Source organism: Hymenobacter terricola, from assembly GCF_017921975.2.
GTDB lineage: Bacteria > Bacteroidota > Bacteroidia > Cytophagales > Hymenobacteraceae > Hymenobacter > Hymenobacter terricola.
In genome coordinates this window covers 630,786-688,456 of record NZ_JAGEMO020000001.1, presented here as the reverse complement: position 1 = coordinate 688,456, position 57,671 = coordinate 630,786, and the positions used below count along the sequence as shown (strand labels likewise).

At 63.1% G+C, this 57,671-nt stretch carries 46 protein-coding genes and 1 pseudogene (2 of these 47 cut by a window edge); 22 read left to right on the top strand and 25 right to left on the bottom strand.

Annotation, left to right across the window (positions count from 1 at the left end):
* The 6 genes from J4G38_RS02635 to thrA form a co-directional block, all read right to left on the bottom strand.
* A protein-coding gene (locus J4G38_RS02635) for a protoporphyrinogen/coproporphyrinogen oxidase (RefSeq protein WP_210518289.1) crosses the window boundary here: on the bottom strand, positions 1-200 show its 5' portion. 1,102 nt of this gene lie to the left of the window's left edge; the window shows 200 of its 1,302 coding nt (coding positions 1-200); it begins with the start codon at positions 198-200; the stop codon falls past the left edge of the window.
* 20 nt (positions 201-220) lie between these two features.
* Positions 221-1,507, bottom strand: coding sequence for a toxin-antitoxin system YwqK family antitoxin (locus J4G38_RS02630; protein ID WP_210518287.1), 1,287 nt, complete (start codon positions 1,505-1,507; stop codon positions 221-223).
* A gap of 285 nt (positions 1,508-1,792) precedes the next feature.
* Positions 1,793-2,527: a c-type heme family protein gene (locus J4G38_RS02625; protein ID WP_210518285.1), complete on the bottom strand. Its 735-nt coding sequence runs from the start codon at positions 2,525-2,527 to the stop codon at positions 1,793-1,795.
* A 57-nt stretch (positions 2,528-2,584) separates the two neighbouring features.
* A complete protein-coding gene (gene thrC, locus J4G38_RS02620; protein ID WP_210518284.1) occupies positions 2,585-3,880 on the bottom strand; it encodes a threonine synthase in 1,296 nt (431 codons plus the stop codon).
* Between the two features lie 98 nt (positions 3,881-3,978).
* Positions 3,979-4,905 (bottom strand): homoserine kinase, encoded by a 927-nt coding sequence (locus tag J4G38_RS02615; RefSeq protein ID WP_210518282.1) that lies wholly within the window; start codon positions 4,903-4,905, stop codon positions 3,979-3,981.
* A gap of 82 nt (positions 4,906-4,987) precedes the next feature.
* The gene (thrA, locus tag J4G38_RS02610; protein WP_210518280.1) at positions 4,988-7,432 is read right to left on the bottom strand and encodes a bifunctional aspartate kinase/homoserine dehydrogenase I; all 2,445 of its coding nucleotides are present in this window, start codon (positions 7,430-7,432) and stop codon (positions 4,988-4,990) included.
* Positions 7,433-7,546: 114 nt separating this feature from the next.
* On the opposite strand from thrA, the gene prfA reads away from it, so the two are divergent.
* Together prfA and J4G38_RS02600 are read left to right on the top strand one after the other, a co-directional pair.
* Positions 7,547-8,620, top strand: coding sequence for a peptide chain release factor 1 (gene prfA / locus J4G38_RS02605; RefSeq protein WP_210518278.1), 1,074 nt, complete (start codon positions 7,547-7,549; stop codon positions 8,618-8,620).
* A 105-nt stretch (positions 8,621-8,725) separates the two neighbouring features.
* Positions 8,726-10,285 (top strand): hypothetical protein, encoded by a 1,560-nt coding sequence (locus tag J4G38_RS02600; RefSeq protein ID WP_210518276.1) that lies wholly within the window; start codon positions 8,726-8,728, stop codon positions 10,283-10,285.
* Between the two features lie 18 nt (positions 10,286-10,303).
* Here J4G38_RS02600 and J4G38_RS02595 read toward each other — a convergent pair whose 3' ends face one another.
* Positions 10,304-10,897 (bottom strand): hypothetical protein, encoded by a 594-nt coding sequence (locus J4G38_RS02595; RefSeq protein WP_210518274.1) that lies wholly within the window; start codon positions 10,895-10,897, stop codon positions 10,304-10,306.
* On the bottom strand, positions 10,890-12,434 hold the full coding sequence (gpmI, locus tag J4G38_RS02590) for a 2,3-bisphosphoglycerate-independent phosphoglycerate mutase (RefSeq protein WP_210518272.1): 1,545 nt from the start codon (positions 12,432-12,434) through the stop codon (positions 10,890-10,892). Before gpmI ends, J4G38_RS02595 begins: the two co-directional genes overlap by 8 nt.
* A 171-nt stretch (positions 12,435-12,605) precedes the next feature.
* Between gpmI and J4G38_RS02585 the strand changes: the two genes are divergently transcribed.
* From J4G38_RS02585 to J4G38_RS02560, 6 genes are all read left to right on the top strand, one after another.
* Positions 12,606-13,007 (top strand): DUF4783 domain-containing protein, encoded by a 402-nt coding sequence (locus tag J4G38_RS02585; protein WP_210518271.1) that lies wholly within the window; start codon positions 12,606-12,608, stop codon positions 13,005-13,007.
* A 132-nt stretch (positions 13,008-13,139) separates the two neighbouring features.
* Positions 13,140-14,600, top strand: coding sequence for an IS4 family transposase (locus tag J4G38_RS02580; RefSeq protein ID WP_210518269.1), 1,461 nt, complete (start codon positions 13,140-13,142; stop codon positions 14,598-14,600).
* A gap of 104 nt (positions 14,601-14,704) precedes the next feature.
* A complete protein-coding gene (nadC, locus tag J4G38_RS02575; protein WP_210518267.1) occupies positions 14,705-15,571 on the top strand; it encodes a carboxylating nicotinate-nucleotide diphosphorylase in 867 nt (288 codons plus the stop codon).
* Between the two features lie 97 nt (positions 15,572-15,668).
* A complete protein-coding gene (locus J4G38_RS02570) occupies positions 15,669-16,292 on the top strand; it encodes a hypothetical protein (protein ID WP_210518266.1) in 624 nt (207 codons plus the stop codon).
* Between the two features lie 95 nt (positions 16,293-16,387).
* On the top strand, positions 16,388-16,756 hold the full coding sequence (locus tag J4G38_RS02565) for a hypothetical protein (RefSeq protein WP_210518264.1): 369 nt from the start codon (positions 16,388-16,390) through the stop codon (positions 16,754-16,756).
* A 160-nt stretch (positions 16,757-16,916) separates the two neighbouring features.
* Positions 16,917-17,666, top strand: a complete 750-nt coding sequence (locus J4G38_RS02560) for a ZIP family metal transporter (protein ID WP_210518262.1) — start codon at positions 16,917-16,919, stop codon at positions 17,664-17,666.
* A gap of 153 nt (positions 17,667-17,819) precedes the next feature.
* On the opposite strand, the gene J4G38_RS02555 is transcribed toward J4G38_RS02560, so the two are convergent.
* Together J4G38_RS02555 and J4G38_RS02550 are read right to left on the bottom strand one after the other, a co-directional pair.
* Complete coding sequence (locus tag J4G38_RS02555) at positions 17,820-18,146, bottom strand: hypothetical protein (RefSeq protein ID WP_210518261.1); 327 nt, start codon at positions 18,144-18,146, stop codon at positions 17,820-17,822.
* An 18-nt stretch (positions 18,147-18,164) separates the two neighbouring features.
* Positions 18,165-19,100 (bottom strand): DnaJ C-terminal domain-containing protein, encoded by a 936-nt coding sequence (locus J4G38_RS02550; RefSeq protein ID WP_210518259.1) that lies wholly within the window; start codon positions 19,098-19,100, stop codon positions 18,165-18,167.
* Between the two features lie 449 nt (positions 19,101-19,549).
* Between J4G38_RS02550 and J4G38_RS02545 the strand changes: the two genes are divergently transcribed.
* Positions 19,550-20,065 carry a DUF6799 domain-containing protein gene (locus J4G38_RS02545; protein WP_210518257.1) on the top strand — a complete coding sequence of 172 codons (516 nt, stop codon included), beginning with the start codon at positions 19,550-19,552 and terminating at the stop codon, positions 20,063-20,065.
* A 121-nt stretch (positions 20,066-20,186) separates the two neighbouring features.
* On the top strand, positions 20,187-21,542 hold the full coding sequence (locus J4G38_RS02540) for a lysophospholipid acyltransferase family protein (protein WP_210518256.1): 1,356 nt from the start codon (positions 20,187-20,189) through the stop codon (positions 21,540-21,542).
* A gap of 156 nt (positions 21,543-21,698) precedes the next feature.
* Here the strand turns inward: J4G38_RS02540 and J4G38_RS02535 are convergent, their stop codons facing one another.
* From J4G38_RS02535 to J4G38_RS02525, 3 genes are all read right to left on the bottom strand, one after another.
* The gene (locus tag J4G38_RS02535; protein ID WP_210518254.1) at positions 21,699-21,923 is read right to left on the bottom strand and encodes a hypothetical protein; all 225 of its coding nucleotides are present in this window, start codon (positions 21,921-21,923) and stop codon (positions 21,699-21,701) included.
* A 164-nt stretch (positions 21,924-22,087) separates the two neighbouring features.
* Positions 22,088-23,395 carry a chromate efflux transporter gene (gene chrA / locus J4G38_RS02530; RefSeq protein WP_210518252.1) on the bottom strand — a complete coding sequence of 436 codons (1,308 nt, stop codon included), beginning with the start codon at positions 23,393-23,395 and terminating at the stop codon, positions 22,088-22,090.
* A gap of 137 nt (positions 23,396-23,532) precedes the next feature.
* The gene (locus J4G38_RS02525) at positions 23,533-24,507 is read right to left on the bottom strand and encodes an isopenicillin N synthase family dioxygenase (RefSeq protein ID WP_210518251.1); all 975 of its coding nucleotides are present in this window, start codon (positions 24,505-24,507) and stop codon (positions 23,533-23,535) included.
* A gap of 141 nt (positions 24,508-24,648) precedes the next feature.
* Here J4G38_RS02525 and J4G38_RS02520 point away from each other — a divergent pair, with 141 nt between their 5' ends.
* Together J4G38_RS02520 and J4G38_RS02515 are read left to right on the top strand one after the other, a co-directional pair.
* A complete protein-coding gene (locus tag J4G38_RS02520; protein WP_210518249.1) occupies positions 24,649-25,497 on the top strand; it encodes a hypothetical protein in 849 nt (282 codons plus the stop codon).
* Positions 25,498-25,628: 131 nt separating this feature from the next.
* Positions 25,629-26,918 carry an AAA family ATPase gene (locus J4G38_RS02515; protein ID WP_210518247.1) on the top strand — a complete coding sequence of 430 codons (1,290 nt, stop codon included), beginning with the start codon at positions 25,629-25,631 and terminating at the stop codon, positions 26,916-26,918.
* An 87-nt stretch (positions 26,919-27,005) separates the two neighbouring features.
* Here the strand turns inward: J4G38_RS02515 and J4G38_RS02510 are convergent, their stop codons facing one another.
* Positions 27,006-27,404 (bottom strand): hypothetical protein, encoded by a 399-nt coding sequence (locus J4G38_RS02510; RefSeq protein WP_210518246.1) that lies wholly within the window; start codon positions 27,402-27,404, stop codon positions 27,006-27,008.
* A gap of 400 nt (positions 27,405-27,804) precedes the next feature.
* Here J4G38_RS02510 and J4G38_RS02505 point away from each other — a divergent pair, with 400 nt between their 5' ends.
* Positions 27,805-28,845 carry a 5-methylcytosine restriction system specificity protein McrC gene (locus tag J4G38_RS02505; protein ID WP_210518244.1) on the top strand — a complete coding sequence of 347 codons (1,041 nt, stop codon included), beginning with the start codon at positions 27,805-27,807 and terminating at the stop codon, positions 28,843-28,845.
* Positions 28,846-28,964: 119 nt separating this feature from the next.
* Here J4G38_RS02505 and J4G38_RS02500 read toward each other — a convergent pair whose 3' ends face one another.
* On the bottom strand, positions 28,965-29,195 hold the full coding sequence (locus J4G38_RS02500) for a hypothetical protein (protein ID WP_210518243.1): 231 nt from the start codon (positions 29,193-29,195) through the stop codon (positions 28,965-28,967).
* A gap of 159 nt (positions 29,196-29,354) precedes the next feature.
* Between J4G38_RS02500 and J4G38_RS02495 the strand changes: the two genes are divergently transcribed.
* From J4G38_RS02495 to J4G38_RS29095, 3 genes and pseudogenes are all read left to right on the top strand, one after another.
* A complete protein-coding gene (locus tag J4G38_RS02495) occupies positions 29,355-29,933 on the top strand; it encodes an RNA polymerase sigma factor (protein ID WP_317198170.1) in 579 nt (192 codons plus the stop codon).
* An 81-nt stretch (positions 29,934-30,014) separates the two neighbouring features.
* Positions 30,015-31,184 carry a trypsin-like peptidase domain-containing protein gene (locus J4G38_RS02490; RefSeq protein ID WP_210518240.1) on the top strand — a complete coding sequence of 390 codons (1,170 nt, stop codon included), beginning with the start codon at positions 30,015-30,017 and terminating at the stop codon, positions 31,182-31,184.
* Positions 31,185-31,661: 477 nt separating this feature from the next.
* A pseudogene (locus J4G38_RS29095) lies at positions 31,662-31,916 on the top strand (YkvA family protein); the annotation flags it as partial.
* Between the two features lie 370 nt (positions 31,917-32,286).
* Here J4G38_RS29095 and J4G38_RS02480 read toward each other — a convergent pair.
* The 5 genes from J4G38_RS02480 to J4G38_RS02460 form a co-directional block, all read right to left on the bottom strand.
* Positions 32,287-32,553: an acyl carrier protein gene (locus tag J4G38_RS02480; protein ID WP_210518238.1), complete on the bottom strand. Its 267-nt coding sequence runs from the start codon at positions 32,551-32,553 to the stop codon at positions 32,287-32,289.
* Between the two features lie 116 nt (positions 32,554-32,669).
* Positions 32,670-36,107: an efflux RND transporter permease subunit gene (locus J4G38_RS02475; RefSeq protein WP_210518236.1), complete on the bottom strand. Its 3,438-nt coding sequence runs from the start codon at positions 36,105-36,107 to the stop codon at positions 32,670-32,672.
* A gap of 37 nt (positions 36,108-36,144) precedes the next feature.
* A complete protein-coding gene (locus J4G38_RS02470) occupies positions 36,145-37,284 on the bottom strand; it encodes an efflux RND transporter periplasmic adaptor subunit (RefSeq protein ID WP_210518234.1) in 1,140 nt (379 codons plus the stop codon).
* Between the two features lie 53 nt (positions 37,285-37,337).
* A complete protein-coding gene (locus J4G38_RS02465; protein WP_210518232.1) occupies positions 37,338-39,023 on the bottom strand; it encodes a TolC family protein in 1,686 nt (561 codons plus the stop codon).
* A gap of 39 nt (positions 39,024-39,062) precedes the next feature.
* Positions 39,063-39,677 (bottom strand): TetR/AcrR family transcriptional regulator, encoded by a 615-nt coding sequence (locus tag J4G38_RS02460; protein ID WP_210518230.1) that lies wholly within the window; start codon positions 39,675-39,677, stop codon positions 39,063-39,065.
* A 328-nt stretch (positions 39,678-40,005) separates the two neighbouring features.
* Here J4G38_RS02460 and ispF point away from each other — a divergent pair, with 328 nt between their 5' ends.
* The 6 genes from ispF (at position 40,006) to J4G38_RS02430 (ending at position 53,342) form a co-directional block, all read left to right on the top strand.
* Entirely contained in the window at positions 40,006-40,485 is a 480-nt protein-coding gene (gene ispF / locus J4G38_RS02455; RefSeq protein WP_210518228.1) for a 2-C-methyl-D-erythritol 2,4-cyclodiphosphate synthase, read from the top strand.
* A 145-nt stretch (positions 40,486-40,630) separates the two neighbouring features.
* The gene (locus J4G38_RS02450) at positions 40,631-42,298 is read left to right on the top strand and encodes a M28 family peptidase (protein ID WP_210518226.1); all 1,668 of its coding nucleotides are present in this window, start codon (positions 40,631-40,633) and stop codon (positions 42,296-42,298) included.
* A 108-nt stretch (positions 42,299-42,406) separates the two neighbouring features.
* Positions 42,407-44,098, top strand: a complete 1,692-nt coding sequence (locus J4G38_RS02445) for a M28 family peptidase (RefSeq protein ID WP_210518224.1) — start codon at positions 42,407-42,409, stop codon at positions 44,096-44,098.
* A 7-nt stretch (positions 44,099-44,105) separates the two neighbouring features.
* On the top strand, positions 44,106-45,497 hold the full coding sequence (locus J4G38_RS02440) for a LutB/LldF family L-lactate oxidation iron-sulfur protein (RefSeq protein ID WP_210518222.1): 1,392 nt from the start codon (positions 44,106-44,108) through the stop codon (positions 45,495-45,497).
* Positions 45,498-45,564: 67 nt separating this feature from the next.
* A complete protein-coding gene (locus tag J4G38_RS02435) occupies positions 45,565-46,623 on the top strand; it encodes a hypothetical protein (protein WP_210518220.1) in 1,059 nt (352 codons plus the stop codon).
* Positions 46,624-46,979: 356 nt separating this feature from the next.
* Positions 46,980-53,342, top strand: a complete 6,363-nt coding sequence (locus J4G38_RS02430) for a T9SS type A sorting domain-containing protein (protein ID WP_210518218.1) — start codon at positions 46,980-46,982, stop codon at positions 53,340-53,342.
* A gap of 304 nt (positions 53,343-53,646) precedes the next feature.
* On the opposite strand, the gene sdaAA is transcribed toward J4G38_RS02430, so the two are convergent.
* The 5 genes from sdaAA to J4G38_RS02405 form a co-directional block, all read right to left on the bottom strand.
* Positions 53,647-54,558 carry an L-serine ammonia-lyase, iron-sulfur-dependent, subunit alpha gene (sdaAA, locus tag J4G38_RS02425; protein WP_210518216.1) on the bottom strand — a complete coding sequence of 304 codons (912 nt, stop codon included), beginning with the start codon at positions 54,556-54,558 and terminating at the stop codon, positions 53,647-53,649.
* 217 nt (positions 54,559-54,775) lie between these two features.
* A complete protein-coding gene (locus J4G38_RS02420; RefSeq protein ID WP_210518214.1) occupies positions 54,776-56,017 on the bottom strand; it encodes a T9SS type A sorting domain-containing protein in 1,242 nt (413 codons plus the stop codon).
* A 100-nt stretch (positions 56,018-56,117) separates the two neighbouring features.
* Positions 56,118-56,576, bottom strand: coding sequence for a peptide-methionine (R)-S-oxide reductase MsrB (gene msrB, locus J4G38_RS02415; RefSeq protein ID WP_210518212.1), 459 nt, complete (start codon positions 56,574-56,576; stop codon positions 56,118-56,120).
* Positions 56,577-56,709: 133 nt separating this feature from the next.
* Positions 56,710-57,126 carry a hypothetical protein gene (locus tag J4G38_RS02410; RefSeq protein ID WP_210518210.1) on the bottom strand — a complete coding sequence of 139 codons (417 nt, stop codon included), beginning with the start codon at positions 57,124-57,126 and terminating at the stop codon, positions 56,710-56,712.
* 62 nt (positions 57,127-57,188) lie between these two features.
* Positions 57,189-57,671: the 3' portion of a helix-turn-helix domain-containing protein gene (locus J4G38_RS02405; protein WP_210518208.1), read on the bottom strand. The gene runs 174 nt beyond the window's last position; the window shows 483 of its 657 coding nt (coding positions 175-657); the start codon falls outside the window, past its right edge — the gene reads right to left on this strand; it ends in the stop codon at positions 57,189-57,191.

Genomic DNA, 57,671 nt, shown 5'->3' with positions numbered 1-57,671 from the left:
GGGTAGTTGGTGAGCAGGACCTGAAAGCCGCGGTCGAGCCGGAAGCCGTCGGGCGTGAGGTCGGTGCGCACGCGGCCACCCACGGCGTCGGTGGCCTCGAGCACCAGTACGGGCCGGCCGGCGCGGTGCAGCCAGGTGGCGCAGGCCAGCCCCGCCATGCCCGCGCCGATGAGGATAACGGGTTTTGAAGAATTGCTCATTTACAGCTTAATCAAGGTAATTATCCCGGCCCGGTACTGCCCGGCTTCGGAATACGAACAGTAGGCAGCTCACTTCTCCAACGAATGCTTAGTTGCGCACCCGCCTTAACAATGAGAAACCGGACTTCCCCCGGCATCGGCTTGCCATCGGCCGTAGCGGGGTGCCAGCGGGCCATTCCGTTGAGGGCTTGCGCAACGGCCGTGAGGATGCCGCTCCCCCCCTGCCCGTCTACCAGCCGCAACGTGCCTTGGTCGTCCACGGTTGCCCGAATCGTGAATTCCTGGCCGTCAATCATGTTTTCCCACTGGTTGCGCTGGTTGGTCTGGTTCAGCCGGTCCAGGAGCTGGTGCATGCAGGAAATAGCATCGACGGGCGGCCTGGCCGGCTCTATGAGCATGTTCCGGAAGGCTTGATTGGTCTGCTGCTGCTCGTTGAGGCGTTGCAGCTCGGCCCGGACGGCCGCGCAGTTCATCCCCAGCCGCACCCGGTCGCTGGCCGCCGTCGGGTCATCAATCTGGGGTTCCAGCAGCGAATGGGCCTTGTAGCGCGCCGATATGCCGGCGGGAGCGTCCAGAGCCTTGCCTCCGCGAAAAATGCCTTGCTCATATACCTCCGTGGTCAGCAGCTTCCCGGTGCCCAGGGCGTGGCTTTCCCAGATGCCTTGCGGCAGGCCGTTTAGCACCGGGCCGCCGTACCGGCGCTTCAGCTGGGGCATGATGCCCTGCCACAAGCCATTGCCATTGGTCACTCCCGGTTGGCCCGTCGAGTCCCAGGAGGCTACGATGCGCAGCCGGGGCGCGGCTTTGCCGGTCCATTCAAAGGTTTGCTGGGGCTTGCCGCTCGGGTACCAGAATTCCCAGGTGCCCGTGGGCTCGCCGTGCGTAAAAGCGCCCCGTATCGCCAGCTGGCCGTTGGCAAAATAGGTTTCGTACGGGCCGTGGCGCTGGCCCTGCTCGTAATGCAGCCGGCTCCGCAACTTGCTGGTGACAATGGTATAATCCCGCGCCTCGCCCTGAAAATCGCCTTTATCCGTGACGTGGGTCTGGCGGCGAATGTCGGCGCAGGCCGGCGGCGTCAGGTTGTACCTCAGGTCGTAATACAGCAGCGTGCTGTCGCCCTTAATCACCTCAATACACTCGGGCACGGTGGCATTGCGGCTGGTTGCGCCCGGTGCCAGCAAGGCCTGAACGCCCGCCGCGCTCAGGGCCCGTTGCGCCTGCACCGGGGTTGCGAGGCCAATGCCGGTGAGCCAAACCACAACGGCCAGCAGGGCAGGCCGGGGCCAATTTCGTAAACTTGATTTCATGCGGATAAGGGTAGATGTTGGAGAAAACGGTTTCGTGGGGAAAAATTAGACACGAAGTTGTTCAACAAAACCCTTCCAACGGCTCTGGTTAATAACTGACGTTACGCACCAACGACGGGCACGGGCTGGCGCGCGTCTGCGAGGCACTGCCTACTGGGTTCGAGCCTGGGGCTCGGGCAGCGAAAACGTTGCAGACGTGCTCACGACCCGAGCCAGAGGCTCGAACCCAAGCGGCAGCGCGTCGCAGACGCGCGCCAGCCCGTCGCTGGTTCGTAACAGCAGTTATTAAAACAACTTGGGCATCTTATGCTCCCGCCATTTCTTGCGCGTTTTCATGGTCCAGAATTCGGCCACGCCGTCGCGGCGCAGGCTGAGCTGCCAGGCGCCCATGGGCTGGCCCAGCTTGTAGCCGGTGGCCTGGTCCCGTGGAAACTTCTGCTTGATAACCGCATAATCGGCCGCCGAAATATCCTGGCCGATTTCGCCGTGGCAGCGCAGACAGACCTTGTTGTTCAGCACAATGGGGCGGCTATAGAAGAATACTTCCTGCGACATCCGCTTGATGGTGCGGGCCGTGTCTGGGTTCATTTCCTCGGGCAGCAGCACGCCCTGGTTGGCCGGGTTGCGGGGCCGCTCGCTCACGCGGCGCACCGTGGCCCGGAGCACTCCCGCCAAGGAATCGACGAAATGGTAGGTTTCGGGCCGGCAGAAGGCGGCCGCCCGGGCCACGCCGCCAGCGGCCAGCTCGCGGGCCAGAGTTTGGCGCAGCAGCGAGTCGGCGGTGATGGTCAGGGAGTCGCCGGCCCAGCGGGTGGCGTTTAGCAAGTCCTTGGGCATGATGCGCTTCACCTCCCAGTTCTCGGCTTCGATGCCGATGCGCTTGTGGTCCTTGAGGTGTTCAATCTGGTCGGGGCGGCAGGCTGTGGCGGCCAGCGCCACCGCCACCGCCACGTAGGCGCGCGCCATGGCGCGGGCGGCCACCAGGCGCGGGAAACCAATTTTTTGCAACAGGTTTTTCAAAGTCAAGAAAGAGTAACAGGCCGATTTTACCAACGACGAACGCACCAAGGCGCGTTCCTACATCAGGTAGGCTTTCAGTTCCTCGTACTTAACCGTTATGGGCACGCTTCGTTTGGGGCGGCCCTGCAAGGCGCGCACCACTTCCGGCAATTCGATGGCGCGGCCCAGGATGGGCTCCACCACGTCGGGAAACTTGACGGGGTGCGCCGTGGCCAGTATCATGCCGGCGGCCCCGGCGTGCCGGGCTTGGTAGCGGCGTAACGCCATGTAGGCCACCGCGCCGTGCGGGTCGAGCAGGTAGTTGTCGGCTTCCCACACCTGGTGGATGGCGGCCACCGTGTCGGCGTCACTCACGGTATCGGCGCTGAGGGCGGCGCGCATCGTCTCCAGGTCGTTGTCGAACAGCGCCAGAATGCGCACGAAGTTGCTGGGGTTGCCCACGTCCATGGCGTTGGAAAACGTGGACACGGCCGGCCGGGGCGTGAACGTGCCGGTGCGCAGGTACGCCGGCACGGGCTCGTTGGCGTTGCAGGCGGCAATGAAATGTCCCAGCGGCAGCCCCGACGCCTGCGCCAGCAGCCCGGCGCACAGGTTGCCGAAGTTGCCGCTCGGCACCGCCACCACCGGCGCGGGCGCACCAGCCGGCCACTGCTGCATGGCGAAGCAGTAGTAGAGCTGCTGCGGCAGCCAGCGCGCCACGTTGATGCTGTTGGCCGAAGTGAGGAAGCGCCGCTGGGCCAGCTCCGGGTCTTGAAACGCCTGCTTCACCAGCGCCTGGCAGTCATCGAAAGTGCCGCTCACTTCCAGCGCCGTGATGTTCTGGCCCAGCGTGGTGAGCTGCTGCTCCTGCACCGGGCTCACCTTGCCGGCGGGGTATAATATCACCACTTCCACACCCGGCACGCCCAGGAAGCCGCTGGCCACGGCCCCGCCGGTATCGCCGGAAGTGGCCACCAGCACGGTCACGGGCGGGGTGTCGCCGCGCTGCGCGAAGTAGCCCAGGCAGCGGCTCATAAACCGCGCGCCCACGTCCTTGAACGCCAGCGTGGGCCCGTGAAACAGCTCCAGCGCCGCCACGCCCGCCGCCACCGGCACCAGCGGGAATTCAAAGTCCACCGCCTCGGCGCAGATGCGCTGCAAATCGGCCTCGGGAATGGTGCTGCCCACGTAGGGCCGCATCACGTTCAGCGCCACGGTGGCTTTGCTCAGGCCGCGCAGCTCGCGCAGAAAGCCGGCCGAGAACTTCGGGATGGTTTCGGGAAAATACAGGCCGCCGTCGGGGGCCTGCCCGGTGATGGTGGCCGTGCGAAAATCAACCGGTGGCGACTGGTGGCGAAGGCTGTAGTATTTCATATGTTGTTTTATAGGAACGCGCCACGGCGCGTTCAGTCGTTGAACGATTAGGCCACGGCCGGACATAGCGCCGCAGCCGAACGCGCCATGGCGCGTTCCTACCCCACCACCCGTGCGCCCTCCGTGCCCACCGGCCCGACGTAGACATTAAACTCAATCCCGAACTCCGCGAACACGCTGCCCATCGCAGCGCCCACCGCCTGAGCGGTTTCCTCGGTCCGGTTCAGCATAAAAATTGACGGTCCCGAACCGGAAATTCCGCCCCCGATGGCCCCAGCTGCCAGGGCCCGCTTCCGCGCCTCGGCCAGGCCGGGAATGAGCGGGGCCCGGGCGGGCTCCACGATGTAGTCGTCCAGCGAGCGGCCAATCAGGTCGTAATCAGCCGTTAGGAAGCCGGCCACCAGGCCCGCCACGTTGGCCCACTGCCGCACGGCTAGGCCCAGAGGCACGGCGGTGGGCAGCACTTTGCGTGCATCCTTGGTCTTCACCTCAATCTGCGGATGCACCACGGCCACCCACAAGGGCGGCGCGGGCAGGGCGATAATGTCTATTGCCGGCTCCAGGGCCCGTACCACCGTAAAGCCCCCGAAAATAGCCGGCGCGATGTTGTCGGCATGGCGGGCGCCGGAGGCCACGGCCTCGCCTTCCATCGCGAAATTCACCAGCTGCATTTTGGTAAAGCGATTGCCCAACAGCACATTGGCTGCCACCACTGCCCCCACCGAGCTGGCCGCGCTGCTGCCCACCCCGCTGCCCGGCATGATGCCCTTAGTAATCTCAACGTCGAAGCCCATCGTTTCAGGCACTTCTTCCAGCATCGCCAGCAAGGCTACGCCGGCCACGTTATGCAGCGGGTCGGTAGACAGGTTGTAGGAGTCGAGGTGCTGAATGCGGACGCCCGGCTCATCGGTGCGCGTGACGCGAATAACGTCGTAGGGAGCGGCTAGGGCCAGGCCAAACACATCGAAGCCGCAGCCCAGGTTGGAGAGCGTGGCGGGGGAATGAACGAGAACGGAACGGGGCATGAAAATCAGTGAACAGTTAACCGTGAGCAGTTAGCAACGAACCTTTGATTGTTAACTGCTCACGGTTAACTGGTCACTGATTTTAAAGTCTGGCGGCCCGAATGATATCGGCAAACACACCCGAGGCGGTAACCTCCGCACCGGCGCCGGCGCCCTTCACCACCAGCGGCTGGTCCACGTAGCGGTCGGTGTAGAAAAGCACCACGTTGTCCTTGCCGCGCAGGTCGTAGAGGTCGTGGCCGGGTGCTACGGTTTGCAGGCCCACGGCGGCGTGGCCATCGGCGTAGCGGGCCACGAATTTCAGGCGCTTGCCAGCACTTGCCGCCGCGGCGTAGAGACGGCGGAAATGGGTTTCGTGCGCCGCCATTTGGGTATAAAAGGCTTCCACGTCGCCCTCCAGGCAGGCGGGCGGCAGGAAGGTGTCGATTTCGATGTCGCTCATTTCCATTACCTGGCCGGCTTCGCGGGCCAGGATGAGGATTTTGCGGGCCACGTCGCTGCCGCTCAGGTCGAGGCGCGGGTCGGGCTCGGTGTAGCCTTCGGTCTGGGCCTGGCGCACCACCTCGGCGAAGGGCCGGGTGCCGTCGTAGTTGTTGAACACGAAGTTGAGCGTGCCGGACAGCACCGCTTCCATGCGCCGTACCACGTCGCCGCTGCGCGTGAGGTCGTTCAGCGTGCCGATGATGGGCAGGGCCGCACCCACGTTGGTTTCGAATAAGTAGCTGGTGTTAAACTCCTTCGACAGGCTTTTCAGGCGGGCGTAGTGCGCGTATTCCGAGGAAGCGGCTACCTTATTACAGGCCACGATGGCCACGCTTTTTTCCAGCAACCCGGCGTAGATACCGGCGGCGGCGGGGTTGGCCGTCACGTCCACGAAGATGGAATTGCGCAGGTTGCGGCCGATGATGAGCTGGGTGAATTCGTCCAGCGTCTGGGCGGGCGCTTCGGCCAGCGCTTCGGGCCACACGGTCAGGTCGAGGCCGTCCTCGTTCACCAGGCAGTGGCGGCTGTTGGCGATGGCCACCACGCGCACCTGCAGGCCCAGCTTTTCCAGCAAATGTGCCTGCTGCTGCGCCAGCTGTCCCAGCAGCTTGCTGCCCACGTTGCCCGGCCCCAGAATGAACAGGTTCACCTGCTTCACGGTGGCTTCAAAAAAGGCCTCGTGCAGCACGTTGATGGCCTTGCGCACATCGGCGGCCCGAATAACCGTCGAAATGTTCTTCTCCGAAGCGCCCTGCGCGATGGCCCGGATGTTCACCCCGTTCTGCCCCAGCGCGCCAAAGAGCTTGCCGCTGATGCCGGGGTGGTCCTTCATGTTTTCGCCCACCAGCGCCACAATGGCCAGCCCGCGCTCGGGCCGCAATGGCTCGATGCGGCCGGCCGCGATTTCGTGCGCGAATTCTTCGTCCACTACGGCCTGCGCCGGAGCGGTGTCCTGCTCGTTCACGCCCACGCAAATGGAGTGTTCCGACGAGCTTTGGGTGATGAGAATCACGTTGATGCGCTCCCGCGACAGGGCCGCGAACAGCCGCTTCGAGAAGCCCGGCACGCCCACCATGCCACTGCCTTCCAGGTTCAGCAGGGCCAGGTTGCCGATGCTGGAAATGCCCTGCACCACAGCAGCGGTGCGCGGCGGACTCACCTCCACCAGCGTGCCGTGGTCGGCGGGAGCGAAGGTGTTTTTAATCCAGAGCGGGATGCCGCGCCGCATCACCGGTTGAATGGTGGGCGGGTAGAGCACCTTCGCGCCAAAGTGCGACAGCTCCATGGCCTCCTGGTACGAAATGCGTGCAATGGGCCGGGCACTGCGCACCAGGCGCGGGTCGGCGGTCATCATGCCGCTCACGTCGGTCCAGATTTCCAGCACCTCGGCGCCGAGGGCGGCGGCCAGGATGGCGGCCGTGTAGTCGGAGCCGCCGCGGCCCAGCGTGGTGGTCGTGCCGTGAATATCGGCGGCGATGAAGCCCGGCACGACCCAGATGTTGGCGTCGTTTTCCGTCTTGAAATCAGTCACCTGTTGCTCAGTGGTGGCCATGTCTACTTCGGCCATGCCAAAACGCGAATTGGTGCGAATAAGCAGCCGGGCATCGGCCCACGCAGCATTCAGGCCTTGGGCCTGAGCCGCCGCCGCAATCAGGCGCGACGACAGCAGCTCGCCGTAGCTCATGAGCTTATCGAGGGTACGATTTGACAATTCGCCCAAGGCAAAAATCCCGTCGCACAAGTGTTTCAGCTCCGCAAATTGCGCGTTGATGGCTTCAATTTCCGTGTCCGGCACCGCGCCCGTCAGCAGCTCCTCGGCGGCCGTGACGTGGCGCAGCTCCAGTTGCTGCAGGGTGATGCGGTAGGTGGCATCGGCGGCCGCGGCAGTGCGGCCGGCCCCAATCAGCACGTCGGTAGTGCCGCCCAAGGCTGAGACTACCATGACAACCGGACTTTGCGCAGCGGCAGTGGCCACAATGGCCAGGGATTTCCGGATATTCTCGGCGGAAGCCACGGACGTGCCTCCGAATTTTAACACTTGCATAAACTCAGGCCGCTCGGCGGATGTTGGGTAATGATTCTGAATGAACGTCCGGCCTACATAGCGGTGTTTAGATTCAGTACCTTTGCAAACTACTGACTAATTCCTGAACACCCGATGCTCGATAAACTAGAAGCCATCAGCCAGCGCTACGACAACGTCAACGAAGAGCTGATGCAGCCCGACGTCATGTCGGACCTCAAGCGTTACAAAGCGCTCAATAAAGAATACAAGGAACTGGGCAAGATTGTGAAAGAATACCGCGCTTACCAGCAGGTGCTCAGCAATATCGAAAATGCGCGTGCGGTAATTTCTACCGAGAAAGACGAGGACTTCCGCCAGATGGCCAAGGACGAGCTCGACGAGCTCCAGCCCGAACAGGAGCGCCTGGAAGAGTCCATCAAGGACCTGCTGCTGCCCAAGGACCCGAACGACTCGAAAGACGTCATCATGGAAATCCGGGCCGGTGCGGGCGGCGACGAAGCCGCCATTTTTGCCGGCGACCTGCAGCGCATGTACATGCGCTTCGCCGAAAAGCAGAACTGGAAAATGGAGCTTATTGATGCCATGGAAGGCACCGCCGGCGGCTACAAGGAAATCATCGTGGCCGTGCGCGGGGAGGACGTGTACGGCAAGCTCAAGTTTGAATCGGGCGTGCACCGCGTGCAGCGCGTGCCGGCCACCGAAACCCAGGGCCGCATCCACACCAGCGTGGCCTCCATCGTGGTGATTCCGGAAGTGGAGGAGTTCGACATCGAGCTGAACATGGGCGACATCCGCAAGGACTATTTCTGCTCCAGCGGCCCCGGCGGCCAGTCCGTGAACACGACGTACTCGGCCGTGCGCCTCACCCACTTGCCCTCCGGCCTCGTGGCCCAGTGCCAGGACCAGAAATCGCAGCTCAAAAACTTCGACAAGGCCCTCACCGTGCTGCGCTCCCGCGTGTACGAAATGGAGCTGGCCAAGAAGAACGAAGCCGACGGCCTCGTGCGCAAAAGCATGATTGGCGGCGGCGACCGCTCGGACAAAATCCGCACCTACAACTACCCGCAGGGTCGCGTCACGGACCACCGCATCGGCTACACGGTCTACAACCTGGCCAGCGTGATGGAAGGCAACGTGGACGACTTTGTGGAGCAGCTCCGCATCGCCGAAAGCGCTGAGCGCCTGCAGGAAGGCGTAACCAAATAAGCCCGTCGCGGCGCGGGCCGGTGCTCGCGCCGTGGTTTGCGCTGCAATACTTCCGTTAGCTTCACCGTTTCCCCGAGGCGCATCTCATCGCCTGCGCTTCCCTCTATGCGCTACCTCTTCCCGCTGTTCCTCGTTCTGAGTTGCCTGCTCACCTTGCTGCCCGGCTGCGAGCCGAAGGAAGACCTGGTGCAAACCGCCGGCAGCCTGGAAATGGGGGCCGATACCGTGCTGTTCGATACGGTATTTACCACCATCCGCACGGTGACAAAGCGGCTATGGGTGTACAACCGCAACAGCGGCGCCGTGAAAACCGACGTGAGCCTGACGGGCACGGCGGGCACCCCTTATTCTCTGCTTATCAATGGCGATGCCGGCCCCTCCGCCAGCGGCGTTACCGTGCGGGGCAAGGACAGCCTGCTGGTGCTGGTGCGCGCCGTGCTCGGCGACAACGGCCAGGCCACCGTAGCCAAAAAGTTTCTGGTGACCGATGAAGTGCATTTCCGCACCAACGGCAACGACCAGAACGTGAAGCTGGTGGCCTATGGCCAGAATGCCTATTTCCACCGGGCCGATATTATTCGCACGGATAAGACTTGGGCTACCGATAAGCCCCACGTCATCATAAACAGCCCGTACATCGCCCAGCCGGGCGCTGCTCCCGTTAGCGTGGGTGTGTATGTGGCAGCTGGCGCTACGCTGCGCATTCCCAAGGGAGCCCGCATTTACTCACACGCCGGGGGCTTAATTCAAGTTGATGGCACGCTGCGAGTGAATGATGATTTCGTGCCCGGCACTGGCACTACCGATACCGTGAAGGCCACCAACCCGAACATCGTGCGCTTTCAGGGCGACCGGCTGGAACCCTTTTACGCCGACGTTCCCGGCCAGTGGGGCGGCATCGTTTTCACGGGCAGCACCCAGAACAACAGCATTCGCTACGCCGAAATCAAGAACGCCACGTTTGGGGCTTTCCTGTATAATCCGAACGCTACCGCGCATCCCAAACTGACGGTGGATAACACGGTCATCCGCAACATTTCCGGCTCCAACCTCTCCTTCGCCAATGCCACGGCCAGTACCGGGGGCGGCATTATAAGCTACTCCGGCGACGTGACGGCCACCAACTGCCTCTTCACCAACTGCGGCGAATACGCCGTGCTGGGAGCCGGCGGCGGCATCTATAATTTCAACTTCTGCACCTTCGCCAACTACACGCCGTCCTTCCACCGCGAAACGTCTTCCCTCACCTTTACCAACAAGAAAGTGACCGACGGCACTCCTTTGCCGCTGACCCTGAACCTGCTCAATTCCATCGTCTGGGGCTCGTTTGAAGACGAGCTATTCCTCGAAAACAACGGCGCTGCTAATTACACGGTCAACGTCCTGAATACGCTGTTGCGCACCAAGGAGTACCAGGCCACCACCAGCACCACCGGCAAGCCCGGCCTGGCCAACACTGCCTACAACAACCTCATCAATGTAGCTGACCCGCTGTTCGTGCGCACTTCCCTCACCATCGGCAAGCCCGATTACCGCCTGCAGGATAGTTCGCCGGCCAAGCGGCGCGCTCCCCTCACGCCTCCATCCACGCCGTCCAATGACCTGCTCAACGTACGGCGCAGCAACCTGAACCTGAACCAGACCAGTCTCGGGGCCTACGAGTAACCGCCAGCGACGAGTTGCTTACTCGACCTGCCCGGCTGCCGCGTAGCGCAGCGTATCAAACAGCACCAGCTTCTGCGTGCCCACCACTTCGTAGTGCCGCAGCTGCCCGTTCTGCAGTTGGAACCGCAGTTGCTTTTGAGCTGAGAACAGCGGGTTATTCTGGATAATAGTTGCGGCTACCTCCTGGGCCTCGTTGCCTCGCTGCACCACCACCAGGCTGGCCACCGGCGCATTGGGCTGGCCGGGCCGGCGGGTGTAGGTGCGGCGCAGCAAGCCACCCGGTAGTGTGGCCGAATCCACCGCATACGCCCCGCGCAAGGCGGCTTTGTTGATATCGGCCTGAAAGAAAATCTGGAGCTCATCGGCCCATTTCACGGTGGGCACGCGCACGGTTTCGGTCGCATTGCCGCGCAGGCTTACATGCTTGGTCACGGCAGCATGGCGTTGGGCCAGCTGCGCCACCTGCTGCGTCAGCAGCCCCTTCACATCGAAGTAGAGCGGCCGGCGGGCAACGGGCGCCGCCGGGCCGGCATCGCCGCAGCCGGCCAGCAGCACCAGCCCAGCCAGCCAGCCCGAAGCCCGCACCATTGCCACGGCTCTCAGCTTACGCATTCGGGGCTGCATGGGGCCGCAGAATGCTCACCCCCGTCATTTCCGCGGGTTTGGGCACGCCCATCAACTCCAGAATGGTGGGGGCCAAATCGCCCAGCTTGCCATCGGCCAGCGTGCCGGTGTAGTCATTGTCGACTAAAATACACGGTACCAGGTTGGTGGTGTGCGCAGTATTGGGCGAGCCGTCGGCATTGCGCATGAACTCGGCATTGCCGTGGTCGGCGATGATGATGCTGGCGTAGCCGGCAGCCAGAGCGGCTTCCACCACGGCGCGGGCGCAGGCATCGGTCGTTTCCACGGCCCGTACCACGGCTTCGAATACGCCGGTGTGGCCCACCATATCGGGGTTGGCGAAGTTCAGCACCACAAAATCAGCCGATTTGGCCTGGAGCTCCGGTATCAGCGCATCGCGCAATTCAGCGGCGCTCATCTCGGGCTGCAGGTCGTACGTCGCCACTTTGGGCGAGGCCCGCATGATGCGCTTCTCGCCCTCGAACTCGTTTTCGCGGCCACCCGAAAAGAAGAACGTGACGTGCGGGTATTTCTCCGTTTCGGCAATACGAATCTGGGTTTTGCCGTGCGCGGCCAGCACTTCACCCAGCGTATTATTCAGATTATCCTTCTCAAAAATGGGCGTCACGCCCACGAAGGTGTCGTCGTAGTTGGTCAGGGTCAGGTAATGCAGGTTCAGGCGCTGCATCTGGAAGGCGTGCATGTCTTGCTGCGTCAGCACTTCCGTGATTTCGCGGCCCCGGTCGGTGCGGAAGTTGAAGGACAGCACCACGTCGCCGTCCTGGATGGTGGCCAGCGGCTGGCCGTCGGCCCCCGTTTTCACGATTGGTTTCAAAAACTCATCCGTAACACCTTCCTTGTATTGCTCCTGAATGGTTTGAATCAAGTTCTGCGAAGGGGTACCGATACCGTGCACCAGCAGGTCGTAGGCCACTTTCACCCGCTCCCAGCGGCGGTCGCGGTCCATGGCGTAGTAGCGGCCCACCACCGAGGCAATTTTAGCCCCGCTGCGCACCATGGATTCTTCCAGCTCGTTCACGTAGCGCACCCCGCTCTTGGGGTCGGTGTCGCGGCCATCCGTAAAGGCATGCACAAACACGCGCCGCACGCCCGCTTCGTGGGCAATGGTGCACAGGGCCTTCACGTGGTCAATGTGCGAGTGCACGCCACCGTCGGAAAGCAAGCCAATGAGATGCAGCGGCTTATCGTTGGCAATGGCGTACTCGAACGCTTTCACCAGGGCCGGCATCTGGCCCAGCTTGCGCTCGCGGATGGACTTGCCGATGCGCACCAGCTCCTGGTCGACCACGCGGCCCGCCCCAATGTTCATGTGGCCGACTTCCGAATTGCCCATCTGGCCCTCGGGCAGCCCCACGGCCTCGCCCGAGGCCTGCAGCGTGCTGTGTGGATACCGCTGCAACAGCTCGTGAAAAAACGGCGTACTAGCCGTATCTACCGCCGACACTGCCGTATTCTGGGCAATGCCCCACCCATCCAGAATCACCAACAAAACCTGTTTATTCATAGCACAAAGATACGGCAGCCCCGCGCCATGGGTTAGAAATATCTACCTTCGCGGTCACTTTCGTTTGCGCTTCTTTTCGTTAAGTTTACTGGCAAGCCCGTCGCCCCTTTTAGTTCCTGGCACCATTTTCGCTTGAAATTCACCGCGTATGACGCATTTACTACCCCAATAATGAAACGTTATTTTGTTAGGACGCTATTTTTAGGATGGCTATTCCTGTTTGGCCTCAGCGCGGCGCACGCGCAAGCCGATAACCTTGGGGCCGTACGTTCGGCTCTGCGCAACGGCTCTTCCCGTGAGCTGTCGCAGTATTTCGCGGCTACCGTCGAGGTCGGCTTTGACGGCGAAAAGCAAGGCTACAACTCGACTCAGGCGGAGATTGTCATCAAAGACTTTTTCTCTAAAAATGCCCCCAGCAGCTTTGAATTCATTCACCAGGGCGAAAGCCAGGAGCACATCCAGTACGCCATTGGCCGCTACACGGGCCGCGGCGGCACCTACCGGGTGTTTGTGAAACTGAAACCCTCGCGCGGCGCGCCGCTGATTGACACGCTGGATTTCACGAAAGAATAATTCTTCGCTTCCTCAACTTGGTAAAGCCCCCGCCGCTCAGGCCTTGTCCTTACCCACATCTTCGAAAAGCGCCGGCCGAGAGGTCGGCGTTTTTTTGTGGGGGTCTTGCGGAGGGGCGTAGTAGCTTGCGGGATGAGTATTTCGACGCATTTCTGCGACCCGCAGTTGTGGGCCCAGACGCGTTTTGGGGGCACGGTGTTGGGCGATGCCCGCCGCAGCCGGCGGGTCGTGACGCTGGCCGCCGGCTGGGCGCGGCAGCCGGGAGCCAGCATTCCGCAATTGAGCGCCGGACAGGCCGGAGCCAGCAAAGCGGCGTACCGCTTGCTGGGCAGCGCAATGGCCACGCCCGAGGCACTCCAGGGGCCGCATCAGGCCGTGGTTCGCCAGGCCTTGCAGGAGCCCGGGACCTGCCTGCTGGTGGAAGACACGACCGAGTTGAGTTGGCCCGACACGGAGGAGCGCCGCCCCGGCCTGGGGCCGGTCGGGCCGGGCAAGGCCACGAGCCAGGGTGTGCTGCTGCATTCGCTGGTGGCCGCCGGCTGGCCGGCGCAGGACCCCGACCCGGCGGCCAAACGGCCCGCCCTGCCGCTGCTGGGCCTGCTCGACCAGCAGTATCACGTCCGCCAGCCGGTGCCGGAAGCCGAAAAAGACCATCCCCACGGCGGCGCGCGCCTGCGCCAGGGCCGGGTCCGCGAGTCGGCGCTCTGGTCCCGGAGCCTGCGCCAAGTGGGCCGCCCGCCGGCGGGCACGCGCTGGGTGGTGGTGGCCGACCGCGGGGCCGACATTTACGAGCCCCTGCAGCAGTGCCAGGCCCAGGGCCTGGGCTTTGTGGTGCGCGCCGCCCAGGACCGGGCCCTGGCGGCCGGCCCTGAGAAAGCCCCTGCCGGGCGGCTCTTCGCCCTGGCGCGGGCCCAGCCGTCCGTGGGCCAGTTTACCCTGGCCTTGCGCGGCCGGCCGGGACAGGCGGCGCGCGAAGTGGGCCTGCACGTGAGTTTCAGCCCCCCGCCAGCCCCGCGCGCCCCCCAGCGGCCGGGAGCTGCCACGGGCAAAGGGGACCCGATTCCCTGCGCCGCGGTGCGGGTCCGGGAAGCCGCTGAAGCTGATTCGGCCACGCCGGGGCTGGAATGGCTGCTGCTCAGCGACCAGCCCATCACGGACTTCGCCCAGGCGCTGAGTTGCGCCCGCCAGTACACGAGTCGCTGGCTGGCAGAAGATTTTCACAAAGCGCTGAAAACGGGCCTGGGGGCCGAAAAGCTACAGCTGCAAACCGCTGAGCGCCTCTTCGCCGCCGTCGCGCTGCTCAGCGTGGTCGCCTTGGCGCTGGTGGATATGCGCGAAAAAAGCCGCCTCCAACCCGACTTGCCGGCGAGGGCAGCGGGGCTGGAGGCGACTTTTTTGCAGGTGCTCACCCTGCGCAGCCCACGGCCGGTGCAGACCGTACGTGACGTGTATTATGCCCTGGCGGGCTTGGGCGGCCACCTGGGCCGCAAAGGCGACGGACCGCCTGGCTGGCAAACCCTCTGGCGCGGACTGATGAGCTTGCGTTTACTCGTCGAAGGCGTCCGGCTCGCCACCCAACTTACCCAGACCTAAAATCTGGGTAAGGACAAGGCCTGATAAGGTCGGGGCTTTTTTTGTGGGGCAATGGCAATTGCGGTCCGCTTTATTCGCCGGGACAAGGGCCGTACCTTTGCGCCGTGCAAACCCCTCTAGCTCCCTATCTCACGCCCGAAGCCCTGACCAGCTTCATCCGCACGGCCCTAGCCGAGGATGTGGGCGATGGCGACCATTCGGCCCTGGCCGCTATTCCCGCTGCGGCGCGCAACCGCGCCCACCTGCTGGTGAAAGGCGAAGGCATCCTGGCCGGCATGGCCCTGGCGCCGTTGATTTTCCACGAAGTAGACCCGGCCCTGCAAATGACCGCGCTGCTCGCCGACGGCGCGCCCGTGAAGCACGGCGACATTGCCTTCACCGTTGAAGGCCCGGCCCGCAGCATTCTCACGGCCGAGCGGCTGGTGCTCAACTGCATGCAGCGCATGAGCGGCATCGCCACCTATACGGCGCACCTGAACACCTTGCTGGCCGGCACCACGGCCAAGCTGCTCGACACCCGCAAGACCACGCCCAACTTTCGCCTCTGCGAGAAGTGGGCCGTGCTCATCGGCGGCGGCGTGAACCACCGCTACGGTCTGTTCGACATGATTATTCTGAAGGACAACCACGTGGACTACGCCGGGGGCGTGGCCCAGGCCATTGCCGCCACTCACGCCTACCTGGCCAAGACCGGCCGGCAGCTGCCCATCGAAATCGAAACCCGCTCCCTCGCCGAGGTGCAGCAGGCCGTGGACGCCGGCGGCATCGACCGCATCATGCTCGACAACATGAACCCCGAACAGCTGCGCGAAGCCGTGGCGCTCATCAACGAGCGCTACCCGACCGAGGCCAGCGGCGGCATCACCGAGCAGACCATTGCCGAAGTAGCCCGCACCGGCGTCAATTATATTTCGGTAGGTGCCCTCACGCACTCCGTGAAGAGCCTGGATTTGAGCTTAAAAGCATTTTGATGTGTTGACTATTTGATGGGTTGATGTGCTGACCGGGCACATTGGCGCATCAACCACGCAGCACATCAACCCACCAGAGAATTAACCTATCAACATCGTGAACCAACCTAACCAACGGGGCGGAGGCGGCGGCTTCCGCCAGGCGCAGCAGGCTTCGCCGCTGGCCATTCGCACCAAGAAAACGCAGTTTACCACCGACAACTACACCCGCCTGGTGATGGTGGAAGTGTGGAAAAAGGACTGGCCCTACGCCCTGATTCCGTTTGCCATCGGCTTGCTGCCGGCTGTGTTCGTGCACTCGTGGTGGTGGCTGGCCCTGTCCCTGGTGCTCACGCTCCTGTTCGTGTTGTTTCGCTCGGCTCAGGTGACGGGCGTGACGCAGATGGAGCAAACCAAGCCGCTGTTTGAGCGCATGAATTTTGAGATGGACCAGAAGCAGATGCTCCTGCGTGTGGGCCCCGAAAAGGCCATGCAACTGACCTGGGATGCCTTTAGCCGCGCCCGCCGCGATGCCGATGCGTACTTGCTCTACTTCAAGCCGGGGCCTGCGCCCGAGGGCATGGCCCCGTGGCGCCTCTGGCTGGCCCGTGCATTTGATGTGCCGATGTTTTTACATTTGCCCCTGCGCATCTTCAATTCGCCCAACGATTTGAAGCTGTTTGAAGCCCTGCTCCGCCGCAAAAACCTGCTGCCCACCGAGGCCGGAGCCACAACCGTTTAGGCGGGCAACCGGTATGCGGGGCGCGGCGGTTCCGAGCACCGCCGCGCCGGAGCCTGGGCTTTTGTTGACTTTCTTTACTTTCTAATTTTACCTTGATGAAATTTACACACACCCTGTTGCTGGCTGCGGCCACCGCCTCCCTGGCCCTGACTTCTTGCAGCAGCGAGCCTTCCGACTGGCGGCCCGGCCAGAAAGTGTCCGTCGATTTGGTTGAGCCCGGTACCCGGGCCGATGACAACTTCGACCATTCGCTGCCGAACGCCTCCGTTGAGAACGCCGAATCGCCGATGATGCAGGAAGCCCGCGACGAAGTGAATGGCACCGATACCAAGTCCGTGCCCTCGGCCGAGTCGGCCATCTCGGCCAATGCCGAAGAAGGCATGCGCAAGCGCGGCAAGCTGAACGACGCCGGCAAATCCGGCCAGGCCGACACGGCCGAAAACGGCCATCAGATTCAGCGCTAAGACGCTCGCAATTGTTGTAGTCCTTATTGGAGTGGCAGCTTTGCCCGCCGGATGGCGGCAGCAAGGCTGCCGCACTTTTTTTTACGTGAAGCAGGGAGCAAAGCCCGGTGGATTTCCGTCCGCCGCGTGCCGGAGCCCTTGTACTTGATTCCTGACTGCCATGGGCTTTGCTATTTTTCTGCTGCTGCTCACGGTACTGGGCGCGGGCGCGGCAGCGGCCTGGGTGCCGGTGGCGCGGGGCAGCCAGTGGCTGAAGCCGCTGCTGGCATTCAGCGGCGCCTACCTGTTCACGCTCACCGTCACGCACATTTTGCCCGAGGCGCTGCAGCTACTGCCCGCGCACCCCGAGCGGGTGGGCTACTGGGTATTGGCCGGTTTCTTTGGGCAATTGCTGCTCGAAGGGCTTTCGCAGGGGGTGGAACACGGGCATGTGCACCACGAGGCCGCTCACGGCCCGCACGATGGGCCGGGGCGGGTGCCCTTTCTCCTGCTGGGGGCGCTGGTGGTGCATTCGTTTCTGGAGGGCAGCATACTGGTGCGCACGCCGGAAGTGGGCCAGATGAGCCGGAATTTTTACGCCATTGTGGTGGGCGTGGCCCTGCACCACATGCCGGCGGCATTCGCGCTGGCCACGCTGTTGCGGCTGCGGCTCGGCGCGTTCCGGCGGGTGTGGCCGGGGCTGCTGATATTCGCGGTGGCCTCGCCGGTCGGCATCATTATCAGCAACTACGTGGTGCTGTCGCAACTGCTCAGCAGTGGCCTGTACGCGGCGCTGCTGGGCCTGGTGGCGGGCAATTTCCTCCACGTCTCCACCACCATCCTGTTCGAAACCAGCCCGGAGCATCGGCTCAACTGGCCCAAGTTGGGCGCTACGCTGGCGGGCCTGCTGCTGGCCCTGGCCGTGGCGTAGTTAGGCGCCGGGAGCCAAAGAACGTCATGTCGAGCGCAGCCGGGATATCTCGCTCGGGATAGTAATTCAATCCTTGAACAACAGATTTACCGTTGCACGCGAGATGTCTCGGCTGCGCTCGACATAACGTTCCACTGTTAACGGAATCACCGGTCAATTAAAATCCAAAACCGGCCCGGTGCCCCGCAAAAAGTCTTCCAGCTGGCGGGCCCGGGCCGTTTCATAATCCAGCGTAGCCTGGAGGCGCACCAACCGCTGGCGCATGGCCAGAATCACATCGAGCGCCTCGGTGGGCAGGCCCAGCTCGTGATGAAGACGAGCCAGCCGGGGCAACTCATCGGGCTCATCAACGATAACGGTTTCGGGCGCGGAAGCGGCGCGCAGCAAACCGGCTTGCAGGAACTCGCGCAAAGCCGCCGGTGCCAGGCCGTAGCGAATATTGCATTCCTGAAAAGTAAGGACAAGAACTTGCGTTTCCATAGCGGTAGGTACAACGGGTTAAGCTTCGGGACGAAGAGCGGCCAGCTGCTGAATCAGCTCCTTCTCCAGGTCAGTGAGGTGCTGGGGCAACGTCAGGTTCAGGCGCAGGTACAGGTCACCAAACTGGCCTTCTTTCTTGTATACGGGCAGGCCTTTGCCCTTCAGGCGCAGGCGGGTGCCATTGGCGGTTTCGGGTTTGAGCTTGATTTTGACGGAGCCGCTGAGGGTTTCCACCGTTTGCTCGCCGCCCAGCAGCGCCTTGTAGATGCTCACCGGCACGTCCTGGGTCAGGTCGTTGCCGGTGCGGGCGTAGCGGGCGTCGGGCTGAATGCGGAAGGTGATGAGCAGCGAGCCGCTGGGACCGCCGTTGCGGCCGGGGCCGCCCTGGTCGCGCAGCCGGATGGTCTGGCCATCGGCCACGCCGGGCAGAATGGTGAGGCGCAAGGCTTTGCCATTCACCGTGATGGTCCGCGGGCCGCCGTGGTACACGTCTTCCAGGGTCAATTCCAGCTCGGCCTGGTAGTCACCACCCGCACCGGGCCGGCTGCCGCTCCCGGCGCGCCCGCCGCCCATGTTGCCAAACAGCGAGCCAAAGAAATCCGAGAAATCCTCGCCTTGGCCAAAGGGGCTGCCGCCCCCGCCGCCCGGGCCCTGGGTGTACTGGCTCCAGTCGAAGCCGGCCCCGGGCTGGCCCCCGCGGCCCGCCCCGCCGCCCGGCTGCTGCTGGTAGTGCTGCCAGTCGGCTCCAAACTGGTCGTACTTCTTCCGTTTTTCGGGGTCGCTAAGGACTTCGTTGGCCTCGTTTAATTCCTTAAATTTTTGCTCGGCCCCTTTGTCGTTGGGGTTCACGTCGGGGTGGTGCTGGCGGGCCAGCTTGCGGTAAGCCTTCTTGATTTGCTCAGGGGTAGCCGTTTTTTCAACGCCCAGCACCTTGTAATAATCTTTATAATCCACTGCCTGCGAGTTTTAAGTGTTAAATGCTGAATGGCGCGCCGTTGGTTACCTCTTCGCTGCCCTCGCCTACTACGAGCAAGGTTACGCAAATTCAACATTCAATACGTAATATCCACGCTTTCCTCCACGGGAAGAAGGGCTTGTTGCGTTTGGCCACCGCTGCGGCCCGGCCTCGTTGTGGCTGCTGAGCATGGCACGGAAGCTGCAAGGGAGCCGGTTGTGTGATATTCGCAATAATTCGGTAGCAAATCCCATTTCAGCATCGCAATGAAGCAGGCCCACTGAACGAAATATGCCCCCAAAAAGGTAGCTGGCGGTTCTCAGAAGGTCTGGCCTCAGTTTTGCACTCAGTCATTACCTGTGTGTTAAGCCCGCTATAAAAAAAGCCGTACCTTGCATCTGTAAAGCAATTTACACTGATTTTTACTTATTCTATTTAAAACTTTTCCATGAAAGTCAGAATTCCCTTTACCCTCATTCTCGCGGTGGCACTTCTGACCGGCGCCACGGCCCAGGCCCAAACCAAGCTGCCGCCGCGCCGCCCCGGTAGCGCGGCTCCCAAGCCCCGCGTAGCCACCTCCGTCACCGAAACCAGCCTGAAGGACGGCCTCACCATGCAGAAAGGCCGCGTCGTCCTCACCGAATTAGGCATCACCAATCCGCTCATCACCGAGAAGAAGCTGATAAACGGCACCACCATCAGCCCCACCGGCCTGGTGACGGCCACCAACGGCACCACCACCCAAATCAGCGAAGGCGACCAAGTGTCGCTTTCGGGCCGCGTCACCAGTCGTCAGGCCATTGTGGCGGCCGATAGCATTGCCAAGGTGCAGCTCTATGACGCGAAGTACCCCGGCAAGCGCAAAAAGATGGAAGAAGACGCCGCCCGCAAAGCCAAAGACAAGGCCAAGCGCGACGAAGAAAAAGCCAAGGCCAAAGCCAAGGCGGAAAAGAAAAAGAAGTAGTAGCGCGCCGCTGCTGCTCCTGGCCCCGCGCCGCCATGCCTCCGAGCGTGGCGGCGCGGGTGGTTTTTGCTGGTTGCGGGCGGGTGGCGTCCTATCTTCGGGGCCTTACGTATTCCCGCCCATGCTCTTTTATACTGTGATGAAACCGCTGGTGCAGGTCGCCCTGCGGGTTTTCTTTCGGCGCATTGAAGTCCGGCACCCCGAGCGGATGCATCTGCTGGGGCCCCTGCTGCTGGCCGGCAACCACCCCAACACACTCATGGACCCGCTGCTGGCCGCCGTGAACCGCCGCCAGCCCATTGCCTTCCTGGCCAAAAGCACGTTTTTCGTCAATCCCATCGTGCGGGCCATCATGGAATCCGGCAACTCCATCCCCATCTACCGGGCCCAGGACGCGGGCATGGGCGGGCCCGTCACGCCCGAGCAGCGGGCCGCGCAGAACGAGGCCACCTTCGGCCGCTGCTTCGACTACCTGGGCCGGGGCGGCACCATCATGATATTCCCGGAGGGCACCAGCGTAAGCGAGCGCCGGCTGCGGCCCCTCAAAACCGGGGCCGCCCGCATCGCGCTGGGCGCCGAGGCCCGGCACGGTTTCAGGCTGGGCCTGAAGGTAGTGCCGGTGGCCACCAACTACTTTGACCCCAGCAAGTTTCGCTCCGATGTGCTGCTGAACGTGGCCCCGCCCATCCTTGTGGCCGACTATGCCGCTGCCTACGCCCAGGACCCCGACGAGGCCGCCGACCAGCTTACCGAGGCCATCCGGGTGGCGCTGGAACGCCGCCTCGTGGTGAGCAAGGACGCCGCCGATGACGCCTTCGTGCAGCAGATTGAGCGCACCTTCGGCGACCACCTCAATCCCGATGACGACCCCGATACGCTCTACGACAACTTCCAGCTGAGCCGCACGCTGCTGCAAGCCCTGGCCTGGGCCGAGCAAACTTTTCCCGAGCGCCTCACCCTGGCCCGCGCCCAGTTGCAAAGTTACCTGACCAACCTGCACCGCCACGGCCTCACCGACGAAGCCCTCGATGGCCAGCGGCGTGGCTCCGCTGTAGGCCTGCTCAACCTGGTTTTTGGGGCTCCGGTATGGCTGTATGGGGTGCTGAACAATTATTTGCCTTACATCCTGCCGTCATTTGTGGCGAAGCGGGCCACCAAGGAAGTTGAATTCGTGGCCCCCATCATGCTGGTGATGGGCATGATTACCTTCCCCTTAGCGTACGCTTTGCAAGCCGCCGCCGTGCAGCACTGGCTCACCCACGACTGGCGACTGACCGCGCTGTATGTGCTAAGCCTGCCCCTCAGCGGTTCCTACGCGCTGGGTTACTGGAACACGCTCTCGGCCCGGCTGCGGCGGCTGCGGGCGGCCCAGCTGTTCCGCCGCGCCCCGGCCGAAGGAGCCGAACTGCTACGGCAGCGCGCTGAGCTGGTAGGCCAATTGGAAGAGGCCCGCACGGCCTACCTGACGGCGCGGTAAGATGGTGAAATAGTAAGGTGGTGAAATGGTGGGTTTGATGTTTTCTCTGCGCAAACTGCGCAGAGAAAACATCAAACCCACCATTTCACCTTTCCGCCGGCTCCTCGCCCTCGCTTATCCCCCCCTGAAGTTGAGTTCTTTATCGAAGTGATACGTCTAGAACCTCACCTTGCGGTTGGTAGCCTTGGGGCAAAAAACCAGGTCGACTTTGTTCGCGGCCTCGTTCACGTTCACGTCGTCGGGAAAGCCCCGCTTGGCCTTGCCCAACACGTCGTGGAGCTTCTCAATGGCCAGCTTTTGGGTAGGTAGTGGCGCAATGGGCAGGGCAACGACCAGCGCGGCAGCAGCCGGCAGCCAGCGCCGGAACGGAGCGTTTTTCATGGGGCGGAGACGTTTGGCGGTGGAGACAATTCACCCGAATCGATGTCCACAAAGGAATTTCTCCCGCCCACCCGCGTCAATCCGTGCCCGTGGGCATTTTTCTTCTCCGTGCCAGCCCGGTTAGGCCACGCGTTGGCCTCCGTGCCAGCCCCTCTTCCGGCCGCTTAGCCAACCAGCGCCCCGGCCACCAGCGCCACTACAATAATGACCACGCTCGGCACCTTCTCCCAGAGCAGCAGCAGGAACGTGGTGCCCACCAGCAGCGGGTTCAGCGGCAGCGTGTCAATCGGGCCGAGCTGAAACGGCAGGTCCAGCAGGCGGTACGGCAGCGGGTGGTAAAGCAGGAACGTAGCTGCGCACACCAGCCCCGCGCTCACGGCGTTAATGCCCTCCAGCGAAGCCTGCACCACCCGGTACTGCCGCAGCCGGTCCCAGAACCGGATGACGAAGAATATCAAAAACGTGCCCGGCAAAAAGATGCCCACTACGCCCACCAGTGCCCCCAGCACCTGCATGCTGGTGCCCCCGGCCGGCCGCATAGCTAGCGCGCCGATGTAGGCCGCAATCGAAAAATTCGGCCCCGGCATGGCCTGCACCAGCCCCAGCCCCGACAGAAACTCCGGCCCCGTGAGGTAGTGCTTAAACTCCACAAACTCGGCGTAGAGCAACGGGGCCAGCACCTGCCCGCCCCCAAACACGAGCGAGCCGTTGCGGTAAAAATTCTCGAACAGCCGCACCGGCAGCAGCTGCGTGTAGTGCCCCAGCACCGCCGCGCCCACCAGAATGCCAAACCACAGAATAAAGTTGGCCCATTCCACGCGCAGCGGCTTTTTTTCCTGCACGATGGCGTGTTTGCGGTAGCGCACCGTGGTCACGGCCCCGCCGGCCAGCAGCAGCAGCGGCAGCATCCAGGGCAACTGAAAAAAATAGGCCAGCATGGCAGCGGCCACCATAAGGGCCACCGAGGTTTTGGTGTGAATGACTTTTTGAGCAATGCGGTAGGCCGAAAACGCCACGAAACCCACGGCCACGGGCTGCACAAACTGCACCAGCGCCGCCACCCGGGCCGGGTCGAGGTGGCTGAGGGTGAGGCCGGCCAGGGTCATCAGCGTCACGGCCGGGGCCATCCAGACCAGCAGCGTGAGGTAAGCCAGATTTGGCCCGCCCAGCCGGAAGCCGATGACGGTAATGGTCTGCGTCGAAGTCGGGCCCGGCAGCAGGGCGCACAGCGCCTGCAGCTCCAGCAGCTCGGCGGCGCTGATGTAGCGGCGCTTTTCTACCAGCAGCCGAAAAAACATGGCCAGGTGCGCCTGCGGCCCCCCAAAGGCTGTGAGCGCCAACACGGCCACATCCTTCAGAAAAATAATGCCCCGCACCCGCCGCGTGCGCTTGCCCGAGCGCCGCGGGGGCGGCGCGAGGGAAACGGATGCGGGTGGGTGCGGGGCGTTAGTTGGCGATGGAGGAACAGTCATACCAGACAAAAAAAGCACGTCATGCTGAGCCTGCCGAAGCATCTCTACCGCTTCGTTGCAAGAGCATTGATTGGGTACGCGGTAGAGATGCTTCGGCAAGCTCAGCATGACGTGCTGACGGCGGTTTTACCCTTCCCTTACTTCTTCTTCAGGCCCAGCTCAATCAGGCGCTCGTTCAGGAATTCGCCGGCCGTGATGTCGGCCTCTTTCTTAGGATTGTCCGGCGTTACGCAGTGCTCCAGGGCAGCCAGGCTCATTTCGGAGCGCGGGTGCATGAAGAACGGAATGCTGAAGCGCGAGGTGTTCATTTTTTCGCGGGCGGGGTTCACCACGCGGTGAATCGTGGATTTCAGCACGCCGTTGGTGAGGCGCTGGAGCATGTCGCCCACGTTCACCACAATCTGGTCGGGCAGGGCCGTGATGGGAATCCATTTGCCATCGCGGCGCTTCACCTGCAGGCCGTCGGCGCTGGCGCCCATCAGCAAGGTAATCAGGTTGATGTCGCCGTGTTCGGCGGCGCGCACGGCATCGGCCGGCACCGCGTCGGGGTCTTCGATGGGGAAGTAGTGAATGGGGCGCAGGATGCTGTTGCCGTGCTTCACCTTGTCGTCGAAGTAGTTTTCGGGCAGGTGCAGGTACAGCGCAATGGCGCGCAGCACGTCCTGGCCCGCGTTTTCCAGCGTGCGGTAGGCCGTGAAGGTGCTGTCCTTAAAGCCGGGCACTTCCTCGGGCCAGATGTTGGCGGGGTACTCGTTTTTGATGGGGTCCTCTTCCTCCACTTCCTGGCCAACGTGGTAGAACTCCTTGAGGTCGCCGGTGTTGCGGCCCTTGGCGTGCTCCTTGCCTTTGCTGATGTAGCCGCGCTGGCCGGCCAGCTCGGGGTTCTCGTAGCGCTGCTTGGCTTCGTCGGGCAGCTGGAAGAACGCCTGCACGTCGGCATACAGCTGCTTGGTTTGTTCGTCGTTGAGGCCGTGGTTTTTCAGGGCTACGAAACCAATGCTTTGGTAGGCTTCGCCGAGCTGTTGCACGAAGCGAGCCTTGCGCTCAGGGTCGCCGGAACGGAAGTCGGCGAGGTCGAGCGAGGGAATTTGGTCGAGAAGTTGGTCTTGCATGGAAAAATTAGGTTTACTTTGAGGCTGTGTAAGCTCCTTAGTGGGCAACGACGCAAGTTAAGCAAAACCCCGCACCGGGCCTCTCCCGTAAGCGGGCCTGGATATATGATTACAACTAAACTTTTTTTGAACACACTCTACATGAAACGTTCCCTCTGGCTGCTGTGCAGCACGACTCTTGCTTTGGCTTCGTTGGCCAGCTGCGAATCCAGCAAGCCTGCTACCGATGTCAGCGCCTCCGCCGGCAGCACTACCCCCTCCGCTGGCCGTTCCAGCAGCAACGGCGAGAGCATGGAGTCGAACGGCATTCGCCTGACGCCTTTTGGAGATTCGCCCAAATTCCCCGAAGCCCAGATGCAGCTGCGAGCCCCTATTTCGGGCGCTACCCTGCCCAGCGGCGACGTTGCGTTTGACTACCAAGTTACCAATTTTCAGCTCACCAAAATGAGCGGCGGCCCCCACATGGCCGAGATGGCTAACTCGATGAAAGGCCAGCACATCCACAACATCGTGGATAATCAGCCCTACACGGCCCACTACGATACCCGATTCACCAAGGCTATTCCCGACGGCCAGCACGTTGTTCTCTCGTTTCTGTCGCGCTCTTACCACGAGAGTCTGAAGCACCGCGGGGCTTACGACCTGCGCGTTATCAACGTGGGCAACACGCCGGCTCCGGCCACGCCCATCATCGACGTGAAAGCGCCGAACCTGTTCTACAGCCGCCCGAAAGACACCTATTCCGGCGCTGACGCCAAGCGCATCATGCTGGACTTTTATTTGGTGAACACCACCCTGGAGCCCGGCGGAAACCGCGTTCGCGCCACCATCAACGGCACGGAATTCATGCTCGACAAGTGGATGCCTTACCAGATGGAAGGCCTGCCCGCCGGTGAAAACACCGTGAAACTGGAACTGGTGGATGCCAGCGGCACCATGATTCCTGGCCCGTACAACTCGGTGACGCGCACCTTCACGGTGGCCCCGTAATCACGATTCGAAACGAAACCCGTTCCGGGCGCCGTTATTTTTCCGTTATTATTTCCAAAAAAGTCTCTTGGCCCCGCCAGGAGACTTTTTTGGTTGCAGCCGTTTGTTGTTCCCGCGCTACCTTGCCCGCCATGCCTCCATCTCCGCCCGATGCCGCTGCCATTCCGCTGCTCACCCGCGAACAGGTGCTGCGGGCCCTGCGCCAGGTAGCGCGCGAAGGCCGCCCGCTGCCGCCCGGCACCGTGTACGAGCTGGTGTACCGGGGCCGGCGCTACCCGCCCCGCGCCGTGGCCGAGCTGGCCTACCGCCTGGCCACCGGCAACCCCGCCGCGCACTGGCCCCGCCCCGCCGGCGCCCCCACCAATGCGCTACTGGAAAGCCTGGACTTCACCATCAGCACGAAGCGGCCGGTGCTCACCTCCGGCTCGGGGCCCGATGGCGACGAAACCGCCCGCCAGCAAGCCGAGGGTTTGTACACCGGCCTGCCCAAAGAAATGGCCGAAAACACTTCGGCCACAGCCGCCGAGCCCACGGCCGCATACGCCCCACCCGTGTACACCCGCGCCGAGGCCCTGGCCGAACTATTCATCGCTGAAACTGCCCTGGATGCGGCCCTGGCCGGCCTGGAGCGCCGCCGCAACCTGCTGCTGCAGGGCCCTCCCGGCACGGGCAAAACGTTTCTGGCGCGCCGGCTGGCGTGGCTGCTGCTGGGGGCAAAGGACGAAAGCCGCATCGAGCTGGTACAATTTCATCCCAGCTACGGCTACGAGGATTTTATGCTGGGTTTCCGGCCCGATGCGAACGGGCGCTTCCACCTGGTGCCCGGCGTGCTCCCGCTGCTGTGCCAGCGCGCCGCCGCCGACCCGCACCGGCCGTACTTTCTATTGATTGACGAAGTGAACCGGGGCAACGTGCCGCGCATTTTTGGCGAGCTGCTCCTGCTGCTGGAAGCCGACAAGCGCGGGCCCGCCCACGCGTTGCGCCTCCCCTACGCGCCCCCGGATGCCCTCCGCTTCTTTGTGCCCGATAATCTATACGTCATCGGCACCCTCAACCTGGCCGACCGCTCGCTCAGCCCGCTGGATTATGCCCTGCGCCGCCGGTTTGCTTTCGTGGAGCTGGGGCCACAATTCGGGCCGCCGCTGCGGCAGTTTCTGGCGGCCCGGCAAGTTCCTGGGGTACTCATCGAGCAGCTGAGTACCCGCATGGCGGCGCTCAACCAAACCATTGCCGACGACCCCGAGCTGGGCCCGGACTTTGAAATTGGCCACAGCTATTTCTGTCAGCCCCCGCCCCGCCCGGAGCAGGCGACCGCGTGGCTGCGCTTGATTATGGAACAGGAAATTGGCCCGCTGCTGGCCGATTACTGGCGCGAACAGCCGGGCACGGCCGCTGCCCAGCTGCGCAAGCTGATGAGTTAGAACGAAACGGTGGCCTGAAGCCGGACAGCGGGCGCATGCTGCGTGGCCCGCTGGCTCGGCGTGGTGGTAGCTTGCCCCGTTCGGTTGTCAACGAATGAACCGACGGTGCGCCCCACGAAGCCTTCGTATATACAGCTCGGGGCTGAGGTAAAACCGCGGGAGCGGATGCAGCGCGGCTCCGATGCCGGCCATGGCTCCTCCCATTCTGGTGGTTGCCGTCACGGTATTGTCCAGGCAGCCACAAAATCCCCCTGTATATTCGCCCCTGGCGCCGGTGGCGCGGTAGGCCACGTCCAGGAACGTGTAGAGCCATTTTACCTGCGGGAGCACGGCGTATTGGCCACCGGCGCGCCAGGTGAGCGTGTGGGAGGCGGTTTCGCCGGAAAGGCAGTCGGCACAGTTGCTGATTTCGGCGGGGGTCACTTGTTGGCTGAAGGCCAGGCCGGCCCGTAGTGCCGCCCGCTGAAACCCGTAGCGAAAGAACACCCCGGAAAGTGGCTGAAACCGGGGCCGTGTCGGCGACGAAGCAGCGGCGTAGCTTGCTCCTTCTACCCCAATTTCGTAAGGATGTGGCCGTTGCACTTGCCCTTTCGCACAAATTACGTGGCTAACAAGCGCTACGGCTAGCAGGAATTTATTCATTTTTGGAGGAAGAAAGCGCCCAAAAGCAGGCCTTGCCCAGCTGACCGTTAGTAACAAGCGCAGGTTGCACTGGTGGCTGGGCAGCTCAGAGAAAAAGTCTCCCAACGGCCACCAGTGCTTATCCAGTCGTTTCGATAGCTAAGCACCGGCCCTCAACCAAGGAGGGCACTTTTAAAAGCTTATTTCGAAATCAACTCATGGAGCGAATGCCGCTTTGCGTGCACATTCCGAACTTTACCCCTGCGTGATACCTCTCCCCGCCCTGTATTACTTTCTCTGCTACGCCTGGAACCGGCTGCCCGAACCGGCCGTGCTCCAGGCCAGCGAGACCACCCCATTTCATCGGCCGCTGGGGCTGCTGGCCCAGGTGCTGCTGCACGGCACCCGCAGCCTGCTCAAACCCGGCCTGCCCCGCGCCTTTGTAAGCCAGGAGGCCGAGCTGACCAGCCTGCGCGGGCGCATCGAGCTGGCTCCCAGCCTGGGCCGGGGGCTGCTGGAACGGGGCCGCGCCATTTGCGCATTTGATGAGCTGAGTGCCGACTTGCCGCTCCACCGCCTCGTAGTTCAGACCCTGGCCGTGCTGGCCCGGGCCGCCGCCTTGCCCCTGGCCTTGCGCCGTGAACTGAGCCAGGTGCGCCAGCGGTTTCCGGCCACGCTCACTGCGCAGGCAGCTGCTCCGCCTTCGGCCGCCACGTTCCGGGAGCTGCGCCGGCAGCGCCTGGGCGGCCAGGCCACTTTCCTGCTGCACGTGTGCGAGCTGGTGTGGCTGTCGGCCCTGCCCGAGCCTACGGCCCGCGGCCGCAGTCGCTTCACCGATTTCCGGCGCGACGAAGTGCTAATGGCGCGGCTGTTTGAGCAGTTCACCCGCAATTTCTACCGCCGCGAGCAGCGCCGCTACCGCGTGTACGCCGAAACCATTGCCTGGCAGGCGGAAGCCGCGCAGCCCGACGACCTGGCCCTGCTGCCCACCATGCTCACGGACACAACCCTCGACGCGCCCGACCGCAAAATCATCCTCGACACCAAGTATTACGCGGCGGCCCTGCGCCCGCGCTACGACCGGCAGCGCCTCATCGCGCCGCACCTCTACCAGCTCTATGCCTACCTCCAAAACCAGCGCCCCGGTCCCGGCCAGGCCCTGGAAGGCGTGCTGCTCTACCCGGCCGCCGCGCAGGCCGTGGACGTGCGCTACACCTTGGGGGGGCACCCGGTGCGCGTCGTCACGCTCAACCTGCACCAGCCCTGGCCCGGCATCGCCGCCGATTTGCTGGGCTTAATTGCCTAAACCGGCTTTACTGGCCTCTTTTCATCTCTGCACAAAAAAACGGCCCGGACTTTCCAAAAGGAAGGTCCGGGCCGTTTTGAATTGAGTGAGCATTGGGCTGGCCAAAGGCCAGCGGCCAATTACTTCTTCTCTTCGGTGGTAGTAGTCGTGGTGGTGCTAGCAGCAGGAGCAACCGAGTCAGCAGCAGGAGCAGCCATAGTGGCGGTGCTGTCCGTAGTAGTGGTGGTCGAGGTAGCGTCCGTAGCAGGAGTCGTAACGGTAGTCGACTCTTCGGTCTTCTTCTCGCCGCACGACGACAGACCAGCGGTGAGGGCCAGGCCCAGAGCAGCGAATTTAAAGAGATTCTTCATTTTGGGGGTAATTTTGAAAGTGGGTTAGCTTAAAAACGCCCTTTATCCCGGCTTACGAGAAAGGTAACCCGGTCCAGAAAAAACTTTTTTCGTTGGGTTACTTGTGGCCCGCGTTTGTATTAACCCTCAAAGTGAATGAGCAGGGGCAATTCCTCTTCTTTGACTCCCACCGACGACGCGCTGATTGCCGCCATTCGTAGCGGCGATGAGCGGGCCCTGGCCCACCTCTACCGGTTGCATTGGCCCATGGTGTCGCATTTCGTGCTGCAAAACAGCGGCTTGGAAGACGATGCCCAGGACGTGTACCAGGAAGGCGTAATGGTGTTTTATGAAAAGGTCCGCGATGGCTCCCTGGAGCTGAGCTGCCAGATTAAAACCTACCTCTACGCCGTGTGCCGCCGCCTGTGGCTCAAACGCCTGACCAGCAAAAGCCGCTTCGGCGTGCGCTTGCTCGACGACGAGGAGCACGGCCCGTACCTGAACACCGGTGCCGAGGACGACCTGCTGGCCGCTGAGGAACAGGACCGCCGTTTCGCCACCATGAGCGAGGCCCTGAACCACCTCGGTGAGCCCTGCCGCTCGCTTTTGGAAGGCTTTTACCTGCTCGATAAATCGATGCAGGACCTCACGGCAGAATTCGGCTACACCAACGCCGACAATGCCAAGAATCAAAAATATAAGTGCCTGGTGCGCTTGAAGAAATTATTTTTTGCCCACTACAAAGAAGAGCCTATCTGATATCCATTGGCTGCTGGTCTTTCGCCCGCAGAATCGCCCATTCGCTTACCGCCGCCTCTTCCCACCCGGCAGCATTTACCCATGATGACTGAAGCAGATTATTACGCCTTATTCGAAGCCTACGCCCACGGCGAGCTGGCCGGGCCCGCCCGCGCCAACCTCGAAGCGCGCCTGGCCGCCGACCCGGCGCTGGCCCTACGCTACGCCGACTTCACGGAAATGACCGGCACGCTGCGCGCCTACGGGCAGCGCCAGCAGGCCCGGCAGCAGCTGCGCGGCATCCACGCCGCCATGCTGGCCGCCGATGCCCCGGAGGAAATTACCCCGACTGAAACCAAGCTTACCCACTCGGTGAACCCCATGCTACGCATTTCGCGCACCGAGCGCAGGCTGCGCGAGTTCTGGAGCGGGCACCGCGCCACGGTGGGCGTAGCCGCTTCGGTGGCCATTCTGGCCGTGTTTGCCACGCTATTGGGCCTGGATTTGTGGCGCAGCTACAAAACCGAGCCTTCGCTGTACGGCTACCAAGCACTACGCCGCGAGATGGCCAAGTTGCAACGTAGCCAACGGGCTCTCAAGGAGTCAATCCTCACGCAGGGCCCCTTGCCCACGCCAGCGGTCAACAACGGCAAGTTTAGCGGCACAGGCTTCGCCCTGACTTCGGAAGGCTACCTGGTAACCAGCTACCACGTCATCCAAGGCGCTGACTCGCTGCTGATTGAGGGCCGTGACCGGCAGCGCTACCACGCCGAGCCGGTGTATTCCGACATCAAACATGATTTAGCCATTCTGCGCATTACTGATAAGAAATTCGCTGGTTTTGGCCGTCTGCCTTACGCCATTAAGTCGGGCCAGGCTGATTTGGGCGAGCGAGTATTCACCCTCGGCTACCCGCGCGAGGACGTGGTGTACGGCGAAGGTGCCCTGAGCGCCCGCTCTGGCTTTGAGGGCGATACGGCCTTCTATCAAGTGAGCATTCCGGTGAACCCTGGTAACTCGGGCGGCCCGCTGCTTGATGAGCGCGGCAACCTGATTGGCGTGGTGAGCGGGCGCCAGAATGATGCGCAGAGCGCGGCTTTCGCTACCAAGTCGTCGTATCTGGTGCGTTTGGTTGATTCGCTGGCGGCGGCCAAGCCGGCGGCGGCATACCCTTACCACCTGCCCCACTACGGGCAGTTGGCCGGCTCCGGGCGACCCCAGCAGCTCAAGAAACTGCAGGATTACGTATTCGTAGTCAAGGTGTTTGAATAGCGTCTATTTTGGCCGTTGAAGCAGATTTGGCGGCTGCCCGTAATTCTCAAAGGCCTGTTTCTTTAGTGGAGCAGGCCTTTGTTTTGTAATGCGTATTCGATTGCGGCGATTAAGTAGTCGTTCAACAGCAACCGGGTTATTAATTGCTCGTTGTTGGTTGTCAGCCAAGATGCTGCCTACGTACCAACAACGAACAACTCGTGACTAACAACTTATTAGCTGCGGCACGTAAAACAAGCCCTTCATTCTGCCAGTTGATGAGGTTAAATGCTGCGTTTTTTACAACCTTCGGCCGGTGATTCTAGTATTCAGGCTTAGATAAGGCCGTTTGTCTTTCCCTCCTTTTGTCCCCCTTTAACTCCGCACTCCGTGGCTAACAATAACCAACCTCCTCCTACCGGCACCGATGTTGCCGGCTCGGCCCTTTTCAAGAAGTTTCTCAATACGGCCGAAGGCTACATCCGCCAGCCCACCCGCATGAAGAAGCTGCTGACGGACGCCTACGAAAAAGCGACCGAGAAAAACGACGTCGGTACGCTGGCGCACGAAGCCTGGGAAACCCTCCAAACGATGTTCCGCCTCATCAAGGCTTCGATGTCGGGCGAATACACGGGCGTACCCGGCACCACTGTGGCGGCAGCCGTGGCGGTGCTTGTTTACTTTTTGAGCCCGATTGACTTGATTCCGGACTTTATTCCGGTGTTGGGCCTGCTCGACGATGTGGCCCTCGTGGCGTGGTTCTCAACTACGCTAAAAGGCGAAATGGACAAGTTCCATGAGTGGGAGCTGACCCGGCCCGCCGTGATTGCCACTGCCCCCGCCGCCAGCACGGCATCTGCCCCAACCGCGCCCGCCCCGGCCGCTTATCCTTCGCATTCCAATGACCCCGCCGCTCCTGATATGCACCCAGCCGGTGAATCGGCCAAGCACGCAGGCACGGCCACCGACAGCAGCCGCGAACCCAATACCGGCGCCGTGGATACGGGAGGCAATATCCGCTGATTCTTTCCGCTTTGCGCACAAAAAAGCCCCGCAACCATGGTTGCGGGGCTTTTTTGTGGCTTAACATTCCAGCTATCCGCGCCGGCTGGGCGCGCCTCCCTTACGCCGCAGCGGCGTGGGCGCGCACGAAGCGCACGAAGTCGCCCACGGTGTAGAGCGGCACCTCGTCGGGGATGGTGATGCTGAAGTTGCGCTCCAGTTCCAGAATGATGTCGACGACGTCGACGGTGTCGAAGCGAAGGTCGCGGGAAAGGCTGGCGGTTTTGCGAACGCGGCTGGCCCGAATGGCTTTGCGCTTGCTGATAATGCGAAAAACCTGCTGCTCGATAGTAGGGGTATGGGCTGGGGTAATGGTGGATACGTACATGATAATTGCAAAAAAATGGTGAGGCAGGGCTAACGTTGCAGAGGTTGCGAAGGTGCTCGCCGGTGGTTGCTGCTGCAACAATAACCGGCCGGCGAGCACCGACAACGCATAAAACGCTAGACTAGTACAGGCGGCGTAGCCGCCTGTATTTCCTCAGAGTCAACCTCGTCGTGAATGGTTGCAAGCTGGTTGGGGTTTTTGTTCGAAATTTTTGCTTTCAGCGACTCGCTCAACAAATACATCACCGGTACGACCAGCAGGGTGATGCCCGTGGCAAACACCAGACCGAAGATGATGGTCCAGGCCAGCGGGCCCCAGAACGTGACCGACTCGCCGCCGATGAAGAAATGCGGGTTGCCGGAGTTGAACAGCTCGTAGAAGTCGATGTTCAGGCCGATGGCCAGCGGGATAAGGCCCAGCGTGGCGGCCGTGGCCGTGAGGATAACCGGGTTGAGGCGGGTGCGGCCGGCCAGCACGATGGCCTCGCGCAGCGGCATGCCCTGCGAGCGCAGCATGTCCATGAATTCGACCAGCAGGATGCCGTTTTTCACCACGATGCCGGCCAGGGCGATGATGCCCACGCCCGTCATCACGATGCTGACGTTCTGGCCTGTAATGGCCAGGCCCCAGAACACGCCGGCAATAGAAAACAGCACCTCGGAGAGGATGATGAGCGGCTTGCTGAACGAGTTGAACTGCGTGACGAGAATCAGGAAGATGAGGCCCAGGGCCCCGATGCCAGCCAGGGGCAGGAAGTTGGTGGTTTCCTGCTGGCTTTCCTGGGCACCGCCCATGTCGATGGTGTAGCCGGGGGGCGTGGGGAAGGCTTTGAGAGCCGTTTGCACGGCGTTGGCCACGTCGGGGCCGGAGTAGCCGTTGAGCACGTTGGACGAGATGGTGATGACGCGCTTGGTGTCTTTGCGCTTGATGCCGCCGTAGGTGGAGCCGTAGCTCACGTCGGCGACCGAGGAAATGGGCACCTGGCGGATGGCCCCGGTGGCATCGCGGAAGGTGAGCGGGGCGTTCACCACGGCGTCCACGTCGGAGCGGTAGGGCTCGGCGTAGCGCACCTGGATGGGGTACTCGTCGTCGGAAGTCTTGAATTTGCTGGCCTCGGTGCCGTAGATGGCCGTGCGTACTTCCAGGCCAATCTGGCCCGTGCTGATGCCTTCGCGGTTGGCGCGGGTGCGGTTGATGTTGACGGCGATTTCGGGGTTGCGGTCCTGGAGGTTGGAGCGCAGGGCCTCGACGCCGCCAATGTGCAGCGAATCGACGTAGCGGGTCACTTTCTTGGAGAGGGCGGCCAGCGCAGGGTAGTCGTCGCCGGCCACTTCGATGGCAATGGGCTTGGCCTGGGGCGGGCCGCTGGATTCCTGGTCGACCGAGATTTCGGCTCCCGGAATGCCTTTTACCACTTCCCGGATTTTATCCATGTAGACACTGGTTTTGGGGCCTTTGCGCTCGCTCAGCTCCTTGAAGGCCACGGCTACCTTGCCCATGTGCGACTGCGACACGCCGGCCGCCGACGCCTCACTGGGGTCGCCGGCGCCGATGGCCACGTTGGTAATCACCGATTCCACGTCGGGGTTATTGCGGCCAATCACGCCGTAGACGCGGTTTTCGAGGACGTGGGTAATCGAGTCGGTCACTTCTACCTTGGTGCCCACAGGCATGTTCAGGTAGGTGTAGATGAACTTGGGGTCGCCTTTGGGGAAGAAGTCGACGTGCGGCTTGCGTGCGCCCACGGCCACAAACGAGCCGATGAAGAGCACCAGCACGCCCACCATCACCAGGGCCGGGTGGCCGATGGCCCAGCGCACGAGGCTGGCGTAGCCGTTCTGGAAGCGCGGCAGGGCGCGGGTCTGGAACCAGCCAATCATCTTCACGAACACGAACTTATCGAGGAAGCAGAACAGGATGAGCGTGATGGCCAGGTTGCCCACGAAGGTGGAATGTGCCACGTAGCCAATGATGGCAATGACCAGCAGCACGCCCATCGCAATCAGGAAATTGCGCGTGAGCTTGGGCTTGCTGTGCATGTCTTCCTCGAAATGCTCCTCGCGCTCCATGAACGTCACGGCAAACACCGGGTTCATGATGAAGGCCACGATGAGCGAGGCCATGAGCGTGATGATGAGCGTGACCGGCAGGTAGTACATGAACGAGCCCACGATGCCGGGCCAGAACATGAGCGGCACGAACGGGGCCACCGTGGTGAGCGTGCCGGCCAGCACCGGAATAAACACCTCGCCGGCAGCGAATTTGGCGGCTTTCGGGGTGCTCAGGTTGGGGTGCTCGTGCAGCAGGCGGTGGGTGTTTTCGATGACCACGATGGCGTCATCGACCACGATGCCGAGGGCCAGCAGGAAGGCGAACAGCACAATCATGTTCAGCGTGAAGCCGAACAGGGGGATGACCAGGAAGGCCAGAAACATCGAAATCGGCACGGACAGGCCCACGAACAGCGCGTTGGTGGTGCCCATGAAGAACATCAGAATCAGCGTCACCAGCAGGAAGCCGATGATGATGGTGTTGATGAGGTCGTGCAGCGTCACGCGGGTGTCGTTCGAGGTGTCGCCGGTCACGGTGATGTTCAGCTCCTTGGGCAGGTTGGCCCGGGAATCCTTGATGAGGCCCTTGATTTTATCAGAGGCGTCAATCAGGTTTTCGCCGGCGCGCTTCACCACGTTCAGCGTGATGGCGGGCTTGCCGTCGAGGCGGGCGTAGCTTTCGCGGTCCTTAAAGCCGTCGGTGACCGTGGCAATGTCGCCGAGGCGCACCGGCGAACCGTTCAGGTTCTTCACCTGGATGTCGGCAATGTCGCTGGCCCGCACGTACTGGCCGGCCACGCGCACGGCGCGCTTCTGCCCGCCCACGTCGATGCTGCCGCCCGACACGGTCACGTTCTCGCCGCTGATGGCGCGAGAAATATCGGTGAAGCTCAGGCGCGAGGCGCGCAGCTTATTCAGGTCCACGTCCACGTTCACCTGCTGGTCGAGGGCGCCCACGATGTCGACGCGGGTGATTTCGGGCAGGGCCTCAATCTTGTCCTGGAAGTCGTCGGCGAACTTTTTGAGCTGGGCGGCGGGCAGGTTGCCGCTCAGGTTCACAAACATAATCGGCTGCTCCGAGATGTTGATTTCCTTCACGGTGGGGTCGGCGGGCAGGTCGTTGGGCAGCTCGGTGCGGGCCTTGTCCACGGCGTCCTTGATGAGTTGCTTGGCCTCGGGCACCTTCACGTTGGAGTTGAACTCCACGTCGACGATGCAATAGTCCTGGTTCGAGGTGGAGTTGATGTGCTTCACCCCGTTGATGCCCTTGATTTCCTTTTCGAGGTGGCGGGTCACCAGGTTTTCGATGTCCGTCGGCGACGTGCCGGGGTACACCGTGGCCACGATGATGCGCGGAATCACGATATCCGGAAACTTCTCCTTGCCGAGCTTGATGTAGGCAAAAATGCCCGCCACGCACAGAATCACCGTGATGATGTAAATGCTGGTCTTGTTATTAATGGACCAACTGGTCGGCCCAAATTCTTTTTCGATGTCCTGCATGGTTTCTTCTCTAAAAGCTTGAGAAATAGTTGCGTGACTACGCGCCCTGCACGGCCACCTTCTGGCCTTCGTTCAGGTTCTGGTAGCCACCCGAGATAATCTGGTCGGCGGCGGTGAGGCCGCTGGTCACTTCTACTTTGCCATTGTAGGTGTTGCCGGTCTTGATGATGCGCTTCTTGGCCACGGCCTTGCCGGCCTCCTGGGCCACCACGTACACGTAGCTGTTTTCCTCGTCGTGCTGCACCAGGTCGACCGGAATAACGGTGGCATTCGTCTGGGCATAGTTCTGGATGCGCACCGTGGCCACCATGTTGGGGCGCAGGTCGGCGGCTTTGGCGCTCTTCAGGCGCAGCTCCACGGTGAACGTGCGGCTGGTGGCGTTGATGCTGCGGCTCACCACACGCACGGTGGCGGGCAGCTCCTGGCTGCCCAGGTCCGGAATGGTCACCACGGCGTTGTCGCCGGCCTTGATGCTGTTGCCGTAGGCTTCGCTCACATCGGCCAGGATTTTGCCGCCCGTGCCGCTGGTGAGGCGCACCACCGGCGCACCGGGCGCCGTGATTTCGCCCAGCTTGGGCAGCACCTCATCCACCGTGCCGGAGAACGGGGCCACCACGCTGTACGTGGCGCGCTGCTGGTTGAGGGTGGCCAGGTTGCGCTGCAGGGCCTGGTAGTTGTTCCTGGCCTGCAGGAACTGGATTTCGGTGCCAATCTGCTGGTCCCAGAGGCTCTTCTGCTTCTCGTACACCGTCTTAGCGAGGTCCATGCGGGTGCGCAGCTCGGCGGCGCTGGCATCGAGGATGCTGGCATCCACGGTGGCCAGCACCTGGCCCTTGCTCACGTGGTCGCCGCGCTGCACGCGGATGCTGGTGAGCGAGCCGGCGGCGCGGGAGCCCACGGTGGCGTTCTGGTCGAAATCGACGCGGCCCTGCACTTCGAGGTAGCTCTTGAAGCTCTCGGGCTTGGCATTCATCACCGACACGGGCGTGGGTGCGACGGTAACGGGGCCGCCGTTTTTGGCTTCCAGCTCGGCAATTTTGGCCTGCGTGGCGGCCTGCTCGCCTTTGAGCTTAGCCAGCTCCGCTTTAGGGTCTTTGGAAGAAGAGCCGCCGCAGGAAGCGAGCAACAGGGTGCCGGCAAGAATGAGGGCGGCAGGTTGAATGTTATAAAAGCGCATGGTAAGCGGGTATTTTCGAAGAAATTGACGGATAATGGCGCGACCGCCACGCATTATTTTTTAACCTGATTGTAGAGCTCGCCGGTGGCTTTGTCGCGGTCCACCTTGGCTACCAGCACATCATAAATGGCCCCGTAGTAGTTGGTTTGGGCCGAGCGCAAATCGGTTTCGGCCGTGATGACTTCCAGGTTGGAGCCTACCCCGGCGTTGAACTTGATGCGCGTTACGCGGGCCACGTCGGTGGCCAGGTCCAGGTTGGCCTTCTGGTTGTCGAGTACATCCAGGGCATTCACCAGCGTGGTCCGGCTTTGAGCATCTTGTAAGTCAATGCTCTGGCGTAAGGTTTCGAAACCACGCTCAATGGTTTGCTGCTGCAAGCGGCTCTGCTGCACCAGGTACTTGCGGCGGAAACCGTCGAACACCGGCACCGTCAAGGTCAGCCCAATGTTGCCGAAACCGAACCAGTTCTGGTTGGGGAAGTTGCTGGCATTGCGCGAGTCCGGCCCGCGGAAGGAAAACAAGTCGCCCGGCGTCTTGGCCGAGCCCGTGAAACCGTAGGCGCCCGACAGCACCAGGCGCGGGTACGCGCCGGCCTGCCGGTTGCGCAGGTCCAGGCCGGCCAGGGCCTGCTGCGTTTCCAGGGTCGAGAATTCGATGCGGTTGTTGTAGTTCAGCGCGCCCAGCGCGGCCGGGGGCAGGCCGCCGGAAAGGGCATTCTGCTGGTCGAGGCGGTTTTGAGCGGCGGGGCTGTTAACGCCGGGCGCAATGGGAGCCGTGGGCACGGGTGCCTGGCCGGCCAGGCCGCCACCCGTGTTGAAGCTGGCCACCCCCAGGCGCTGGCGCAGCGCGCCGGCATCCACCACCGCTGCTCCAAGCGAATCGGTGAGCTGAATGACTTGCTGCTGCGGCAGGCCCATCTGAAACTTGAGCAAGGCCACGCTCAACTCGGTGAGGCGCTGGGCTTTCTGCTGGTCCACCACCAGGTTGTTGCGCTGCACGCGCAGGCGGTCCACATCCAGTTTTTCGGCGAAGCCGGCCTTGAATGTCTGGTTGGTTTGGTAGAGCACGGTGTCGAGGCGCTGCACGTTGCGCGACAGCAGGCTCAGGCGCGAGCGGGCCACCAGCGTGCTGTAATAGGCCTTGCTCACCTGCTCCACCACGTCGATTTCGGCTTGCTGGGTTTGCTTCCTGGCTAATTCGGTGTACACCTTAGCCGCCTTCAAACCAATCAGATACGAGCCATCGAACAACAGCTGCGACACCGAGGCGCTGGCGTTGCCGGCGTACTGCAGGCCGAAGGCAAAAGCTGACGGCGGCTGGGGGGTGCTGGGCAGCGTGATGGGCTTGATGTTCACCGTCTGGCCCGACTGGGCCGCCGCGATATCGGCCGCCGTAAGCGGCGTGGCCGAGGAGCCACCGCCGAGGGCCGAGAAATCGACCAGGCTTTTTTGCAGCTTGAAGTTGTCGGAAGTCGTGGCCGACACGTTGAACTGCGGCAAGCCAGCGCTCTTGATTTCGCCTACTTTGGCGGCCGCCGTGGCCTCGCCCAAGCGGGTGGCCAGCAGCGTCGACTTGTTCTGAACAGCGTAATTTACAGCCTGTTGCAGGCTCAGTGGCATGGTGCCGGTGGTGGGCGGGGCGGCCGGCAGCGCGGCCTGGGTCTGGGCAAGCAGCGCCTGGGGCACCGCGCCACTCAGGGCGGCCAGTAGCAGGAATCTGGGGCGTAACAACATCTTCATAACAGCAAAATAAGGAAACGGGTAAGCGGGAAAAGCGGGCTATTCTTCTTCGGTGACGTGGCGGTACTGGTTGATGAGCCGGTGGCCTTTGAGGGTGGACACGCCCAACATAAAGTGCTCCAGCAGAGCCTGCGACACCCGCTCGTTGCCGAACTGCCGGAAGGGATAGATGTTGTAGTCGAACTGCATCTCAATCTGGGCCAGGCGCAGGCGGGCAACGACCTCCACATCCAGGTCGGCCCGAAACAGGCCTTCGGTAATGCCCCGGCGCAGGTTTTGGATGATTTGCGAGAGGATGAATTCGTTTTTATGCGCCTGCCAAAGCGCCCAGGTGCCCGGATGAAATTTCTGGAGGTCGTAGAAGATGCTGGGGTGCACGTTGCTGAATTCCTGCTTCGTCCATTCCAGCATTCGAAACAGCTCGTCGATGGCCGAAGTGGCAGCTTGCATCATCACCGTGCAGTCGCCCTGCGTGTCCATGAGGTGCCGGGTCATCGACGCCTGTACAATCTGGTCCTTGTTTTCGAACCACTTGTAGAGGGTTTTTTTCGACATGGCCATGTCGGCGGCGATGTCGTCCATGCTCACGCTTTTGATGCCGTTACGCATGAAAAGCGACTGCGCGTGGTTCAGGATTCGGTCTTTAATTTCCATAACTAACGCCGCAAAGATACAACGGAAACTTTTATTGTGCTCAAAGTTTCCGTTTTCTTTTTGGCGTTCCTGGCCATTCCAGGCACTTTCCGCCTTTGCCTGACGCACATCAGCCCCGATTACTTTATCAATCCCCGAAAAAAAGTGAGTTGCGACCTGCATGACTAACTAATTTAGCTGGCAATACAAAGCTAATAATTTTAGTTGAATAGTATGCAATAATTAAATTATTAATTTGTGAAGCCGGCCAAAAAGGTGTTGGGGCCGAAGCCCCGGCCGGCGGGTACTTTTGTGCCGGCCGCGTAGGCTTGCTTTTACTTCGACCCTCATGAAAATCCGCACCGGCTTCGGCTACGACGTCCACCAACTGAAAGAAGGCCTGCCGTTCTGGCTCGGCGGCATCCTGGTGCCGCACACCCACGGCGCGCTCGGCCACTCCGATGCCGACGTGCTCATTCACGTCATCTGCGATGCGCTGCTGGGCGCGGCCAACCTGCGCGATATCGGCTTTCATTTCCCCGACACCGACCCGCAATACAAGGGCATCGACTCGAAGCGCCTGCTTTCGGAGGTGATGCGCCTGCTGCGTTCCAAGGGCTTTGAGGTGGGCAATATCGACTCCACCGTCTGCCTGGAGCAGCCCAAAGTGAACCCGCACATTGCCGAAATGCAGCGCGTGCTGGCCGCCGTGATGGGCATTGATGAAGACGATATTTCCATCAAAGCAACCACCACCGAAAAGCTGGGTTTTGTGGGCCGGCAGGAAGGCGTGGCGGCGTATGCCACCGTGCTCATTCAGCAGGTTTAATCATCTCTCTTGAACATCATACCGAGCGTAGCCGAGGCATCTCGCGTGCGGCAGTAAGCCAATCGGTCAACGATGCGAGCGAGATGCCTCGGCTACGCTCGGCATGACGTTCCCCAATAAAATCCGTTTCCACCTCACTTCCCGCATGAATAAAACCTCCCTCCTACTGGCCTTTCTGGCCCTGGCCAGCGCCGCGCCGGCCCACGCCCAAGGCAAGGTCAAAGTCAAAACCAAGAAAGCCAGCCCGGCCCCGCAAGCAGCGGCAGCACCTGCAACACCCGCAGTCGTCAACACCGACTGGAGCGCCAAATATGCCGACCAGGTTACCGCCGAGCGCCTGCGCACCCACCTCGCCGTGCTGGCTTCGGACGAGTACGAAGGCCGCGAAACGGGCCAGAAAGGCCAGCACATGGCCGCCGCCTACGTGGCCGAGCAGTTCAAAAATGCCGGCCTGACCGGCCCGCTGCCCAACCCGGCCGACCCCTACCAGCAGCACTTCAACGTGGAGCAGGTGACCTGGGCCGACGGCGCGACCCTGAAAGTGGGCAAAACCAGCTACGCCTGGCTCACCGATTTCTACGGCATGGGCGACTCGCCTTTCAACGAAGAAACCAGCGTGACGCCGGTGTTCGTGGGCTACGGCATCGAGCAGCCCGGCTACTCCGACTACGCCGGGCTCGATGTGAAAGGCAAGGACCTGCTCATCATGCTGGGCGAGCCCACCGGCGACGGCGGCAAGGCCCTGCTCAGCGCCGACGGCTCGCCCACCAAGTGGGGCCTGGACTACCGCGGCAAGGCCCAGCTGGCGGCCCAGAAAGGTGCCCGCACGGTGTTTTTCGTGAGCTTCAACCCCACCAGTGATTTCGCCAAGCAGGCGGCGCGGCTGGCCCCGTTCATCAGCCGGCCGGCCACGATGATGCAGGGCGAAAAGCCGAGCCGCGTGCCGTCGTTCTTCATTTCGCCGGCCGTGGGCCGGGCGGTATTGGGCACCACCGACACCAATTTGCAGGCTTACCTGGCCAAGATTAACACCACCAAGCAGCCGGTGGCGTCGCCCTTTAAGAAGCTGGCGCCGATGCAGATAAAGGCCGTGCGCAAGCGCGAGCCGCTGGATACGGAGAACGTGCTGGGCTTCATCGAAGGCTCGGATTTGAAGTCGGACGTCATCGTAATTTCGGCCCACCACGACCACCTGGGCATGCACGACGGCCAGGTATTCAACGGGGCCGATGACGACGGCTCGGGCACCACGGCCATTATCACGATGGCGGAAGCCTTTGCCCGCGCCAAGAAGGAAGGCCACGGGCCGCGCCGCAGCCTGCTGTTTCTGAGCGTGACGGGCGAGGAAAAGGGCCTGTTTGGCTCGGAATATTACTCCAAGCACCCGGTGTTCCCGCTGGCCAGCACGGAGGCCGATTTGAACGTGGACATGATTGGGCGCACCGACGTGGAGCACGAGGGCAAGGGCGACTACGTGTACGTCATCGGTTCCGACAAGCTGGCTTCGGAGCTGAAGGTGATTAACGAGGCCGAAAACAAGCAGTACACCCAGCTCGACCTGGACTACCGCTTCGACGACCCCGCCGACCCGAACCGCTTCTACTACCGCTCCGACCACTACAACTTCGCGGTGAACAAGATACCGGTGGCCTTTTTCTTCAACGGCGTGCACGCCGACTACCACAAGGAAAGCGACGAAATCAGCAAAATCCAGTTCGACAAGATGGAGAAGCGGGCGCGGCTGGTGTTCCACCTGGCCTGGACGCTGGCCAACCGCGACGGCCGCATCGCCGTGGACTCGAATAAGCCGTAAGCAGGCTTTACCGCTTGATTTGGATGCCGAACAGAACGTCATGCTGCGCGCCGCGTAGCATGACGTTCTGTTTTCATTCTTCTACCTTTCGGCATCCTTTTGCTTTTCATGAAAAAATTTGTACTGTGCGGGCTTCTGGCCCTGCCCTTCGGACTGCCTGCGGTTGCTCAGCAAGCGCTTTCCAAAGTCAAAACCAAGACCAAAAGCGGGGCCGTGCCCGTAGCCGCCGCGCCAGCCACCGTCACGGATATATCGAGTCCCTACGCCGCCACCATTCGGCCCGAAGACCTGCGCGAACACCTCACCGTGGTGGCCTCGGACGCGTTTCAGGGGCGCGAGGCGGGCCAGCCGGGCCAGAAGCTGGCGGCCGATTACCTGGTAAAGCAGTTCATGGCGCTGGGCCTGCAAGGGCCCGTGCCGGGCGGCGACAACCCGTATTTGCAGCACTTCCAGCTCACGCGCCACACCTACGCCTCGGGTGGCTACCTGAAAATAAACGGCCAGCGCCACGAGTACCTGAGGGACTTTTTCAGCTACGGCCCCATGCCGTCGCCCTACCGCACCGCCACGGTTTCGGAGCCGGTTTTTGTGGGCTTTGGCGTGGAGCAGGGCGCGTATTCGGACTACGCCGGGCTCGATGTGAAGGGCCGGGACGTGGTGGCCATCATGGGTGAGCCGCAGGACGAGCGGGGCCGCAAGCTGCTGAAAGCCAACGGCCGTAGCGCCGATTACTGGGACTCGGGCCTGCGCAAGGCGGCGCTGGCCAAGGCCAAGGGCGCGCGCGGCATTTTTCTGATGACGTTTGCTCCGGCGGCGGCTTTCCGCAAGCAAACCGCGGAGATGGCCGCTTCGCTACAGGAGCCGGCCTTTTCCCTGCCCGACCCCGGCCCGGAAGTCGTTGACACGGTAGCGGAAAACATCCCGCCGGGCATCGGCGTGTACTTTACTTCGCAGGAGCTGGGCCTGCAGCTGGCCGGCACCACCATGAACGGACTGATTGACTACGTGCGCGCCGTGGGGCAGGCGCGCCGGCCGGTGCCGGCCCTGTTTCATCCCCCCACGGCCACTATTTACCTGCCGCAGAACCAGGAACAGCTCACCACCGAAAACGTGCTGGGCTACCTCGAAGGCACGGATAAAAAGGACGAAGTGCTGGTGATTTCGGCCCACTACGACCATTTGGGCGTGAAGCACGACACGATTTACAACGGGGCCGACGACGACGGCTCGGGCACGGTGGCGGTGCTGGCCATTGCCAAAGCCTTCGCCCAGGCCAAAAAGGACGGCCACGGCCCGCGCCGCAGCATCCTGTTCGTGACCATGACGGCGGAGGAGGAAGGCCTGTTTGGCTCGGAATACTACACGGCCCACCCGGTGGTGCCGCTGGCCAACACCATTGCCGATTTGAACATTGACATGGTGGGCCGCACCGACCGCAAGCACAGCCCGAAGAAGCATTTTGTGTGCGTGGTGGGCGACGACAAGCTGTCGTCGGAGCTGCACCGCATCAACGAGGCGGCCAACCGCGACTACACGCACCTGGAGCTGGACTACCACTTCAACATCCCGAACGAGCCCGAGCACATCTACTACCGCTCGGACCACTACAACTTTGCCCGCCGCAAAATCCCGGTCATCTTCTACACCACCGGCGAGCACGCCGACTACCACCGGGCCACGGACGACGTGGACAAAATTGAATTCGATAAATTAGCGGAGCGCGCCCAGCTGGTTTTCCACACGGCCTGGGAGCTGGCCAACCGCGAGCAGCGCATTGTGGTTGATTCCAATAAGCCCTGATTAAGCCATGACTCCGACCTCCAAAGCCACCCAGTTCCAGCACGACGCCGAGGCCAAAGCCTTCGACCGCGAACACCGCCGCAAAATCCGGTTCAACATCGGCAAGTACGACGCGGCCGTGAGCACCGGGATGAAGCTCTACGACCAGCACGAGCTGGCCCGCGACCGCGGCGCCTACCTGAAAGCCACCGTGTTGGAGAAGCTGGACGAGTACCTGCTGCAATTTGAAGCCGCCTTCACGGCCCGCGGCGGCCGGGTAATCTGGGCGAGCGATGCCGCCGAGGCCCTGGCTGAAATCGGGAAGCTGACCAAGGCCCGCAACACCAAAACGGTGGTGAAGGCCAAAAGCATGACCACCGAGGAAATCCACCTCAACAAGTACCTCGCCACGCAGGGAATTGATTCGGTGGAAACCGACCTGGGCGAGTACATCGTGCAGCTGAACGGCGAGCGGCCCTACCACATTGTGACGCCCGCCATGCACCTGAGCAAGGCCGACATCAACAACATTTTCGTGAAGCACCTGGGCACGAAATCGACCGACGATGCCCAGGAGCTGGTGCTCACGGCCCGGCACCTGCTGCGCAACAAGTACACCAGCGCCGAAGTGGGCGTGACCGGCGGCAACTTCCTCATCGCCGATGCCGGCGGCGTGGCCGTGACGGAGAACGAGGGCAATGCCCGGCTTTCGGCTTCCTTCCCCAAGCTGCACATTGCCATCGTGGGCATCGAGAAAGTCATTCCCAGTCTGACGGATTTGGACTTGTTCTGGCCGCTGCTCAGCACCAGCGGCACGGGCCAGCAAGTGACGGTGTACAACACGGTGTACTTCGGCCCGCGCCAGCCCAACGAGGTGGACGGCCCGGAGGAAATGGTCGTCATTCTGCTCGACAACGGCCGCACCAACCTGCTGGCCCAGCCCGACAAGCGCGCCGCTCTGCGCTGCATCCGCTGCGGCGCCTGCCTCAACGTGTGCCCGGTGTACAAAAATATCGGCGGCCACACCTACGAAACCACGTATTCCGGCCCCATCGGCTCGGTCATCAGCCCGCACCTGAGCGGCCTGCCCGAGCACAAGCACCTGAGCTACGCCAGCAGTTTATGCGGCGCCTGCACCACGGTGTGCCCGGTGCGCGTTCCACTGCACAACCTACTGCTGCTCAACCGCCAGCAGAGCGTACACGAAGGCTACGCGCCCACCGAGGAAAAGGTCGCCATCGGCCTCTGGAAGTGGAGCATGCAGCACCGCTGGGCCCTGGATATTTTGCCGGCCTCCATTAAGGACTGGAGCCTGGGCCGCCTGCTGGGCCAGGTGGGCTGGAGCAAGCGGCGGGCGGCGCTGGCCATCGCCCCGGCCTCGTTCCGGGAGCTGTGGAAGCAGCGGGCGGCCCGCCCGTAGCGGGGACTAACGCCTTAACCGTTCGGCGCTTTGGCGCATTTGCCCGTATCAGGCATTTTTGCCGACTATGCCGCCCCTCCTCTTTTTAGCCCTGCGCGTGGTTACCGGCCTGGGCGGCATGGTGCTGGTCATCACCACCTTGTCGGCAGCCATCCGCTCGTTCATCTTGCCGCGCAACGAGGTGGTGAAGATGAACGTGTGGGCCTTCATGGGCATCCGCGTGATTTTTGACCTGGCGGCCCGGCTGGCCAACTCGTACGAGCGGCGCGATAAAATAATGGCGCACTACGCGCCGGTGGCTTTGGTGGCGCTGCCCGTGTTTTGGGAGGCGTTGGTGAGCACGGGCTACACCAGCATCTACTGGGCGCTGGGCGAGGGCAGCTGGCGGCGCTGCTACGAGCTGAGCGGCAGCTCGCTGCTCACGCTGGGCACCACCGACACCCACCACCTGTTCATCTCAGCGCTCAGCTACTCCGAGGCCACGCTGGGGCTGCTGCTGCTCACGCTGCTCATTTCCTACCTGCCCACCATCTACCAGGCGTTTTCGCGGCGCGAGGTGACGGTGGCGCTGCTGGAGCTGCGGGCCGGCACGCCCCCCACGGCCGCCTGCCTGCTGGCTTGGCTCAACCATGACGGCTCGGTGCAGAACGACGACCAGCAGTGGGCCGAGTGGGAGCGCTGGTTTGTGGAGATTGAGGAAAGCCACACCTCGCTGCCCATTCTGTCTTTTTTCCGCTCGCCGCAGCCGGGCCGCTCCTGGGTAGTCAGCGGCGGCCTGATTCTGGATACCGCCGCCCTGCTCTTTGCCGCCGTGGACGGTCCCCAGCCCCGGCAGGCCCAAATCACCTTCAAGGCCGGCTGCCTGGCGCTGAACCGGGTCTACCGCTTCTTCGACACCAAGGCCGGGGCCGAACCCAGCAGCATTCTGCCCGATGAGAACCTTAAGGAAGAGGGCCGCGCCGACTTTGACCTGGCCTGCAAAAGACTGACCGAGAGCGGGCTGCAACTACTAGAAGACCGCACGGCCGCCTGGGGGCAATACCGCGAGCTGCGCAGCCGCTACCTGCCCGCCCTGAATTTCCTGGCCCGCCTCACCATGGCACCGGGCCTCAAAGCCGGGGGGTGAGGGAGCGGCCCGCCAGTAGGCCTTTTGTCCCTGCCTGCCAATCGGAAAGTGTCCAAGCTGTTGGGCTTGCCTTCGCGGCGGCGACGGCAAGCCCGGCCTCGGCGGCAAGGTAATACGTCAATTGGCGGAATTAGCAGAAGCACCTGGTCGCGCTACGGGGCCCTTTTGGCATTTAACAAAGCTCATCCGTCGATTATCCCGGCCGGCGTATTGAAGCAGCCTGAAATTGTCCTTAATTTACACCCTTGTTCAGGGCTGAAATATAAATAATTGGCTCCGCCTATTCTGGTTGCACCACCCTTTCTGTTTTTACCACCCTTTCTCACTCTTTTTCCCCTCACCTATTTCCAACTTTTATGCACACACCTTTTCTCGCTAACCGGCTGACCCGGTGGCTGGCCATGGTGCTTGTGGCGCTGCTGAGCACTTCAGCCGCCTGGGCCCAAAGCACAGCCAATTACGCGTTTACCACCAATTCCACGGGCTCGCTGGTGGATATGTCGACCGGTACGACGGATGCCCTGGCGACCGGCACCTACCGCGACGATGATGCTTCGGCCGTGCTGCCCATTGGCTTCACGATTGGGTTCATGGGCACGAACTACACGCAGTTCAGCGTGAACTCCAACGGCCAGTTGCGGTTGGGCGCCACGGTCATTTCGGGCACGAATACTGCGCCAACGTCCGGCCAGGCCATCCTGGCTCCCTTTGGCGGCGACAATGCGACCCAGGCCACCGGCGCGGTGCGGTATAAGGTAGTGGCCGGCACCAACCGCACGCTGGTGGTAGAATGGACGGGATTGCGCGTGCCTTACGCGGGTACTCCCGCTGCCGGCACGCCCGTTCAAGTTCAGGCCATTCTGGAAGAAAACACGGGCAAGGTTGAGTACCGCTACGGTGCGGCATTCAACAACGGTACGTCTGTAACGCGCTCCATCTTTATTTCGGCCGGTACGAATGCCGGGCAAATTGGCGTGGTAAAGACCTTTAACGCTACCCCAACTTATGATGCGACGGTGACTTCGGCAACGGCTACCACGCTGGCCGACAACGCGGCAATTGCCGTGCTGAACTCCTCGGCCGATGGCTCGCGCACGGTGTTTGTTTTCACGCCGCTCTCGGGCACTCCCGTGGCACCCGGCCTGGCAGCCAGCGCAGTGGGCCAAGCCAGCCTGAACCTGGTTATCACCGACAACTCGACCAACGAAACCTATTTCACGGTTTCCCGCTCAACCGATAACACCACTTTCACCACTGTGGGCACGGTCGCGTCGACCACGGCCGCCGCGACGGGCGGCACGGTGACGTTTGCCCAAACGGGCCTGACGACCGGCACCACGTACTACTACCGCGTCACGGCCAACAACGAGGCCGGCGGCGTGTCGACCAACGCCACCGTAACGGCTACTACGCTGGCCGCCGTGCCCTTTTGCGGCACCAAATCGGTAGGTCCTGCGGCGGGGGCTGATTACCCGACGCTGACCGCCGCTTTTTCGGCCCTCAGCATCAACGGCGTATGCGGCCCGCTCGTGCTGGAGCTGCAAAGTGCTTATGTAAGCACCACCGAGACGTTCCCGCTGGTGTATAACTACGCGGGCACGGCCACCAACACCGTGACCGTGCGCCCCGCCGCCGGTGCCACCAACCTGAGCATCACCAGCACGGTGGCCGGGGCGGCGTTCAACATCTTCGGCGGCAAGTACCTGATTCTGGACGGCCGCCCCGGCGGCTCGGGCAGCCCGGTGAGCGGCGCGGCCCTGGCCACCGACCTCACCATTGCCAGCACCAGCACCAACGGCATCCCGATGCAGTTTACCAGCGACGCTACGTTTAACGTGGTGGAGCACACCCAGATTATCGGGGTGGGCAACAACGTTTCCTCGTACCCGAACGTGAACTTCACGGGCACGACCACTACGCTCGGCAACAGCGACAACACCCTGCAGTACAACACCATTAAGGACGGCGCAACCACGCCCGTTACCCTGGTGTACTCGGGCAGCTCGCTCAACAGCCGCAACAGCATCATCGGCAACAACCTGTCGAACTTCTACCTCTCGGCCGGCAGCGCCTACGGCATGAACATCAACTCGGCCGGTACGGGCTGGGTTATCAGCGGCAACAGCATTTACCAGACGGCCAGCCGCGCTAGCACGGCCGGCACCCTGTACGGCATCTACATCGTGGGCGGCAACGGCCACACCGTGACGGGCAACTTCATCGGCGGCTCGGCCCCGGGCGCGGGCGGCTCGGCCCTCACCGCGACGGGCCCGGCGGCGGCCTTCCGGTTGGTGGGCATCTACCTCAGCACTTCGGGCACCGCCACGAGCGTGCAGGGCAACACCGTGGCCAACATCACCTGGGTGAGCAGCAGCGGCGCGACTACGACCTACGGCATCTTTTCCGGCATTTACGTGAGCAGCGGCGATGCCAACATTGGCACGAGCACGGGCAACATCATCGGCACGGTAGCCGGACCTGTCTCGGTGAGCACTAGCACCACTGGCGGCTACTCGTTCGGTATTTCGAGCGCTTCGTCGGGCACGGTAAACATCACGGGCAACACCATCAGCAACATCAGCGGCGTGGGTTCGTCGGCCACGGTGGCCTCGAACGTGGCCGGTATTCTGGTGGCGGCGGGTACGCTCAACACCCTCAGCCGCAATAAGCTGTATACCCTGGTGGCCGGCAGCGGCGTGGCCGCTACCAGCACCGGCATCTGGCTGCTGGGCGGCACCACCAACAACGTCAACAACAACCTGATTGGCGACCTGCAGGCTCCGGCTTCCACCAGCCTGACCGCCGTAACCGGTGTGCTGGTGGCGGGCGGCACCACCAACAATGTGGCCTTTAACACCATTCGCCTCGACGGCACGAGCACCGGCGCCACGTTCGGCACGCAGGGCATCTACCTGAACTCGCTGACGGTGGGCCTGAACCTGTTCAACAATCTGGTGGTGAACCTGAGTGTGCCCGTGGGCACGGGTGGCTCTGCCACGGCCATTCGCCGCATCAGCGGCACGGCCGGCACGGTACCCGCCAACCTGTTCGGCAACAACAACCTGTACTACGCCGGCACGCCGTCGGCCACGAACCTCATTTACGTGGAAGGCACCACCACGGCCACCAATGCCAGCCAGACGCTGGCTGCCTACAAGGCCTTGCTGCTGAACCGTGAAGCCAACTCCGTAACGGAAACGACGACTCCCTTCGCCAGCACTACGGGCGCGGCGGCCACGTTCCTGCACCTCACGGCCGGGGCCGCCACCCAGGCCGAAAGCGCCGGGCAGCCGTTCGGCGGCATCACCACCGACTTCGATGGCGACACGCGCAACGTGAACACGCCCGACATCGGGGCCGACGAAGGCAGCTTCCTGCTGCTCGACCAGACGGCGCCCCTGATTACCGTTACTGCCCTGGGCGGCAGCCAGGCCAGCACCACCAGCCGCACCGTAACGGCGACCATCACCGACCCCAGCGGTGTGGCCACTGGCACCAGTGCCCCGCGCCTGTACTTCCGCAAAGGCACCTCCGGAGTCTATGTGGCCAGCGCAGGGCCGACCGTGGTCGGCTCGGCTTACACCTTCACCTTCGATTATTCGCTGGTGGGCGGCGTAGTGGCCGGCGACATCATTAACTACTACATCGCCGCGCAGGACGTGCCCGGCAACGTGGGCACCAACCCCACCGGCGGCACCGGCGTGACGCCTCCCGGCTCCACGGCTCCTTCGGTGGCTTACCAGTACACCATTCTGCCCGCACTTAGCGGCACGTACTACGTGAGCGCCACCGCGGCTACCTCGCCGGTTCCGGCCCGCACCTACGCTACTCTCACGGCGGCCGTAGCGGCCTACAATACCTCGGGCCTGGGCGGCGCGGTGACCTTCCTGCTGCTCGACCCCACGTACTCGACGGGCGAAACCTTCCCGATTGCCATCCTCAACAATGCGGATGCTTCGGCCGCCAACACGCTCACCATCAAGCCCAGCAATGCCACTGGCACCACGGCCGTTGCCATCACCGGCTCGGCGGCCACGGCCATTCTGCAATTGCTGGCCAGTGATTACGTGACCATCGACGGGTCGCTCGGCGGCACCATCTCGGCCACCGACCCCCGCCCCAGCCGTGATTTGACCGTCTCGAATACGAACACCGGCACGAGCAGCCTCGTGGTGCAGCAGTTTGCCCAGTTCACCAACGACGGCGCGACGTTTAACACCATCAAAAACCTGACGGCGGTGGGCGTTTCGACGGCGGCCACGGCGGCCACGCTCTACGGCATTGCCCTGCAAGGCGTGAGCAACGCCACCACGGCCAACCTGTACACCAACAACACGGTGCAAAACTGCGCCGTGCGCGGCACCCTGGTCGGCATCGCCTCTTTGGGCGGCACCGCAACCCTGAAAAATCAGAACGTGCTTATCACGCAGAACGATTTGAACGCTCCGGCTGCCTCGGGCGGACTGACCCGCGGTGGCATCCTGCTGTCGTTTGACAACAACGCGCAAGTAACCCAGAACAATATCGGCAACATTCTGAACACTAGCGATGTGTCCGGCATTAGCCTGGGCTTCACCGTGGGCAACTTCTCGAACACCACCTTCACGGGCAACGAAGTAACCAACACCCTGGTGAGCCGCAATAACATCGGCAGCGTGGTGAGCACGGGCACGTTCTCGGCCGTGGGCATCGGCGTGGCGACGGCTACCACCGGCACCAACACCGTTGCCAACAACTTCGTATCGGGCGTGAACAGCAATGGCACCAGTGGCGACTTCGGCGCGGGCATCTACGTGAGCGGTGCGGCCGGTGGCGGCACCACCCGCGTGCTCTACAACTCGGTGAGCATGACGGGCACCAACCCCGGCACCTCATCGGCCAACCAGCCGAACTTCGCCCTGGCCGTCGGCGGCACCTCGCCCACGGTAGAGGTGCGCGACAACGTGTTCTACAACAGCCAGACCGTAACCGGCGCGCTGAGCTACGCCGTGGGCTATGCCTACGCGGGCACCACGGGCAACTACGCCGGCCTGACGTCGACCAACAACGCCTTCTACGGCGTGGGCGGCACCGGCCTCACCGGCGGCCTGGTGAGCGGCACCGCCCGCGCCACCCTGGCCGACCTGAACACCGAAACCGGCCAGGACCGGCCCACCACGGCCACTTTGCCCGTGGGCACGTCGCTCCTACTGGCCACTTCGCCGTTCGTCTCGGCTACTGATTTGCACGTGTTGACTACCAACGCCGCGGGCCTGGCCCTGAACGGGGCGGGCACCCCCATCACCGGCATCACGACGGACTTTGATGGCGACACCCGCTCGACCACCACTCCCGACCTCGGCGCCGATGAGTTCGTGGCCAACCTCGACGTGAGCGTAGCGGCCCTGACGGCCCCGGTGGCCAGCAGCACCTGCTTCGGCACCACCGAAACCGTAACGGCCAGCATCACCAACTCCTCGACGGTGGCGCTGAACTTCGTGACCAATCCAGTAACGGTGATGGTAACCATTACGCCGCCGGCCGGTGGCACGCCCCAGACGTTCACCACGGTGGTGAACACGGGCACGCTGGCCGCTGGCGCCAGCCAGGCCGTCGCCTTCACCGGCACGGCCAACCTGAGCGTGCTGGGTACTTACACCGCTACCGTTACGACCCTGCTCCTGGGCGATGACAACCCCGCCAACAACGCGCTGGCTCCGGTAACCATCACCTCGGGCACGCGCTCGGCCACGTTCACCTACCCCACGGCCATCATCTGTGCCGGGGCTACGGGCACGGTGGCGGCTACGCTGGCTACCGGCGCTTCGGCCGGCGCCTTCACTTCGACCACGGGCCTGACGATTAACGCTACCACCGGCGCCATCACGCCCGGCACCAGCACGGCCGGCACCTACGTGGTGACCAACACCCTGCCCGCCACGGCCACCTGCCCGGCCCTGACGACTACGCAATCGGTCACCATCGCCCCGGCGTCGGTGGCTACGTTCAGCTACCCCGCCACGGGGAACTGCGCGGGCAGCACCGGCACCACGGCCGCCACGCTGGGCACGGGCGCCACGGCTGGCACGTTCACCTCGACCACCGGCCTGACGGTTAACGCCACCACCGGCGCTGTCACCCTGGCCACCTCGACGGCCGGTACCTACACCGTGACCAACACCGTGGCTCCGGCCGGCGGCTGCGCGGCCACGGCTACGGCCACCATCACGGTGAACCCCACGCCCACCCGCCCCGTGCTGACGGCCGCCTACAACGGCGCCGTTACCACGCTCACGTCGAGCGCGACGACGGGCAACCAGTTCTACCTGAACGGCGCTATCATCACCGGGGCCACCAACCAGACCTACGTGGTGAACGGCACCGTTGCCCAGCTGGGCTCCTACACGGTAGTGGCCACCAACACCTTCGGCTGCTCTTCCGCAGCATCGCTGCCGCTGGTGGTTACGGCGGCGCGCAACAGCATCGCCGGGGCTAGCCTGAACGTGTACCCCAACCCAACGCCCAACGGCCAGCTGACCCTGGAGCTGACCGGCTTCCGGGTAGCGACCAAGCTCACGGTGCTCGACGCCATGGGCCGCGTAGTGGCCAGTGAAGTGCTGCCCGCTGCCAGCGGCGTGGCCATTCACGCCCTCGACTTGTCGAAGGTGGCCGCGGGCGTGTACACGCTCCGCCTGGCCAACACCGACGGCGTGGAAACCCGCCGCCTGGTGCGCGAGTAATCATTTCCGGTTAGCAGTAAAAAGACCCGCTGGCAATGCCAGCGGGTCTTTTTTTGGCCCGGTTTAGCATAATGAGGAATTCTGGCCTCATTCCTCATTAACTCAAGTTGCAGAGCAGCTTTTTCAGCCGCAAAGCGGCGGCACGTTGGTAGTTGGTTGGAAGAAAATGTAGCTCCAGAGCCGCAAAGCGGCGGCACTTTCGCCGAAAAAATGCCGCCGCTTTGCGGCTTTTATCCGGTGCTTACCAGGTTTTGCTACCAACGTGTCGCCGCTTCGCGGCTAGTGGAATACGCCGCAACTGGGGTTAATTAAGCGTGCCAGCTTCGTCGGGCAGGATGTTGATGTCCTGCACCAGCACGCGGCGCTCGATTTCGCGGCCCCGGGTGGTGTTGGCCAGGCCGCCGAGGGCGGTTTCCTTGTAGCGGGTTTCCATGCTCTGGCCCACTTCGCCGAGGGCGGCCACGCACTGGTCGACGGGAATAACGGGGTCGATGCCGGCAATGGCAATCTGGGCCGAGGAGAAGGCAATGGCGGCGGCCGAGGCGTTGCGCACCACGCAGGGCACTTCCACCAGGCCGGCCACGGGGTCGCAAATCAGGCCCAGCATGCACTGGATGGTGACGGCCACGGCGGCAAATACCTGCGCCACCGGCCCGCCCAGGCAATACACGATGGCGCCGCTGCCCATGGCGGCGGCCGAGCCGGTTTCGGCCTGGCAGCCGCCCACGGCCCCGGCCAGCGAGGCATTCTGCTCAATAATCAGGGCGATGCCGGCCGCTACCAGCAGGCCCTCCAGAATCTGGCGGTCCTCCAGCTTGTGCAAGTCCTGGAGGGTGACCAGCACGCCGGGCAGAATGCCCGAAGCCCCGGCCGTGGGCGCGGCCACCACCCGGCCCATGCAGGAGTTCACCTCCTTAGCGCCCAGGGCGCGGGTGATGAGCTGCTTGAACTCGGGCGAGAGGACGGTGACGGGCGAGGCGGCAATCTTCTTGGCCCCGTTGTTTATCATGCCCGAGCGGGAGGTCATGTCGCCGGTCATGCTCTCCTTCACGGCGTCGCGCATCACGTCGTAGGCGCGTTGCAGGCCGGCCCAGATTTCGTCTTCGGTGCGGCCCTTCTGCTCGATTTCGTAGTCGAGCACGGGTTGGTAGAGGGGCTGGCCGGTGGCGGCGCAGTGCGCGCCCCAGGAGGCAAAATCGGTGAAGAGCAAAGACATGGCGGGGGTGGGAAAAGAGGAAGGGGAAACTGGTCAACAACGGGGCCGCACCGGTTCGTTCGGCAGCGGGGGGCTCCGCAAAGGTGTACGTTTCCGGCGAGTAAACCGGCGCGCGGCCCCGGCGTGGTCCCGGCCCCGAGCCCCCGATGGCTTGGGGCCAGGGCATTAAAAAAGCCGCTTCCGGACCCGGAAGCGGCTTTGCTTGCGGCAGGGCGGGTTATTCAACCACCAGCTTCACCGTCTGGCTTTGGGTGCCGGCCGTGAGGCGCACCGCGTAGAGGCCGGCCGCCACTGGCAGCTGCGGCAGGCTGAGGACATGCTCGCCGGCCGTTTGGGGCGTGGCGGGCAGGCACAGCACCGGGCGGCCCAGGGCATCGAGCACGGCCACGGCCACGGGGGCGGCGGCGGCCAGGTGGTAGTGCAGGGCCAGGGGGCCAGGGGCCGGCGCGGGGTTGGGCGCTACCGTAAGGCCAGCCGCCAATGGTTGGGCGGTGGCCGTGGCCAGCACGCGCTGGTAGGTGTAGAGGTAGCGGTAATCGTTGGCGAAGGCTCCGGCGGTGTAGGGCTGGTAGAGGTCGGTGGTCAGGTTGCCGTCGGCGTCGTAGGTTTCGGCTCCCTGCGCGTAGGGCTGCCAGGCCGTGCCCGCCGCGCGCTCCACCAGGTAGCCGGCGAGCTGCGCGGCGGCCGGCTGGCCAATGGGGGCCGTGTAGGTATTGGTGACGCGGTAGGCATCGGCAAAAGCGCCGTTGTTGTACTGCTGCTGCACGTCGGTGAGGCGCAGGCCGGCGGCATTGTAAGTGAACAGGTCGCGCTGGAAGGCGCTGAACGCGGTGCCGGACACATCGGCCAGCTGAAACTCATCGACGATGACCTGCCCCTGCGCGTTGTAGGTGAACAGCTCCTGGTCGTCGGCGAGATACGTCGAGCCGAAGTACGACTCGTCCAGGATGCGCGTGTTCTGGCCCTGGGCGTTGTAGGTGTAGGTGGTGCGGCCGTAGGGCCGCCAGCTGCCGCCCACGCGCACGCTTTGCAGCTCCTGGGCCAGCTGGCCCTGGGCGTTGTAGGTGGAGGCGAGCACGAGGGTGCCCGTGGTGTTGAGCACCCCGCTGGTGTAGGTGAACGTGGAATCGGAGGTGACCTTGCCGGCCGCGTTGTACTGGTAGTTTTCCTGGCGCAGGGGGCGCAGGGCCGCGCCCCGGGTGGGAGCATTTTCGCGCAGCTCGCGCAGGGGCTTGCTCAGAGCCGTGAAGCGGGAGTAGGTGAAGCGCAGGGTGTCGAGCCAGGCGCTGGTGCGGTACTGCTGCTTCAGGGCCGTGAGCAGCCGGAAGCTGGTGTTGGAGGTGATGCGCTGGGCCGGGGCGACGGCCAGGGCCGGCTCGCGGTGCGGGCGGGGCTGGGCGGCAGCGGGCCGGGCGAGCAGGCCAAGGCCCGTCAGGGCCAGGAGTAGTGTTTGCTTCATCTAAGAGGGGTTGGGAGGAATAAAAAAAGCCAGTGACTCCCCGCACTCACGGGGAACCACTGGTAAAACTACACGATTGCCGCAAGTAGCCGCGCGGTGCCTAGGCTACGGCCGTGCCCTCCGTCACCAGCTTCACGCTGGCCGAGTTGATGCACAGGCGCAGGCCACCGGGAGGCGGGCCATCGGGGAAAACGTGGCCCTGGTGGGCGTCGCACACGTTGCAGAGCACTTCCACGCGGGTCATGCCGAAGCTGGTGTCCTTGTGGTAGCGGATGGCGCTTTCGTCCACGGGCTGCGTAAACGAGGGCCAGCCGGTGCCCGATTCGAACTTCGTGCGCGAGTCGTAGAGCGGGGTGCCGCAGCACACGCAGGCGTAGAGGCCGGCTTCGTGGGCCTCGCAGTACTCGCCGGTGAAGGCGCGCTCGGTGCCGTGCTCGCGGGTGACGTGGAACTGCTCGGGCGTGAGCAGGGCGCGCCACTCGGCGGGCGTTTTCTCCACCCGGCGGGGCGAGGCGGTGGGGTGGTTGGCGAGGCGGATAACGTCGTTCCAGGTTTGCATATCGGAGTGATGAGGTGATGAAGGAATGGGGTGATATGGTAAACGCGGCCGGGGCCGGGAGGTTTGGCGCCCACAAAAAAACCGCCCCGGTACCCCGGCGCGGCCTTTTCAAGTGCGGAACGGGCCCGGCGGCCTAGCTGGCCAGGGTGGCGCGGTGGGCCGTCACCAGGTCCACCAGCTCTTGCACGGCGGGCAGCTGGAGGTCCACCAGGTTCTGTTCGAGCTGGCTTTCGACCAGGGCTTCGGGGCCGGTCTGGCCCTGGCGGGCCACCAGGGTGTCGCGGCGGTCGGTTTTCACGCGCAGGTCGTTTTCCTGTTTGTCGCGGTCCTTGCCGGCGGGCAGGGTGGGAATCACCGGCGTCATGGCCGTGATGAAGGCGTTGAGGCCGGTGAGCTCCGAGGCCAGGCCGGTGGCCGAGGCGGTGAGGTTTTCGGCGCGGTGGTCGGTTTGGTTGTTGTGGTAGTTGAGCAGGCCGGATTTGCTGGTGCAGAAGGCCAGCACGGCGTCGCAGTCGGCGTGCGTTTTGAGCAGCGAGAGGGAGTAATTCATCGGAATTGGAAAGGGGGTAAATGATGAAATATAGCGGAGTGGGTACCCTCCGGGGGCGCAAGCTACGCGCCGGGCCCCAAAGTGGCTTCGAGGGCCGCGATTTCGGCATCGAGGCCGGCGCGGCGGGCGCGGGCCAGGGCCGCGCTGGCGGGCGGCAGCGGGGCGGTGGTGGCGGCCAGGCGCAGGGCCAGCCCGCTCAGCCAGTGGGTGTCGCGGGGGGCGTCGGGGGTGGCCAGGGGGTAGGGCGGCAGCGGGCCGGGGCCACCAGGGGCCAGCCAGTCGGGCACCGGCAGCGGGGCGGCCAGGGCGGGGCCCAGCACCTGCACGGCCCAGGCCCGGCGCTGGTGGCGGGCCTGGCTGGGCTGGCGCTGCTGCTCCTGTTCGAAGGTGAGGCGGGTGCGCAGCCAGCGGCAGCGGGCCAGCCGCCGGCGCAGGGGCGTGAGGTCGGCGGCGGGGTCGGCCGGGGCGGGCGCGGGGTCGTACCCGGCGGGGCCGACGGCCGGGGCAGGCGGGCCCAGGCCGTCGGGCGGGGGCAGCTGGCGGGC

What these genes read in the sequence shown, in the direction of transcription:
- J4G38_RS02630 (WP_210518287.1), bottom strand. Translation starts at nt 1,507, where the DNA reads ATGAAATCAAGTTTACGAAATTGGCCCCGGCCTGCCCTGCTGGCCGTT.
- thrC (WP_210518284.1), bottom strand. Translation starts at nt 3,880, where the DNA reads ATGAAATACTACAGCCTTCGCCACCAGTCGCCACCGGTTGATTTTCGC.
- J4G38_RS02615 (WP_210518282.1), bottom strand. Translation starts at nt 4,905, where the DNA reads ATGCCCCGTTCCGTTCTCGTTCATTCCCCCGCCACGCTCTCCAACCTG.
- thrA (WP_210518280.1), bottom strand. Translation starts at nt 7,432, where the DNA reads ATGCAAGTGTTAAAATTCGGAGGCACGTCCGTGGCTTCCGCCGAGAAT.
- prfA (WP_210518278.1), top strand. Translation starts at nt 7,547, where the DNA reads ATGCTCGATAAACTAGAAGCCATCAGCCAGCGCTACGACAACGTCAAC.
- J4G38_RS02600 (WP_210518276.1), top strand. Translation starts at nt 8,726, where the DNA reads ATGCGCTACCTCTTCCCGCTGTTCCTCGTTCTGAGTTGCCTGCTCACC.
- J4G38_RS02595 (WP_210518274.1), bottom strand. Translation starts at nt 10,897, where the DNA reads ATGCGTAAGCTGAGAGCCGTGGCAATGGTGCGGGCTTCGGGCTGGCTG.
- gpmI (WP_210518272.1), bottom strand. Translation starts at nt 12,434, where the DNA reads ATGAATAAACAGGTTTTGTTGGTGATTCTGGATGGGTGGGGCATTGCC.
- J4G38_RS02585 (WP_210518271.1), top strand. Translation starts at nt 12,606, where the DNA reads ATGAAACGTTATTTTGTTAGGACGCTATTTTTAGGATGGCTATTCCTG.
- J4G38_RS02580 (WP_210518269.1), top strand. Translation starts at nt 13,140, where the DNA reads ATGAGTATTTCGACGCATTTCTGCGACCCGCAGTTGTGGGCCCAGACG.
- J4G38_RS02565 (WP_210518264.1), top strand. Translation starts at nt 16,388, where the DNA reads ATGAAATTTACACACACCCTGTTGCTGGCTGCGGCCACCGCCTCCCTG.
- J4G38_RS02560 (WP_210518262.1), top strand. Translation starts at nt 16,917, where the DNA reads ATGGGCTTTGCTATTTTTCTGCTGCTGCTCACGGTACTGGGCGCGGGC.
- J4G38_RS02555 (WP_210518261.1), bottom strand. Translation starts at nt 18,146, where the DNA reads ATGGAAACGCAAGTTCTTGTCCTTACTTTTCAGGAATGCAATATTCGC.
- J4G38_RS02545 (WP_210518257.1), top strand. Translation starts at nt 19,550, where the DNA reads ATGAAAGTCAGAATTCCCTTTACCCTCATTCTCGCGGTGGCACTTCTG.
- J4G38_RS02540 (WP_210518256.1), top strand. Translation starts at nt 20,187, where the DNA reads ATGCTCTTTTATACTGTGATGAAACCGCTGGTGCAGGTCGCCCTGCGG.
- J4G38_RS02535 (WP_210518254.1), bottom strand. Translation starts at nt 21,923, where the DNA reads ATGAAAAACGCTCCGTTCCGGCGCTGGCTGCCGGCTGCTGCCGCGCTG.
- chrA (WP_210518252.1), bottom strand. Translation starts at nt 23,395, where the DNA reads ATGACTGTTCCTCCATCGCCAACTAACGCCCCGCACCCACCCGCATCC.
- J4G38_RS02525 (WP_210518251.1), bottom strand. Translation starts at nt 24,507, where the DNA reads ATGCAAGACCAACTTCTCGACCAAATTCCCTCGCTCGACCTCGCCGAC.
- J4G38_RS02520 (WP_210518249.1), top strand. Translation starts at nt 24,649, where the DNA reads ATGAAACGTTCCCTCTGGCTGCTGTGCAGCACGACTCTTGCTTTGGCT.
- J4G38_RS02515 (WP_210518247.1), top strand. Translation starts at nt 25,629, where the DNA reads ATGCCTCCATCTCCGCCCGATGCCGCTGCCATTCCGCTGCTCACCCGC.
- J4G38_RS02500 (WP_210518243.1), bottom strand. Translation starts at nt 29,195, where the DNA reads ATGAAGAATCTCTTTAAATTCGCTGCTCTGGGCCTGGCCCTCACCGCT.
- J4G38_RS02490 (WP_210518240.1), top strand. Translation starts at nt 30,015, where the DNA reads ATGATGACTGAAGCAGATTATTACGCCTTATTCGAAGCCTACGCCCAC.
- J4G38_RS02480 (WP_210518238.1), bottom strand. Translation starts at nt 32,553, where the DNA reads ATGTACGTATCCACCATTACCCCAGCCCATACCCCTACTATCGAGCAG.
- J4G38_RS02475 (WP_210518236.1), bottom strand. Translation starts at nt 36,107, where the DNA reads ATGCAGGACATCGAAAAAGAATTTGGGCCGACCAGTTGGTCCATTAAT.
- J4G38_RS02470 (WP_210518234.1), bottom strand. Translation starts at nt 37,284, where the DNA reads ATGCGCTTTTATAACATTCAACCTGCCGCCCTCATTCTTGCCGGCACC.
- J4G38_RS02465 (WP_210518232.1), bottom strand. Translation starts at nt 39,023, where the DNA reads ATGAAGATGTTGTTACGCCCCAGATTCCTGCTACTGGCCGCCCTGAGT.
- J4G38_RS02460 (WP_210518230.1), bottom strand. Translation starts at nt 39,677, where the DNA reads ATGGAAATTAAAGACCGAATCCTGAACCACGCGCAGTCGCTTTTCATG.
- ispF (WP_210518228.1), top strand. Translation starts at nt 40,006, where the DNA reads ATGAAAATCCGCACCGGCTTCGGCTACGACGTCCACCAACTGAAAGAA.
- J4G38_RS02450 (WP_210518226.1), top strand. Translation starts at nt 40,631, where the DNA reads ATGAATAAAACCTCCCTCCTACTGGCCTTTCTGGCCCTGGCCAGCGCC.
- J4G38_RS02445 (WP_210518224.1), top strand. Translation starts at nt 42,407, where the DNA reads ATGAAAAAATTTGTACTGTGCGGGCTTCTGGCCCTGCCCTTCGGACTG.
- J4G38_RS02440 (WP_210518222.1), top strand. Translation starts at nt 44,106, where the DNA reads ATGACTCCGACCTCCAAAGCCACCCAGTTCCAGCACGACGCCGAGGCC.
- J4G38_RS02435 (WP_210518220.1), top strand. Translation starts at nt 45,565, where the DNA reads ATGCCGCCCCTCCTCTTTTTAGCCCTGCGCGTGGTTACCGGCCTGGGC.
- J4G38_RS02430 (WP_210518218.1), top strand. Translation starts at nt 46,980, where the DNA reads ATGCACACACCTTTTCTCGCTAACCGGCTGACCCGGTGGCTGGCCATG.
- sdaAA (WP_210518216.1), bottom strand. Translation starts at nt 54,558, where the DNA reads ATGTCTTTGCTCTTCACCGATTTTGCCTCCTGGGGCGCGCACTGCGCC.
- J4G38_RS02420 (WP_210518214.1), bottom strand. Translation starts at nt 56,017, where the DNA reads ATGAAGCAAACACTACTCCTGGCCCTGACGGGCCTTGGCCTGCTCGCC.
- msrB (WP_210518212.1), bottom strand. Translation starts at nt 56,576, where the DNA reads ATGCAAACCTGGAACGACGTTATCCGCCTCGCCAACCACCCCACCGCC.
- J4G38_RS02410 (WP_210518210.1), bottom strand. Translation starts at nt 57,126, where the DNA reads ATGAATTACTCCCTCTCGCTGCTCAAAACGCACGCCGACTGCGACGCC.